This is a genomic window from Brevundimonas sp., assembly GCF_016742135.1.
Classification (GTDB): Bacteria; Pseudomonadota; Alphaproteobacteria; order Caulobacterales; family Caulobacteraceae; genus Brevundimonas.
This window is the reverse complement of the sequence record NZ_JACVCG010000004.1, coordinates 220280-277387: the sequence shown is the minus strand read 5'-3', so window position 1 is coordinate 277387 and position 57108 is coordinate 220280. Positions and strand designations below refer to the sequence as shown.

The window sequence follows — 57108 nt, the reverse complement described above, 5'->3', positions numbered from 1 at the left end:
TCGTAGAAGGGCCCGCCGGGCTGGCCGAGGTTGCGGAAGGACATCAGGTCCATGCCGTGACAGGCGGCGCAGACCTCACGGTAAACCTTGTAGCCGCGCTGCAGCTGGGCCTGATCGAAGGTGCCGAACGGCCCCTCGAAGCTGAATCCGCCCGAACGCGGATGCTTGGCTCCACCGCCGGCGGCCCCGGCCGGGGCGGCCACGGCGACCAGGCTGAGGGCGGCGACGGCCGAGGCGACGATCTTGAACACGGCGGAAGGGGTCCCGTTTTGAATGGTCATGACGATCAGTCCTTCTTCTCGGGGATACCGCCGTCGAGCACCGGCTCGGAGACCGAGGCCGGGACCGGCAGAGGCGTCTCCTTCAGCCCGACCCAGGGCATGATGATCAGGAAGAAGGCGAAGTAGTAGGCAGTCAGCAGGCGCGTCAGCCACAGATAGCTGTTCAGCTGGCCGTCCAGCAGCATGAAGCTGGGCATGCCGGGCACCACCTGGGCGTCGGGCAGCTGGGCCCCGCACCAGCCGAGGCCGAGGCCGACCACCAGGAAGATCAGGAAGAAGACCTTCATGGTCGGGCGATAGCGCATCGAGCGCACCCGCGAGGTGTCGAGCCAGGGGATGACGAACAACACGCCGATCGCGCCGAACATGGCCAGCACGCCGCCGAACTTGTCGGGGATGGCGCGCAGGATGGCGTAGAAGGGCAGCATGTACCACTCGGGCACGATGTGCGCCGGCGTCACCAGCGGGTTGGCCGGGATGTAGTTGTCGGCATGGCCCAGGGCGTTCGGCATGTAGAAGACGAACAGGGCGAACAGGATCAGGAACAGGATGATGGCAAAGCCGTCCTTGACCGTGAAATAGGGGTGGAACGGCAGGGTGTCCTTGGCCGTGCGCTCCTTGGGGATCAGGACCCCGGCCGGATTGTTCTGGCCCGCCGTGTGCAGCGCCCACAGGTGCAGCACCACCACGCCGAAGATCACGAACGGCAGCAGATAGTGCAGCGAGAAGAAGCGGTTCAGCGTGGCGTTGTCGATGGCCGGACCGCCGCGCAGCCAGATCAGCAGGGGCTCACCCACCACCGGCACGGCGCCGATCAGATTGGTGATCACCTCGGCGCCCCAGAAGGACATCTGACCCCAGGGCAGGACGTAGCCGAGGAAGGCGGTGGCGATCATCAGGAAGAAGATGATGCAGCCCAGGATCCAGATGATCTCGCGCGGGGCCTTGTAGGAGCCATAGTACAGGCCCCGGAGCATGTGCAGATAGACGGCGATGAAGAACATCGAGGCGCCGTTGGCGTGCACATAGCGGATCAGCCAGCCGCCATTCACGTCACGCATGATGCGCTCGACCGAGGCGAAGGCCATTTCGGTGTTCGGCACATAGTGCATGGCCAGAACGATGCCGGTGACGATCTGGATCACCAGACACAGCATCAGAATGCCGCCGAAGGTGTACCAGTAGTTCAGGTTCCGCGGCGTCGGCAGCGACATATAGTCGGCACCGAAGCGGATGATCGGCAGGCGGCCGTCGAGCCACTTTTCGATGCCGGTCTTGGGGACGTAGGTGGATTCGTGATCGCTCATGGTCTGTCCGTCCGTCCTCAGCCGATCCGCACGCGGGTGTCGGAGATATATTCATAGGTCGGCACGACCAGATTGGTCGGCGCGGGGCCTTTGCGGATGCGTCCCGAGGTGTCGTAGTGCGAACCGTGGCAGGGGCAGAACCAGCCGCCGTAGTCCCCGGCGTTGAAGGTCGGCACGCAGCCCAGGTGAGTGCAGGAGCCGATCACCACCAGATACTGCTCATGACCGGCCTTGATGCGGTCGGCGTCCGCCTGGGGATCCTTGAGCGCGCTGAGCGGCGTGTTGGCAGCCTCCTGGATCTCGGCCGGGGTGCGGTAGCGCACGAACACGGGCTTGCCCTGCCACTTGATGACCACCTGCATGCCCTCGGCGACCTTGGTCAGGTCGAACTCGATGGTCGACAGGGCCAGGGTGTCGGCAGCGGGGTTCATCTGATTGACCAGCGGCCAAGCCATCATGACCCCGGCACCCACTGCGGCGGCGCCGGCGGCGATGTGGATGAAATCCCGGCGGGTGGCGTCGTCGCCCCCTCCGTGTCCGTCGTGGTTCAGCTCGACCGATTCGGTCACATCACACCTCATCATGGGCCCCGATGGACCCAGGCCGGCCCATCGACGGTATCGTCATAGTTGACGCGAGACGTCATACACCAGCCGTGCGGACCGGATTTGCGGCTCATCGCCGCAAGACGGCGCGTGGCTGAGAAACACTCGCAAAACCAGCCGCGACAAGCCCCCGGCTCACGCGTAGAAGGGCCTTAGAATGCGTCTCGCCCTTTTTCAACCAGCCATTCCGCAGAACGTGGGCGCCTGCATCCGCCTGTCGGCCTGTTTCGGCGTGGAATTGCATGTGATCGAGCCCACCGGCTTCCGCTTCGATGACCGCGCCATGAAGCGCGCGGCGCTGGATTACGGGCCTCTGGGGCATATGACACGGCACGCCGACTGGGACGCCTTCCAGCGGGATCGCGGGGCCGGACGGCTGGTGCTGTTCACCACAAAGGGGGCCGAGCCCCTGACGGAATTCCGATTCGAGACGGATGACACCCTGCTGTTCGGCTCCGAACCGTCCGGGGCACCCGATCCCGTGCATGCGGCCGCCGACGCCCGGGTGCTGATCCCGCTGAAGCCCGGGGCGCGGTCGCTGAACCTGGCGGTCAGCGCCGGCATCGCCTGCTGGGAATGGACGCGGCAGGTCGGGTGACTGCGGCAGACCTCCCCCTGCCCTGCGCGTGAAAATGCGATTAGAAGCACGGCCATGAGCGCCCCTGCCCCCGATCTCGACACCCTGAAGACCGAAGCCCGCGCCTGGTTCGAGAGCCTGCGCGACCGGATCCATGCGGCGCTGGAGGCGCTGGAGGATGCGGCAGATCCCGCCCTCTATCCCGGCGAGCCCGGCCGGTTCGTGCGCACGGAGTGGCAGCGGCCCGAGGGCGGCGGCGGCGTCATGGGCATGCTGCACGGGCGGCTGTTTGAAAAGGCCGGGGTGCACTGTTCGACCGTGCACGGCACCTTCCCCGAGGACTATGCCAGACATGTGCCGGGGGCGGCCGAGGACCCGCGCTTCTTCGCCACGGGGATCAGCCTGATCATCCATCCGCGCAATCCGCGGGTGCCGGCCGTGCACATGAACACGCGCTTTATCGCCACGACGAAGGGCTGGTTCGGAGGCGGAGGCGACCTGACGCCGGTTCTGGACGTGGACCGGCGCGAGGATGCGCCCGACACGATCGCCTTTCACGCCGCCTACAAGGCCGCCTGTGACCGGCATGATCCGACCTATTACCCGCGCTTCAAGGCCTGGTGCGACGAGTATTTCTTCCTGAAGCACAGGAACGAGCCGCGCGGCACGGGCGGCATCTTCTATGACCATCTGGACAGCGGCGACCGGGCGGCGGACTTTGCCTTCACGCGCGACGTGGGCGAGGCCTTTCTTGCCGCCTATCCGGACATTGTGCGGCGTCGCATGAGGGAGGCCTGGACCCCGGCCGAGCGCGAGGAACAGCTGGTCCGGCGCGGCCGCTACGTCGAGTTCAACCTGTTGTACGACCGGGGCACGACCTTTGGCCTGAAGACCAGCGGTAACGTCGAGGCGATCCTCAGTTCCATGCCGCCCGAGGTGAAGTGGCCGTAGGGGTCAGTTGAAGAAGACCGAATAGCAGGCGCGCTGCTGGCAGTAGTAGACGGTGCCGTTGGCCGCGACATAGTTGCCAGCGCCGACGGACTGGGCCTTGCTGGGTGCAGCGTTGAAGGCCAGGCCGATCAGCACGCCGATCGCAAGCAGCAGGGCGGCGAGCAGAAGGTCACGGGCTTTCAGGGTCAGGGTCATGGCAGGTCTCCGGGTTGAGACCCGACGCTATCCGATTCAGCGAGCCGTGCACCTGACGATTACTCACCCTTTCAGAAATGTCCGCAGCCATTCGCCTACGACGTCGCGGTCATTGGCGGCCTTGAGGCTTTCCAGCGCGGGGTCGACCCGGTCGGCGCCGATGCGGTCGCGGCGGCCCTCGGCGAGGGCGGCGGCGAAGGCGGGCGTGAACTCCGGGTGGCCCTGCAGGGAGACGGCGGCGTCGTCCCAGGCGAGCCCGGCGAAGGGGGTGAAGTCGCTGGACAGGATCACGCGGGCCCCGGCGGGTCTCTCGACCACCTGATCCTGATGCGAGACCGGGATGGCGATGGTGGTCAGGGGCGGCTGCATCCAGGGTTCGGACTGTTCGACCCGGTACCGATGCAGACCGACGCCCCAGCCGCGATCCGACTTCTCGACCCGGCCGCCCAGCGCCTGGGCCATGGCCTGATGACCGAAGCAAATGCCGACCATGCGGGTCCGACCCTTGGCCGAGGCGATCCAGTCCAGCAGGCGGCCGATCCAGGGTTCGCCGTCATAGACCCCGGCGGGCGAGCCGGTGATGATGACACCGTCGAAGGCCTCGGGATCGGGCGGCGCGCTGTGGCGCACGTCGATGCTGCGGATGTCGAAGCCCTCGCCCAAGAGCCGCGTGAACATCTGCGGATAGCGGCCGTGTTCGGGCGACAGGTCGGAGGGCGGGGCCCCGGTCTCAAGGATGGCGATGCGGGGCATTCGGGTCTCGGTCATCCTGTCGATATGGCCGCCGGGGCACGACTTGGTAAGGGGGATGGGCTATGGGACGGCCATGTCCGACGCCGATTCCGACACTGTCGTCCTGATCAACGTCTACAAGTGCGACCCTGCGAAACAGGATGCGCTGATGGAGGCGCTGACCGTCATGGTCGGGCGTCAGCGCGGGCTGGACGGCTTCGTTTCCGCGACCCTGCATCGGGGCGTGAACGGCAAGGTCTGTGCGGTGCATGGCGTCTGGGCCAGCCGCGAGGACTGGAAGGCCATGACCCGCGATCCAGCCATCGTCGAGGCCATGAGCCCGATCATGAATCTCGCGACCTTTGAGCCCAATCTGTACGAACCGGGCGAGATGTTCGACTGAGGCCGTGTACTCGTAAGTAAAGCGCGATGCCCCAAAAAGGCGGACTCGCGGAATGTCCGCTGAGGGTGGAAAGCGGACAGTGCGTAGCGACTTCAGCATGAGGGCTAGTGCGAGCATCTCCCTTCAAGCAATATGGGGGCGTTAAACGCGGGGGGGGGGGGGGGGTGAGCATGTCGGTCAACGTCTGGGCCATAGAGGACAGCGGGTCGAGTGAACGCCTGGGTTTGTCGGCCCTGCGCCATGGCGTTGATCCAGCAGTCACCATGGCGTTTCAGATCGGGTTCGTGATTGCTTGCATCACCTTGGTGATCGTCGTGATCGACCTTGTGATGAGAGGCCGCCTGCGAAAGACGAGCTTGGCTTCCACCTATTTTCTCACCTGCATCTCTCCCGTCATTGCGGTCTTTGCCGCATCGACAGGCACGCTTAACCAATGGGGCATGATCGGTCATCAGCCCATCCCGCTCTCGCACTTGGTCGTCATCAATGGCGGCTTCGCATTCATGGAGGGCAGCTTGTTAACGGGCCTTGGCGTTGTGCTGATTTTAATTCTCAAGCTCGATGACGCTTGGCGAGGTCGAAAGGCGACCAGACCCGATACGGATGCCATGCCCGGCTGAAGAGACGTCCGCAATGGGTCGAGAGCGGACTGTCACCTCGAGATGGAAGGCGGACTCTCGTAGGCTGCAGGTGGCGACCTCGAGGAGGCCTGAGACGCCTCAGGAAGCGTCGGAGGACAGCGTAAAAAGCAGCCCGAATGCTGCCCATGCCCTCACTCTCTAGTTCGATTTTTTTTTGCGCCAAAGAGCTTGGAAAGGGCTACGACTACGGCGACAATGTTCACAACGGGAACCAGCCAGAGTAGCCCGAACCATCGACTTTTTCCGATGCGGTGAAATACCTCCGCCAAGAGAAATGCGGGCAGGATCACCCCGCCAAATAGTATCATCAGCTGCATTGGGCCGTAGCTCATCTGCCCCTTCTCCAAAATACGCGCATCATGGCAACGCCAGCGTCCGCTAAGGCTATACCACGCGTCTTGACGCTGATGTTGTAGACACGACCCGCTGAAACCCCTCCGGCAACAGCTAACATCCGCAATGGGTCTAGAGCCGACCTTCGCCCAAGTTCGGAAAGCGGACGTTGCAAACCATTGACCACCTCCAAAACGCAAGGGAAGGTAGCTCATGGAAGACCCTGCCAAACGCAACGCCTTCTTGGACCGACTGTTCGGAGGACCGCCAACTGGCGATGATCTCGCAAGGCACTTGGCCACTCGCCCTCCGCCATGGGCGCGCAACGCTATATCGGCCCTTTACGTACTGATCCTCGTATTGATTTCAGCGGGTTACTTAGGTTTGATCGACGACCTGCCGCTTGTTGGTCCGTGGCTGGCGCGAGAACGAGTGTTCGTCATTGCGGGCTGCCTTGCGGTGATCATTGCGCTGGATTGGTATTTCAAGCGGCGAGCTGAAACGGGACGGACGCCTTAGCCGTAGTGTCCCCTAAGGGTCGAGAGCGGTCATTGACTTGCTGCTTGCAAGCGGACCCGCAGCAACGGCGATTTTATGGGGAGGCCCACCAGACCTCGGCGCGGGCGCCGGTGTCACCAAGGGTCTCCGCGACCCAGCCGCACACTTGCTGCGCCACGGCCTCTGCCCCCTCGGGCGGGTTGAGCATGACGAGGGTGCAGCCGTTCATCTTCATCGGATTGGTGAGGGGCCGCAGGCGCGCCTCGGCCACCAGCACACGGCTGGCGCCCGCTCCGGCCAGACGCCGCAGGAAGCCGTCGAAGGTCTCCATGTCCTTGAGCGGGGTCCAGATGGCGACCGTCGCGGTCGGGTCGCGCCGGACCACCGCCGCCGCCGCGTCGGCCGCGCGTTGATAGTCATCAGCCTGTTCGAACGGCGGATCGATCAGCACCAGCGGGCCGCGCAGGTTCGCGGTCGCCCCGGCCAGCGCCTCATAACCGTCCCCGGCCCGGCCCTCGGCCGCCGGGTAATCTGCCAGCGCCTGTTCCAGAAGTTCGACCACCGGTGGGTTCATCTCAAAGCCAAGGTAGGCGTCACCCTCGCCCAGCCTGCGGGCGACCAGCTGAGGCGAGCCCGGATAGAAGCGCACACCGCCGTCGGGGTTGAGGGCCGTGACCTCCTCGGCCAGAGCCTTGATCGCGAGGGGCAGGGTGTCACTGGCCATCAGCCGGGCCACCCCCGCCTCAGCCTCTCGCGAGCGTACCGCGTCGCCGGTCAGGTCGTACAGACCGGCCCCCGCATGGGTGTCGATGACGGTCAGCGGCCCCCGGGCCCGCATCCGGTCGACCAGCCACAGCAGCAGGGCATGCTTGACCAGATCGGCGAAGTTTCCGGCGTGAAAGCTGTGGCGGTAGTTCATGCCCGCTCGTCCCCCCGTACGACGCCCGGGTCAAGAGGAACCGGGCATCCGGACGGTCGCGCCATCAGGATCCATCGTCGGCGTCGTGAACGACGCCGTAGAAGATGAAGGCCGCGTCAGCCAGGCTTGGGAAGTGCGTTTCAGAAGGCAGGACGTTTTCGCATGACAGGGCCCGCACCCGATCAAGATCGGAGCCGTCCGCCAGTGTTGCCCAGTCCTGATCGCCGTCAAATCGTTCGATGGCGGTCTGGGTGAAGTTAAAAAAGCTGAACTGGATCGGCCTGAACAGGCGAGTTGCGCAATCGAACTCGACTCTGGTCGTCATGCCCTGCACCCAGTCGTAGCCTCGTCCGGAGGTCTTTTCGAACGCCATCGGCGTCCGGAAAATGACGTGGTAGGTCATCTGCGACCTGCCGTCGCGCCAGCGCAAACTGTCCCTTTCAGCCAACACGAGGCCCGAGTCACCGGCTGAGACCATATAAAGCGACTGGGCGTGGGCAGGGCTTGCTGCCGCCAGGACTACAGCCAGGGTTCCAAGCAAAATTCTGAACATCCCGGTCCCCCCGTGTCGCCCGGCCGAGACGGCCCATGCACAGCTTACCGCTGATCGGACCCAGGCCGTCAAGTCGGCGTGCGAGCCGCAGCGTCAAGAGGAACCGTGCGGCGCGTGACCGCGTTGCCGATCCGCCATGACCCCGTATGCGCCGCGATGACGGCCTCCCCCCTGTCCGAGACGGACACCGACCTGCCCCCCGGCCTGTGCTGGTGCAGCGACGAACAGAGAGGCTTCTCGCGCCGCCGCGCGGGCAAGGGGTTCGCCTATCTTGATCGCGACGGTCAGGTGATCCGCGATGCGAAGGTGCGGGCACGCATCAACGCCCTGGCCATTCCGCCGGCCTGGACGGAGGTGTGGATCTGTCCACGCGCCAACGGCCACATCCAGGCGATCGGTCGCGATGCCAAGGGGCGCAAGCAGTACCGCTATCATCCCGACTGGAGCCGCCACGCGTCGGAGTCCAAATTCGACCGGCTGTCGGCCTTTGCCCGCGCCCTGCCCCGGCTGCGCGACCGGGTCGAGGCCGATCTGAACAAGCGGGGGCCATGCCGCGACAAGGTGCTGGCCACCGTCGTGCGGCTGCTGGAACTGACACTGATCCGGGTCGGCAATGTCCGCTATGCCCGTCAGAACAGGTCCTATGGGCTGACCACGCTGAACAAGCGGCACCTGGAGGTGGACGGGGCCTCGCTGACCTTCGCCTTTCGCGGCAAGAGCGGCCAGAGCCATGAGGTGTCGGTGCGCGACCGGCGACTGGCGCGGGTCATCCGCAGCCTGCGCGAGTTGCCCGGCCAGCCGGTGTTCCAGTACCGCGACCCGGAGGGCGGCCTGGCCACCGTGACGTCTGATGCGGTCAATGCCTATATCCGCGAGGCGATGGGCGAGGACTTTTCGGCCAAGGACTTTCGCACCTGGGCCGGGACGCTGTCAGCCGCGCGCGTGCTGCGGGAGGTCGAGCCGGCCACCTCGCCGACCGATGCCCGGCGCAAGATCGTCGCCTGTTGCCGGACGGTCGCGGGCCTGCTGGGTAATACGCCGACGGTGTGCCGGTCGTCCTACATCCACCCGACCGTACTGGAGGCGTTCGAGGACGGCCGCCTGGCCGAGGCCCTGCCCGGGCCGGACGCCAAATCCTTTGAACCGCGGCTGATCCGGATGCTGGCCCAATAGGGCCACAATGCTGACCCCCTATTCACTTGAGCATCGCGCGGAACAGCGGTTTACGGGCGCCTCCTGTCGGAGGGAACCTGAAAATGAAACTGTCCAATCTGTTCCTGCGTCTGGCCGTGCTGTTCGTCCTGACGGGCGTGGGGCTTGGCTACTGGATGGGCATGACCCACCAGTTCCTGCTGTCGCCCGTCCACGCCCACATCAACCTGCTCGGCTGGGTGTCGATGTTCCTGTACGGCCTGTTCTATCGGGTCGCGCCCGAGGCGGCCTCGGGATGGCTGCCCAAGGCCCACGCCGCCCTGGCCGTCCTGGGCCTGCCGGTCATGATGATCGGCCTGACGATCCAGCTTTTGGCCGTACCGTCGCTGATGGCGCTGGTGCCGCCGATGATGATCGCCGGGCCGACGATGGTGGTGCTGGGCATGGTCGCCTTTGCCGCCGTGGTGTTCCGGGCGACCGGCGGGCGGCCCGTGGCCGCCTGATCAGGCGGCCCTTGACCAGTCGAGCACGACCTTGCCGGACTTGCCCGACTTCATGACCTCAAAGCCGTCGCGGTACTGATCGTAGGCCAGCTGGTGGGTGATGAGCGGCTGAAGGTCGAGCCCCGCCTTCAGCAGGCCCAGCATCTTGCGCCAGGTGGTGAACATCTCGCGGCCATACACGCCCTTGATGGTCAGGGCCTTGAGGATGATGGCGCCCCAGTCGGTTTCCATGGGCTTCGACGGAATACCCAGCAGGGCCAGGCCACCGCCCATGATCAGGGTGTCGACGCACTGTTTGAAGGCCACCGGGCTGCCCGACATTTCGAGGGCGACGTCGAAGCCGACCTTCATACCCAGCTCGGGGATGACGTCGCGCAGGTCCTCGTTGAGGGTGTTTACAGTGCGGACGCCCGGCGCGACCTTTTGCGCCAGCTCGAGGCGGAAGTCGTTGATGTCGGTCAGCACGACGGTGCGCGCCCCGGCGTGGCGGGCGACGGCGGCGGCCATGATGCCGATGGGTCCGGCGCCGGTGACCAGCACATCCTCGCCCAGCAGGTCGAACTGCTGCGCCGTGTGCACGGCATTGCCGAAGGGATCGAGGATCGAGCCGATCTCGTAGGGGACGTCATCCGGCAACTCGATCACGTTGAAGGCCGGGGCCACGACATATTCCGCGAACGCGCCCTGACGGTTCACGCCAATGCCGCGGGTGGCGGGATCGAGGTGGAAATGGCCGGCGCGGGCCGCTTCCGAGTTGAGATCGATGACGTGACCCTCGGCCGAGACGCGCTGGCCGATCTTGAGCGGACGGTCGACATCCTTGCCGATGAAGACGATCTCGCCCGAGAACTCGTGGCCGGTGATCATCGGGACGGGCACATTCTTTTGCGACCACTCGTCCCAGTTCCAGATGTGGATGTCGGTGCCGCAGACGGCGGTCTTGTGGACCTTGATCAGCACATCCTCGGGACCGGCCTCGGGGATGGGGGCGTCGATCAGCTCCAGCCCTTCGGCGGGCTTCATCTTGGCCAGGGCCTTCATGGTGTCGGTCATTTGATCACTCCCAATTCCTTGCCGGCTGTTCTGAACGCTTCAACGGTCTGGTCGATCTGATCGAAGGTGTGGGCGGCGGACATCTGGGTCCGGATACGGGCCTGGCCACGCGGCACCACTGGGAAGCTGAAGCCGATGACGTAGACGCCCAGCTCCAGCATGCGGGCGGCCATGTCCTGGGCGAGGCGGGCGTCGCCCAGCATCACCGGAATGATCGGATGCTCGCCGGGCAGCAGGTCGAATCCGGCCTCGGTCATGGCCGCGCGATAGCGGGCCGCATTGGCAAACAGCTGTTTCCTGAGGGCGTCGCCCTCCTCCCCCGCGGCGATACGGATGGCCTCGAGCGAGGAACCACAGACAGCGGGGCTGAGCGCATTGGAGAACAGATAGGGCCGGGCCCGCTGCTTCAGCAGGGCCACCACCGGCGCGGTCGCGCAGATGAAGCCGCCCATGGCCCCGCCCAGCGCCTTGCCGAAGGTGCCGGTGACGAAGTCGACCTTGACCCCGCAGTGGGCATAGGAGCCGCGCCCTTTCGGGCCCATGAAGCCGGTCGCGTGGCAGTCATCCACCATGATGAGGGCGTCGTAGCGGTCGGCCAGCGCCCGGATTTCGGCCAGCTTGGCGACATAGCCGTCCATGGAGAAGGCACCATCGGTGGCGATGATGATGTCACGCGCGCCGTCGGCCCGGGCCTGCTTCAGCTGGGCCTCCAGATCGTCCATGTCCGAGTTGGCAAAGCGGTAGCGCCTGGCCTTGCACAGGCGGACGCCATCAATGATTGATGCGTGGTTCAGGCTGTCCGAGACGATGGCGTCCTCCGCCCCGAACAGCGGCTCGAAGATGCCGCCGTTGGCGTCAAAGGCGGCGGCGAACAGGATGGTGTCCTCAAAGCCGAGATAGTCGGCGATGGCGCGCTCCAGCTCCTTGTGGATTTCCAGCGTGCCGCAGATGAAGCGGACCGAGGCAGTGCCCGCGCCCCAGCGTTCCTGGGCCCGGATGCCGGCCTGGACGACGCGCTCGTCCCCCGCCAGACCCAGATAGTTGTTGGCGCAGAAGTTCAGCACCTTCTTGCCCGCCACCTCGATCACGGGCCCCTGTCGCGAGGCGATGACCCGTTCGGGCTTGGTCAGGCCCTGGGCGTCGATGTCCGCCAGTTCGGCGGCGATGCGGTCGTGGAAGCTCGTCATGGGCGCTCCGCTAGACGGTTTTGACGGCGGCATAAAGCCCTGCCCGATGTCACGGCTTCGGCATCAGCTCCCGGTGGACATTTCAGCGGTGGCGCGCACCGGCCCGACCTTGATGCGGCCGCCGCAGATGGTCATCCGCGTTTCCTGCGTCAGGGGGGCGGTGTCGCCGGGTGCCGTAACCCTGAGGCCGCGGGTCTCGGGACACCGCGTCTCACCTTCGCTCTCGTGGGGCACGACCGTCCAGCCGATGTCGAAATACGCCCTGGCCCCCGCGGCCAGCTCGACCGGTCGCAGCGGGCGCTCCGGATCCCCCCGCATCCAGGGGTCGGCACGCACACTGACCACGGGACGCCCTTCCTCATTCATCAAGGTCACGCCCGGGTAGCCCGTGATGCTGCACGTCTCGGTCCCGGCATTGCGGAGCGAGACCACCATTCCCCGGTTGCCCGCCCCGGCATCCGAACTTTCGATCTCGAGCGCCAGTTGCGGACCCGCGCAGGCGGGTGCCCGGGCCAGGCTAGGCGGGGTGGTGGCGGGCGTCAGGGGCTGTCCCTTGCGCACACAGCGCTCCAGCTCGACGCCCTGGGGCCGGCCTTCCGCGTCCAGACGGCTGAGGCGGCCTTCCTCGCGCCCGTCCCGGGTGGCAGACCACCATTCCAGGTCCTCGCCGGCATAGCGGGCCCCGCTGCCGGAGGTCACCGGACGCAGGCGGTAGGACCTGCCCTCATAGGTCAGGGCGGCCGTGCGGTCCTTTCCGTAAACGACCGAGAGGCTTTCTCCGCTGGCGCAGTCGTAGGCGATCGCCACGCCGCTGACTGGCGCCTCGCTGGAATCGGGGGCTTCGACGGGATCCGGCGGGTCGCGTTGTTCCGGGGAACAGGCGGCCACAAGCGACAGGCCGCAGACGACGTTCCAGAGGCCGGCATTCCGGCACATCTTCATGATCATGACGTCCACCCTCCTGATACAGCGTCACTATAGCGCACCGGAAGCCTTTACGGTTTCCACAATCGGACCCGCGATCTTGTTGCGAAACATTCTCAATCACGTTAGGACGGCAGCACATTTCAGGAGAGTTCGATGCCGAAGCCCCTTGCCTCTGTCCGCGCCCTGGTCGGCGCCTTCGCCCTTGGCCTGCTGGTCGCCGCCTGTGGTCAGCCCGAGTCCGGGACCGAAACCGGGGGGACGCCGCCTGCCGACGCGGGCGTGGTCAATCTTTATACCGCGCGCCACTATGACAGCGACCTGCGGCTTTATGAGCGTTTCACCGAACTGACCGGCATTCGCGTCAACCGGATCGAAGGCAATGCCGACACCCTGATCGCCCGCATGCGCACCGAGGGTGACGCCAGCCCCGCCGATGTGTTCGTCTCGGCCGACGCCGGGGCCCTTTGGCGGGCACAGGAGGCCGGCCTGTTCCAGCCCGCCAATTCGACCGTCCTGCAGGACGCGATTCCCGCCAATCTGCGCGAGCCGGACGGCCACTGGTACGGCTTCAGCCGCAGGGCCCGCATTGTAGCCTACGATGCGGCCAAGGTGCGTCCGGAAGAGGTTGACACCTATGAGGAACTGGCCTCGCCCCGCTTCCGCGGCAAGCTGTGCGTCCGACCGGCCGACCATGTCTATAACCTGTCGCTGGTGGCGGCCCTGCTTGAGGCATGGGGTCCTGAAAAGACCGAACAATGGGTGCGCGGCATCGTCGCCAACCTGGCCCGCCAGCCGGAAGGCGGCGACCGGGACCAGATTCGGGCCGTGGGCGCGGGCATCTGCGAGATCGCCATCACCAACAGCTATTATTACATCCGACTGGCGTCGGGCGAGGACGCGGGCGACCGCGAGATCACCTCGCGCGTCAAGCTGGCCTTCCCGTCGCTGGACGGACGCGGGGCCCATGTGAACATCTCGGGCGGGGGCGTCGCGGCTCATGCGCCGAACTATGACAATGCGGTCAAGCTGCTGGAATTCCTGGCCTCGCCCGAAGCCCAGACCATGGTGTCGGAACACAACAATGAGTACCCGGCCAGCCCGTCGGTGACGGTGCCCGCACCGGTCAGCGCATATGCGCCGTTCGAGGCCCACCCGATGTCGGTCGCCCGCTATGGGGCCCGGCAGGCCGAGGCCCAGGCCCTGATGAGCCGGGCGGGCTGGCGATAGGCCCGACCCCTGCCCCGACCAGACTGAAGGCCCGCTCCGGTTTCCGGGGCGGGCTTTCGCCTTTGGTGTGGATGGGCCTTGGCGCGGCGCTGGTCGCCATTCTGCCCCTTATCGGCGTTGTGGCGACGGCGCTTGGGGACGGCCAGGCGGACATCGCCCTGTCGGACCTGACCCGCTATGCCCTGACCTCGGTCGCCCTGTCGGCGCAGGTCGCGGTGCTGACGGCGGTTCTTGGCGTGACGGCGGCGTGGCTGGTGGTGGGCCATGACTTTCCGGGGCGACGCTGGCTGAGCTGGGCACTGGCCCTGCCGCTGGCCGCCCCGGCCTTTGCCCTGGCCTATGGCTATGCCGATCTGTTCGACGCGGCCGGCGACCTGCGCATCTGGATGCGGGGCACGCTGTGCTTCGACATGCCGTTCGAGATGCGCAGTCTTGGCGGGGCGGGCCTGATCCTGTCGCTGGCCTTTTACCCCTATGTCTATCTGGCCATGCGGGCGGCGCTGCTGAACCAGTCGTCGCAAGCGGTCGAGGCCGCGCGTATGCTGGGGGCCTCGCCGCTGCGGGCCTTTCTGACCGTGGCCCTGCCGATGGCGCGGCCGGCCCTGGCCGCCGGTGTGGCGCTGGCGGTGATGGAGACCCTGGCCGACTACGGCGCGGTGCAGTTTCTGGGGGTGCAGACCCTGACCACCGGCGTGGTGCGGGCCTGGTTCGTGTTCGGCTCGGTCGAGGCCGCCGCCCGGATCGCCCTGCCCCTGCTGGCCTTTGCCGCCGTACTGATGTGGATCGAGCGCATGGGCCGCTCGGGCGCGGATCACGACAGCGGACGGGGGCGCTGGCGCCCCCTCAGCCTTCACCGACTGTCTCCCTTCAAGGCCGCGCTGGCGACCGGGTTCTGCCTGATGCTGGTCGGTCTGGGCCTCGTTCTGCCGCTGGGCTGGATGGCGCACAAGATGATCGGGATCACGCCCGAGTGGCCGCGTCTGCTCGATGCCGCGCGATACAGCGTCAGTCTGGCGGTGATCGCCGCGCTAGTGACGGTCGCCCTTGCGGCCTTGCTCGCCCTTGGATCGACGCGACATCCGCTGGCGGCGCGCATCGCCAGCCTCGGCTATGCAACACCCGGTGCCGTCATGGCCATCGGCCTGTTGATCCCCGCCGCCGTCCTGTGGCGGCTGGTGCCCGGATCGGTTGGGGGCTTCGGGCTGGGTATCGCCCTGTTGATCTATGCCTATGCGGCCCGGCTGATGGCGGCGGCCTTCGAGCCGATCGAAGCGGGGCTGACCCGGGTCACGCCGTCGGTGGTGCAGGCCTCACGCATGCTGGGCCGCTCCGAGACGGGCACCGCCTGGGCCGTCCAGTTGCCGTTGGCGCGCGGAACCCTGTTTACCGCTGCCCTGGTCGTGTTCGTCGATGTGATGAAGGAACTGCCCGCCACCTTGATGCTGCGTCCGTTCAACGTCGACACGCTGGCGGTGATGGCCGACAACTATGCGCGGGACGAGCGGCTGGCCAATGCCGGCTGGCCGACCCTGCTGCTCGTTCTGCTGGCCCTGCCCGCCGTGCTGTGGTTGACCCGCAAGATCAGCGCCTCGCGCCCCGGAGAGCCATGACCGACCGCCCCACACTGACCGCCACTGGACTCGCTCGCCGCTACGGGCGGGATGCCGGGGTGCACGGCGTCGACCTGAGGCTGGTACCCGGACAGGTGACGGCCCTGCTGGGTCCGTCGGGCAGCGGCAAGAGCACACTGTTGCGCCTGATCGCCGGGCTGGAGCGACCGGATGCCGGTGAAATTCGCCTGGGCGAGACGCTGCTGTCCCGGCCCGGACACATGGTTGCGCCCGAACATCGCGGCATCGGCCTGATGTTTCAGGAACATGCCCTGTTTCCGCACAAGACGGTGCTGGGCAATGTCACCTTTGGCCTGAAACACATGCCCCGGGCCGAGGCGCGGGACCGGGCGCTGACCCTGCTGCGATCACTGAAGCTGGAGGACCGGGCGAAGGCCTGGCCCTCGACCCTGTCGGGCGGCGAACAGCAACGGGTGGCGCTGGCCCGGGCGCTGGCGCGCGAGCCCGCCGTACTGCTGATGGATGAGCCGTTTTCCGGGCTGGACGCCTCACTCCGGGCCCAGGTGCGCGATGCCCTGACCCCGGCGCTGCGGGCTGCGGGCGCGGCGGTGCTGATCGTCACCCATGATGCCGAGGATGCCCTGGCCATGGCGGACCATCTGGTGCTGCTGGATCAGGGCAAGGTGCTACAGGCCGGGACACCCGAGGATTGCTATCTGCGACCCGTGTCGCTGGCCGCCGCGCACATGCTGGGGCCGGTCGAAGCCTTGCCGGCCCGCGCCGACGGCCAGACGGTTACGACGCCGTTGGGACGGTTCGCAAAACCAGATGGCGAGGCCACTGACTGGCAGTTGTTGGTGCGGTCCGGCGATGTCCGGCTGGCGGATCAGGGCGTGACGGCGACCGTGGTGGCCCGGCGCTTTGCGGGGCATACCAACGCCGTCACGGTTGAGATTGCCGGGCCGGACGGAGATCAGCGCCTGACCGTCAGCCACGCCGGGCCCATACCCGCAGAGGGCCAGTCCGTGTCGCTGGTGCTGGACGCCGACCGCGCCGTGGTCGTCGCAGCCTGACGGCTGAGCGGGGTCATGAGTCCACGAGCACCCGGCCATGTCGCTCGGCGCTGGCCACCTCGCGTTCGGCCTGGGTGAAGCCGTATTCGGGGACGATGGCGCCCGTGTCGTCCGAAACCTGGTCCCAAACCTCCAGCAGGCGCTCGCCTGCGTCCGGCCCGCCGCCGATGAACTGGCCGGGCGTCAGGGTCACATAGGACCGGGCGAAATGGCCGGCACCGGCGCAGACGATGGCGCGGCTCGGGGCATCGTCGACGACCAGGGGCAGCAGGGCCGGGCTGACCAGCGCGGGATCCAGCTGCTTCAGGCTGGCCTCGGACAGCACGCCTTCGGTCATGCCGGTTGCGGCGGTCGGGGCCAGGCAATTGATGCGGATGCCGTATTTCTGGCCCTCAATGGCCAGCGTCTGCATCAGGCCGACCAGGGCCATCTTGGCGGCGCCATAGTTGGCCTGACCGAAATTCCCGAACAACCCGGACGAAGAGGTGGTCATCACGATGCGGCCGAAGGCCTGCTCGCGCATCACGCCCCAGACCGCCTTGGAGCAGATGGCCGCGCCCATCAGGTGCACATCGACGACCAGCCGGAAGTCGGCCATGTCCATCTTTGCGAAGCTCTTGTCACGCAGGATGCCGGCGTTGTTGATCAGGATGTCGATGCGCCCCCATTCGGCCAGCGTCCGCTCGACCATGGCCTGAACCGCAGCTTCATCGGTGACCGAGGCGCCCACGCCGAAGGCCTCGCCGCCCGCTGCAGTGATCTCGGCCGCCACAGCCTCGGCAGCCTCTGCATTCATGTCATTGACCACGACGCGGGCCCCCTGACGCGCGAGGAATAGGGCATGCTGGCGGCCCAGCCCTCCACCGGCCCCGGTGACAATCGCGATTCGTCCGTTGAGTCGCATGCGCTACTCCCCCGTCTTGAGATGATGAAACCGTGGTGAGGCGCCTAGTCGGCGCTGTTGGTCCTGGGCTTGCAGATCGACATGAAGCCCGAGGCCATGAAGGTCGCCATGCGGTCCTTGATGGCGTCAAAGTCGTCGGCATCGCACAGGCCGCCCGACAGGCGGTTGATGCGCCCGGTCCGCGCCAGGGTCAGCATCAGCGCCCCGGTGACGAAGTGGTAGCCCCAGAAGATATCTTCCTCGGCACAGTCCGGCAGGGCCTTTTTCAGCAGTTCGATCAGCCGCATGACCACCGGGTCAAAGTGCAGGTCGAACAGTTCCGCCCCGTAGGGGGTGTTGGACACCTGCGCGCCGAGCGCCCCGTAGTTCTTCCAGTTCTCGCCGCCCTGGCCGTAAAGGTCTAGGTCGGTATCGAGGAAGGCCCGGAGCGCGCCCTCGACCGTCGGCTTGCCGCCTGTCGCGGCGTCATAGTCGTTGAGGGCCTGCATCCGCAGGGTGCTGGTGACGCCGGCGCGCCGCGCGATGACGTCGTCGAACAGCTTCTTTTTGTCGGTGAAATAGTAGTTCAGCAGGGTGTGGTGAACGCCGACCCGTTTGGCCACATCCTTCAACGTCACCCCGTACAGGCCATGGATCGAGAACAGATACTCGGCCGCGTCGAGGATCTGCTCCATCATGTCGGCGCGCTGTTCGACCTTGGTGCGACGGCGGCGCTTGGCGGCGACAGGCGGCTCGGCAGGGGCTCGGGGCGCTTTGATCTCGGACCTCGGGTTAGCTGTCGCCATACTCAACTCTCAGACGCATTTTGTCGATTTTGCCGGTCGAGGCCAGAGCCATCTGCCCCACCCGTATAACGGCATCGGGGATCCACCACGGCGCAACCCGTCCGCGCAGGGCGGCCAGCAGGTCCTCGTCGGTCACGTCGGGTGTGTCGCGGGCCTGGATGACCAGCACCGGACGCTCGCCCCATTTGGGATCCGCACGCCCGATCACGGCGGCCAGCGACACCGCCGGATGCTCATTGATCACGGCCTCGATTTCAGCCGGATTGATCCATTCGCCACCTGACTTGATCAGGTCCTTGGCCCGACCGGTGATGATCAGGTTTCCGGCCTCGTCAATGCGGGCCAGATCGCCGGTCGAGAACCAGCCGTCGGCATTGGTGGCGGTGGTTGTTTCGCCGAAATAGCGGTCGATCACGGCTTCTCCGCGGACATGCAGATGCCCCTCGACGCCGCGCTGTTCCGGCAGGGGCTGACCGTCGGCATCGGTCAGCAGCAGGTCTACGCCCACGGCCGGACGCCCGGACAGCTGGGCGGCACGCGGGCCGTTCCGGGGCGCACAGGTGCCCAGCGGCGACATCTCGGTCATGCCCCAGCTGGTCTGGACGATGACACCCAGCCGCTGCTCGATCCGCTCCATCAGGGCCGGCGGCATGGGCGCGCCGCCGACGACGACCCGCTCCAGCGTCGGGGTCTCGCCGCCGTGGGCGTCGAGATACTCGACCAGGCCCAGCCAGACGGTGGCGATGCCGACCGCCAGGGTCACACCCTCGGAATTGATCAGACCGGCCAGACTGGCCCCGTCCAGCCAGCGCCCGGGCAGCACCAGCCGGGCCCCCGCCGCCGGTGCCGCGAACGGCAGGCCCCAGGCATTGGCATGGAACATGGGCACGGCGGCCAGCACGCTGTCGGATCCGGTGATTCCCATAACGTCGGCCTGCAGCAGGCGCAGGGTGTGCAGATAGCTGGACCGGTGGGTGTAGCTGACGCCCTTGGGCGCGCCGGTCGTGCCCGAGGTGAAACACAGGCCGCTGGGCGTGGTCTCGGGAAAGTCGCCCCAGAGGATGCCGTCGCCGGTCTCGGCCTCGAGGAAGGTTTCCAGCCGGTCCGCGCCATCGCCCCCGGCATCGATCACCAGCAGGCGCTCGAGCGACGGCGTGCGCGCCACGATGCGCCGCGCAACGGGCTCCAGGTCCGCGCTGGCGATCAGGATGCGGGCACGGGACTGGGACAGCATGGACACCAGCTGCGCCTCGGTCAGACGGGGGTTGAGTGTGTGGCAAACCGCGCCCATGCCCATCACCGCATACCAGGCTTCGACATGGGCCTGACTGTTCCAGGCGAGGGTCGCCACACGGTCGCCCGGCGCGATTCCCAGACGGACCAGGGCGGCGGTGACCCGGCGACTGCGGTCCCGCAGGGCGGCATAGCCGATCCGGTCGACCCGTCCGTCGCCACGCGCGGTGATCACCTGCCCGTCCGGCCGCCAGCGGGCCGCATGGTCCAGGAATTTGTCGAGCGTCAGCGCCCAGGCCTGCATATCCCCGTCAATCATTGGCAGACGGGGGTCACGGGCGGCAGCGGCGGAGACGCCACACCGAAGTTCCAGTTCCACGGGATGCCCCCCGCCACCCGTCGACGGCAGACCACCGCCTCGTGAAGCTCGAACATCCCGGGTATCAGACGGTGGCGAACGACGGGGCCGTCCTCGAACGCCATATAGGTCGCGGTCAGACCATAGGCGGGCCAGGCGGGCTGTCCCTCGGCCATCGGCACCCCGGTCCGGGCAAAGCTGAGCCAGTAGGCCATCATGGCGTCGGACAGGGCCTGCTCGGTCGGCGTGTCGGGCACGGCGGGCCAGCGCGGAGGCAGGCGATCGGGATTGCCGAACACATAGGGGATCTCGGCCGCATGGAAGGCGTGCAGCCCGGCCTCGTCCGCCGCCGGATAGCCGTGATCGAAGAAGTAGAGATAGGCGTTCTGGCCCAGGGCCGTCTGGGCCCGCATCAACCGCTCGGCGGTCCAGCCATAGAGGGCGTCGCGGGGCGTCGCCAGCATGCTCTCGGCCATGTCGTCGGCGGGGTAGAGGGCGAGGAAATCGTCGGCCAGATCGCCGTATCGCGCCCTGATTTCCGCTTCATAGGTCGCGGCGTCGGCGGGCACCGGCGGCACCAGAAATCGCAGCGAACGGATTTCACCCTGGTTGAAGCCCGCCAGCAGAGGCACCGGGGCCTGCTCCCCCCGCTCGAACACATGTGCCATCTGATGGGGCAGGAAGACGCCGTCGATCGTACCGAACGGGGCATAGCCGGCCTGTTGCGCGGAGACGGTAAGCGTCTGGGCATCCATGGCGCGCAGCCCGGCCAGATTGGCGGCACCCAGCTGGGCCTGCACCCACAGGCCGACATCCTCGGCCGGCGGGTCGCCATGCGTGCGCGAGCGCAGCTCGGGCATCGACAGCATATAGGCGCTCTGGGCGATGGCCTTGTGGAACAGTCCCTCCGCCTCGGGCGAGGTCATCAGATACATGACGCTGAGCGCGCCTGCGGACTCCCCCGCGATGGTGACATTGCCCGGATCGCCGCCGAAAGCCGCGATGTTGTCGCGCACCCACTCGAGCGCCGCGATCTGGTCCTGCAGGCCATAGTTGCCCGAGATGCGTTTGCGCGACTCGCCGCTCAGCTCGGGATGGGCCAGATAGCCCAGCACGCCGAGGCGGTAATTGATCGTGACGACGACCACGCCCTGGGCGGCCATGCGGGCACCGTCGTACATGGGTTCGTGGCCGGCCCCGGTGGCCAGGGAGCCGCCATGGATCCAGACGAACACGGGCGCACCTCGGGGGGCGCCCCGGGCACCTTCCGGCGTCCAGATGTTCAGGAACAGGCAGTCCTCGCTCATCTCCATCGGCTCGCCCGCATAGATGCTGGTGCCGCGCGCGATCGGCTGATGACAGGCCGCGCCGAACCGTGTCGCGTCGCGGGTCATGGTCCACCGCGGCATGTCCGCCGGAGGGCGCCAGCGTCGCCAGCCGGTGGGCGGCAGGGCATAGGGGATGCCCCTGAAGGCGTTGACACCGTCCAGTGCCTCGCCCCGGACCGCACCGGCGGGCGCTTCAACGACCGGAGCCGTCTGGGCGCGCGCGGAGTCGGTCGAGGCGCAGCCCGCCAGGGCCAGGGCCGCGACCAGTCCCGTAAGCAGATGCCTCATGCCAGGGCCTCCCGCGCGACCTGGCGACGGATCTTGCCGACCATGCCCAGGAACATGCCCACCGCGAGAAGGTAGAAGGCGATCAGGCTGTAGAAGGCCATTTGCAGGGAATTTTCATAGCCATTGGCCTGGAAGACATCGCTGGCGAAGCCCAGGTAGGTCGGCCCCAGCCCCAGCCCGATCAGGTTCATGACCAGCAGCAGCAGGGCTCCGGACATCACCCTTTGATCCGGGCGCACCGTTTCCTGGACCAGGGTGATCGAGGGCGACAGATAGAAGTAGTTGAGCGCCATCGGTACCGTCAGAAACAGCAGCGACAGCTCCCACGTCGGAGCCCAGACAAAGCCCGCGAAGAAGGGGATGGCGATCGCCAGACCGATGGCCGGCAACCAGGCGTAGGCGGTTTTCGACCGCTTGGAGAGGCGATCGATCAACCGGCCGGAGACCAACATGCCGATGCTGACGCAGACCCCGACCACCAGGGCGTACCAGACGGCGACCTGTTCCAGCGTCATGCCCTTTTCCCGCTGCAGGAACAGCACGGCGAACCCGAGGAGGGCGTAGGTGACGAACTGGGTCGCGCCGCAGGCCAGTGAAATGCCGCGCAGGACGGGGTTGGCGAAGAACATCCTGCCGGTCGACCAGAAGCCGGTCGGGGCCGGGGCCACGGGATCGGTCGTTGCGACGGGCGCGGGCGCGACCGGAGCATCCAGACCACCCTTTTTCGGCTCGCGCACCGCGAACCAGACGATCACGGCCGTGATCACGCCGATCACACCGACCCAGATGAAGGCCAGACGCCAGGAATAGGCGGCGGCGATCGAGGCCCCGAAGGCGACCCCCAGGGCCTGTCCGATCGGCGGGCCGAGGTTGAACAGGCTGAGCGCCGTCCCGCGCGTGCCCGAGGGGAAATAGTCCGAGATGATGGCATAGGACGGCGGAACCCCGCCCGCCTCGCCGACGCCGACCGCCATACGCGATACAGCCAGTTGCCCGAAATTGGTCGACAGGCCGCAGGCGGCGGTCGCGGCGCTCCAGAGGGCACAGGAAAAGGCCAGCACCTTGACCCGGTTGGTCCGGTCCGCCAGCCAGCCGACGGGAATGGCCAGAATGCAGTAGAAGGCTGCGAAATAAAGACCGCCGAGAAGACCCAGCTGGGTATCCGAGACCCCCAGCTCGTCCTGGATGGGCTTGGCCAGGATCGACAGCAGCTGCCGGTCCAGAAAGTTCAGCACATAGACGAAGCACAGGATGCCCAGCGCGAACCAGGCCCGGGCTCCCGGACGCGCGGGGCGCGCATCCGGGGCGACAGGAGACGAAGTCGTCATCGATCAGAACTCATAACCGAGGCGAACGCCGATGGTGCGGGGCCGCTGGCGGGCATAGCGGCCGTCAAGGAAGGCTTCGGGGTGGACATAGGTCACCGATCGGTCGTCAAAGATGTTTTCGACATAGGCGGCCAGTGTGACCTCGTCGAAGGCGACGGCAAAGTTGGCATTCGCGACGGTGTAGGAGTCCGTATAGTCGAACGTCGCCTGCGGCACCCCCGGCTGTCCCGGCGTGTTGGGGAAGGTGTTGGGGAAGTCGCCGACGTGGGAAACCGCCACTGAGGCATTGGCCATCATGCCGGGCCGCAGTTGCCACTCATAGGTCACGCGCACAGAGCCGGAAAACTCCGGACCGGCCAACCGCTGGTCCAGAACCGCGCCGGAAACCGCGGCCTCAGTCGCAGTCAGCTGGGTCACCTTGGCGTCGTTCACCGCCCCGGTCAGCGAAACCGTCCAGCCGTCAGCGGGCAGGAAGAACAGTTCCACCTCGATGCCCTTGCTGGTCACCTCGCCGATGTTGGTGGCGAACTGCACCGAGTCCGACACGCGGTTGGCCTGGACCTGCAGGTCGTTCCAGTCGATCCAGTAGGCCGCGATGTTGGCGTAGAGGCGACGGTTGAACCAGTTCCCCTTGATGCCGACCTCGTAGTTGATGAGATTGTCGGACTCTGCGCCGTAGGGAATGACGATGTCGGTCGGATCGATGGTGCTGACCGCGCCCGCGCGGGCGTTCACGATCGGCGGACGGAAGCCGGTCGCCACGGCGGCATAGGTCGTCATGTTCGGCGCAGGCCGCCAGGACAGGCTGACCCGGTAGGACGGCCCGGTTTCCTTGGCCTTGACCCCCTCGGCGGCCACGATCGGGGTGATGGTCACGGGCCCGGGAATGCCGAACAGGGCGCGGATGAGATAATCGGAATTATAGCCCCAGTCCTCGGTGAAGCCCTGGGCGTCCGTCGAGCCATAACGGAGCCCGCCGGTGATCCAGAGGTCGGGGTTGAAGCGGTAGGTCAGTTCCCCGAAGGCCGCCATCTCGTGGCTGACGATGTGCACGCCGAAGCGCTGGTAATACTCGTCCGGCAGGCCGGTGATGCCGCTGGCGGCCAGGAAGGCCTCATTGGACCGATAGGCATAGTCGACGTCGCGCCGACGGCGGAAGTAGAAGACACCGGCGGACCAGTCGAAGTCCCCGCCGGCTTCCGACACGATCCGGGTCTCGTGCACCAGATTGGTGTCATAGGCATCCGCGTCGAGCGCAAAGGCGATCGCCTGGCCAAAGGTGCCGGCCAGGTCAACATAGAAGCGCTGGTCGTACTTGCCGTAGGTCGTCGAGCTGGTCAGGTGCGCGCCGTCGAACTGGTATTCGAAGGTGGCATTGTAGTTGGTCATGTCGCTGGTGAAGCGATCAGGCCGGTCCGACAGGCGAACGTCCTGGCCCCTCGCCGGATTGGTCAGGGCCGAATCATGCGGATTGCTGATCTCGTGCGAATACATCAACCGGGCGGTGAAGCGCTCGGTCGGCTCCCACTGCAGGATGGCCCGTCCGCCGTACTGGATCAGGGTGTTCGAATTCTCAATGCCGGTGCCGATGTTGTCGACCCAGCCCTCTTCATTGCGCGAGAAACCCACGACGCGCAGGGCCAGTTCGTTCTCGACCAGGGGCACATTGACCATGGCATTGTAGCGCTGGCGCAGGCCGCCGCCCTTCATCACACCATAGTCGACCAGAACCGAGGCATCGAAAGCCGAGGGGTCGGGATCATGCGTGAGGATACGCAGGGCACCGGCCAGGGAACCCGAGCCGAACAGCGTGCCCTGGGGCCCGCGCAGGAATTCGATGCGCTCCACATCATACAGGCTGGGGTCAAGGATGGTCGAGTTGCCGTTGGCCGAGATCGGCAGCTCGTCAATATAGATGGCGACCGTGCTCTGCAGATTGGCGTTGTAGCCGTTGGTGTTCACGCCGCGGGCGGTGAAGTTGTTGAAGTTGGCCGTGGGACGGTTCAGCACCACGCCGGGTGTGGCCTCGGCCAGCCCCTCATAGCCGACGATGCCGCGCTCGTTCAGATCTTCCTGCGACAGCGTCGTGATGCTGAGCGGAACATCCTGGAGGCGGACCTCGCGCCGGGTCGCCGTGACGATGATTTCCTCGACCGTGGTGGCGCGGTCCTGTGGATCCCGCTCGCCCGATTGCTCCTGGGCCATGGCCAGGGTCGGCGCGAGCGCCGCAAGGGTGGCGACGGCACAGGCCGACGCGAGAAGTGTCGCTTTCATCAAATTCCCTCCCTTACGCCGGTCATGAGCGCCGACGTTTGGCCAGAGAGGGACACGAGATCGCCCGCCTGTCAACATTCCCTATCACGCGCGTGAATGTTTACGGCGCGCACCAGAGGCAAATTTCGGCCGGTCACGGCCGGAAGCCTCACATTTTGCACACGATTGCACCGTCCTCTGGAATGTATCGGCAATCCTTTGTTCACGCGCTTGTGAGGAATGTGAGAAACCCTGTCGGGGGATCACCAGAGTCCTCCGGCCGGCGGCCCGCTCCCGGCGGCTTCTTGTCCTGGAGCCGAATTGGAAAACGCCGTCCGGGGGAACCGGACGGCGTCTGATCTTGGGTGCGGGAGCAGGATTTGAACCTGCGACCTTCAGGTTATGAGCCTGACGAGCTACCGGGCTGCTCCATCCCGCGTCAAAGATGGAAAGGAGAAGGTGAAGGAAGAAAAGGTTCGAGACATGCCCCCGAGGCAAAAGCGGCTTCAGGCGACATCGTTTTAATCCCTATCTGACTGGTAGACCCGGCAGCGACCTACTCTCCCGCGCCTTAAGACGAAGTACCATCGGCTCTGGAGGGCTTAACGACCGAGTTCGGAATGGGATCGGGTGGGGAACCTCCGACATAGCCACCAGGTCAACCAGGCAGATAGGGGATTAATGAGAAGACATCGTCACGATTATTATCGGCAAGTAAAACCGAATGAGTTTTGCTGAGAAACGATCAAGCCGATCGGATTATTAGTACCAGTAAGCTTCATGCGTCGCCGCACTTCCACACCTGGCCTATCAACGTGGTAGTCTTCCACGATCCTCAGCGAAGCCTTGTTTTGAGGTTAGTTTCCCGCTTAGATGCTTTCAGCGGTTATCTATTCCATACATAGCTACCCTGCTGCGCGGCTGGCGCCACGACAGGTCCACCAGAGGTATGTCCATCCCGGTCCTCTCGTACTAGGGACAGATCCTCTCAAGCTTCGAACACCCACGGCAGATAGGGACCAAACTGTCTCACGACGTTCTGAACCCAGCTCACGTACCACTTTAAATGGCGAACAGCCATACCCTTGGGACCTGCTCCAGCCCCAGGATGTGATGAGCCGACATCGAGGTGCCAAACTTTGCCGTCGATATGGACTCTTGGGCAAAATCAGCCTGTTATCCCTAGAGTACCTTTTATCCGTTGAGCGATGGCCCTTCCACGCGGGACCACCGGATCACTATGGCCGACTTTCGTCTCTGCTCGACTTGTCAGTCTCGCAGTCAGGCGGGCTTATGCCATTGCACTCGACGACCGATTTCCGACCGGTCTGAGCCCACCATCGCGCGCCTCCGTTACACTTTAGGAGGCGACCGCCCCAGTCAAACTACCCACCACGCCATGTCCCGGACCCGGATAACGGATCTCGGTTAGACGTCAACGACAGTAAGGGTGGTATTTCAAGGATGGCTCCACCAGAGCTGGCGCCCCGGCTTCATAGCCTCCCACCTATCCTACACATACGGTCGCTAACGCCAAGGCGAAGCTATAGTAAAGGTTCATAGGGTCTTTCCGTCTGACCGCGGGAACCCCGCATCTTCACGGGGAATTCAATTTCACTGAGCCTGTGCTGGAGACAGTGGGGAAGTCGTTACGCCATTCGTGCAGGTCGGAACTTACCCGACAAGGAATTTCGCTACCTTAGGACCGTTATAGTTACGGCCGCCGTTTACCTGGGCTTCAGTTCGGAGCTTTCACTCCTCCCTTTAACCTTCAGGCACCGGGCAGGCGTCAGACCCTATACGTCGCATTGCTGCTTCGCAGAGCCCTGTGTTTTTGCTAAACAGTCGCTACCCCCTGGCTTGTGCCACTCATTTCTGGTTGCCCAGAGTGAGTCACGCTTATTCCGAAGTTACGCGTGCAATTTGCCGAGTTCCTTCAGCACAGTTCTCTCAAGCGCCTTGGTATGCTCTACCTGACCACCTGTGTCGGTTTCGGGTACGGTCTCTGCTGGAGTTATTTCCAGGGACAGCTTCGCTGCCAGGACAATCCAATAAGCCCTGACAACTTACGCCATCCGTCACTTCCAGCTGGTGCAGGAATATTTACCTGCTTCCCATCGACTACGCTTTTCAGCCTCGCCTTAGGGGCCGACTAACCCTGCGCAGATTAGCTTTACGCAGGAACCCTTGGTCTTTCGGCGACAGTGTTTCTCACACTGTTTATCGTTACTCATGTCAGCATTCTCACTTCCGATACCTCCAGCCAACCTCGCGGTTGACCTTCACCGGCTTACGGAACGCTCCGCTACCGCTTGCAGTAAACTGCAAACCCATACCTTCGGCGAACGGCTTTAGCCCCGTTACATTTTCCGCGCAGGATCGCTTGATCAGTGAGCTGTTACGCTTTCTTTAAAGGATGGCTGCTTCTAAGCCAACCTCCTGATTGTCAAAGCAATCCCACATCGTTTCCCACTTAGCCGTTACTTGGGGGCCTTAGATGATGGTTAGGGTTGTTTCCCTTTTCACGACGGACGTTAGCACCCGCCGTGTGTCTGCCCGATAGCTCTCTTGGGTATTCGGAGTTTGGTTAGAATTGGTACCGCTCGCGCAGCCCGCATCCATCCAGTGCTCTACCCCCCAAGGAGTTCGTCGGACGCTCTACCTAAATAGATTTCGCGGAGAACCAGCTATGTCCAGGTTTGATTGGCCTTTCACCCCTATCCACAAGTCATCCCAGAATTTTTCAACATTCACGGGTTCGGACCTCCAGTAAGTGTTACCTTACCTTCATCCTGCTCATGGATAGATCACCTGGTTTCGGGTCGTCATACGTCGAACTTATCGCCCTATTCAGACTCGCTTTCGCTACGCCTACACCTAACGGCTTAAGCTTGCTCGACACATGAAGTCGCTGACCCATTATACAAAAGGTACGCCGTCACCCCGCATGGGGGCTCCGACTGCTTGTAGGCTTCCGATTTCAGGATCTGTTTCACTCCCCTTGTCGGGGTGCTTTTCACCTTTCCCTCACGGTACTTGTTCACTATCGGTCGTAGAGGAGTACTTAGGCTTGGAGGGTGGTCCCCCCATGTTCAGACAGGATTTCACGTGTCCCGCCCTACTCGAGTCTCTTGCTGTTTGACGGCTACGGGGCTGTCACCCGCTATGGCCGATCTTTCCAGATCGTTCGCCTTTATTTCACAAGAGCACTGGCCTGGTCCCGGTTCGCTCGCCACTACTACGGGAGTCTCGGTTGATGTCCTTTCCTCCGGGTACTGAGATGTTTCAGTTCCCCGGGTTCGCTTAATAACCCTATGTATTCAGGTCATTATACCTTTTAACAATCCGCCAATCCGTACCCTCGCCACCCCGTAAAGGATAGGGGAGAGCAAAGTTGGAAGACTGTAAAGGTGGGTTTCCCCATTCGGAAATAGCCGGATCAAAGGGTGCTAGCGCCTCCCCGGCTCTTATCGCAGCTTGCCACGTCCTTCATCGCCTCTCTACGCCAAGGCATCCGTCAGAAGCCCTTCAACGCTTGATCGTTTCTCAGCAAAACCCATGCATGAATGGCCCGGTCCCTGGAAAGAGGTGGAGACCGGATCCATGCCTGGTTTTACTTGCCAGACGATGTCTTCTCGAACCTGACCTCAAAGCCTATGAACAGGCCGGTCAAATTCTTCCTTCACAATGTCAACGCAGTCACCCGAGCGGGTCACTGCAATCTGTTTCTGCGATCGAGCGAGCTGGTGGAGCCAGACGGGATCGAACCGACGACCTCATGCTTGCAAAGCACGCGCTCTACCAACTGAGCTATGGCCCCTTCGGCGACCTTATCGGGCTGCGTCTGACCAGCGGGGCTGGTAGGCCCGGGCAGACTCGAACTGCCGACCTTACGCTTATCAGGCGTACGCTCTAACCACCTGAGCTACGGGCCTATGGGCAGCGCGAAAGTCAGGCTGGACGCCCGAGCTCGCGATCGCGCCATCGACGGTGCCGGCCGTATGCCGACGCCATCGAGGCGAAAGAGGAAAGAGAAACGAAGACGGCGGCGTCCCGCTTGTTTTTGGATAACCAATAGACGTTCGTGAGAACATCTGGAGGTCAATCCTTAGAAAGGAGGTGATCCAGCCGCAGGTTCCCCTACGGCTACCTTGTTACGACTTCACCCCAGTCGCTGACCCTACCGTGGTCGACTGCCTCCTTGCGGTTAGCGCATCGCCTTCGGGTAGAACCAACTCCCATGGTGTGACGGGCGGTGTGTACAAGGCCCGGGAACGTATTCACCGCGGCATGCTGATCCGCGATTACTAGCGATTCCAACTTCATGCCCTCGAGTTGCAGAGGACAATCCGAACTGAGACGACTTTTTGGGATTATCCCTCTGTAGTCGCCATTGTAGCACGTGTGTAGCCCACCCTGTAAGGGCCATGAGGACTTGACGTCATCCCCACCTTCCTCCGGCTTAGCACCGGCAGTCCCATTAGAGTTCCCAACTAAATGATGGCAACTAATGGCGAGGGTTGCGCTCGTTGCGGGACTTAACCCAACATCTCACGACACGAGCTGACGACAGCCATGCAGCACCTGTGTCCTGGTCCCCGAAGGGAAAACCACGTCTCCGTGGCGATCCAGGCATGTCAAAAGGTGGTAAGGTTCTGCGCGTTGCTTCGAATTAAACCACATGCTCCACCGCTTGTGCGGGCCCCCGTCAATTCCTTTGAGTTTTAATCTTGCGACCGTACTCCCCAGGCGGATTGCTTAATGCGTTAGCTGCGTCACCGAACTGCATGCAGCCCGACAACTAGCAATCATCGTTTACGGCGTGGACTACCAGGGTATCTAATCCTGTTTGCTCCCCACGCTTTCGCGCCTCAGCGTCAGTAATGAGCCAGTATGTCGCCTTCGCCACTGGTGTTCTTCCGAATATCTACGAATTTCACCTCTACACTCGGAGTTCCACATACCTCTCTCACACTCAAGACACCCAGTATCAAAGGCAGTTCCAGAGTTGAGCTCTGGGATTTCACCCCTGACTTAAATGTCCGCCTACGCGCCCTTTACGCCCAGTAATTCCGAGCAACGCTAGCCCCCTTCGTATTACCGCGGCTGCTGGCACGAAGTTAGCCGGGGCTTCTTCTCCGGGTACCGTCATTATCGTCCCCGGTGAAAGAATTTTACAATCCTAAGACCTTCATCATTCACGCGGCATGGCTGCGTCAGGCTTTCGCCCATTGCGCAAGATTCCCCACTGCTGCCTCCCGTAGGAGTTTGGGCCGTGTCTCAGTCCCAATGTGGCTGGTCATCCTCTCAGACCAGCTACTGATCGTAGCCTTGGTAGTCCATTACACTACCAACTAGCTAATCAGACGCGGGCCGCTCTAAAGGCGATAAATCTTTCCCCCGAAGGGCACATCCGGTATTAGACCCAGTTTCCCGGGCTTATTCCGAACCTAAAGGCACGTTCCCACGTGTTACTCACCCGTCCGCCACTAACTCCGAAGAGTCCGTTCGACTTGCATGTGTTAGGCCTGCCGCCAGCGTTCGCTCTGAGCCAGGATCAAACTCTCAGGTTGAGTTGACTTCTGACCTAAGCATGACGATCCGAAGATCGTCTGGCATTAGTTCTACGTATTCTTGACGAGATCCCACGTTCACCGATCCGAAGACCGGTTACATGGTATGTCTTTTCAAAAAGACCGCAGATGTCAGTGTCGACAATCGATTCCGAAGAACCGATCCTAGAACACCGCCGCCTGCGTTTCTCTTTCCAGATCAACGATTTCAAAGACCGTGAGCCACCGGAGCGGCCCGACCGTTTAGCGCCCGGTTGCGGCGGAGGCGGCGATGTAGTCGCCTCGATGGTTGGTGTCAAGCGCTCCGAAGAGAACTTTTTCACCGGCCCGCCGTCAGAACCTCGGGAGGTCCGTGGGCGGCGGGAGCGGCGTCTCTAGTGAGGTGCCGACCCCGTGTCAATCGAACTTTCGGAGCTTTTTCCGGTCGTTTCAACCCGTTCGGGGTGATCCGGCCGCAAAGCGCCAGAGGGAGATGGAAACACCTCCCCGAGGCAGTCCGACGATTCGATCGAAGGCGCGGAACTTAACCGAAGACTGTGGAGGAAGCAAGAACCCGAAGGTCTTTATTTCCACCTGGATCACTGTGCGCCGTGGCGCCCCGCGTTCCGTCGTCGGCCCGTTTCCGAGCGAGGCGGCGATATACGAGCCGTCCTTTCGGTCCGCAACCCCGAAACCGCCTTTCGTGACGATTTTCTGAAAGACTCCGGATCGCCGAATTCCGGCATCGCCGAATTCCGGCATCCTTGGGACCCCGAAGGCGTCAGCCCGCTGCGATATAGGTCCTGAGGCTTTCCGCCTCGCGCGTGGCCTCCTCGATCTGGCATTTCACGACGTCGCCGATCGAGATGACGCCGACCAGACGCCTGTCTTTCAGGACGGGCAGATGGCGAATCCGGCGGTCGGTCATGCGGCTCATGAGCATAGCCACCGTGTCGGTCGGCTCGGCGAACACCACATCGCGCGTCATATAGGTGCCCACTGCTTCGGACAGGGCCTCGGGCCCCGATGCGGAAACGGCCCGGACCACATCCCTTTCGGACAACACGCCCACGACCCGGTCGGCCTCACAGACCATTACGGCCCCGATGCGGCGCGTCTGCATTTCCCGGCAGGCATCGACCAGGGTCCTGTCCGGCGCCACCGAGAAGACAGCGTCGCCCTTGTCCTTGAGAATCTCGGTGACGAGCATACGGCGTTCCTCCCTCATGAGATTGAACGACCGCGGACCGGGCCGCTCACATCCGCAGGATCGCTCAGTCCCGGCCCGGACGCAAATCCGCGCCGATTCGCCAAAGGCTCAGCCGAACCGGGGACCCCATCTGCGCGACCATCGGAACAGCGGGCCGATCGCCAGATAGCCCACGGCCATGCCGACCGCATGCGCTTCCCAGGCGATGCGCGCGCCCTCCGTTCCGGGGGCATATCCGATCAGACCGACCACGGCATTAATGGCGAACAGCACACCCACCATGGTCAGGGCCCGACGGTCGTCCAGAGGCTTGGGCCCCGCCCAGGACGGACGCCCCATCAGGCGGATCGCCGCGCCGAGCAGGCCGGACACCGCGCCCGAGGCTCCCACCATCGGATCGCTGCTGCCCTGATGCAGAAGGCCATATCCCAGCGAGGCCATGATCCCGCACCCCGTGTAGAAAAGAACAAAGACCCCTGCCCCCCTCCGACCCGGCAACATCCGCGCCACGGGGGGCGCAAAGCACAGCGCGGTCACGGCGTTGAGGATCGCGTGGGTCCAGCTGCCGTGCAGCAGCATGGCGGTCAGGATACCGGGCCAGCCCAGCGTCGACGTCAGATCCGCCGGATAGAAGGCCCACTTCAAACCCATGTCCGGCAGACGGAGCTGCAGCCAGAACAGCACCGGCATCGATATCGCCAGCACCAGGGCGGCGGGCGGCACCTTTACAATCGGCTCACGGGTGGGCGGCAAGGGGTCGGCTGGACGGGTGCCCCACGGCTGGCTGTTCATACGCCAGAGATGCGCGTGCCCGCCGCCGATCTCAAGCGCTTCTTAATAACCCTGCTCCATTTTGGCACGGGGCTTGCTGTGTCTGCCCCTGAATAAAGACAGCGCGGGAGCGCCCTCATGCGACTGAAACTGGCGGCTGCGGCTGCAGCGACACTTCTGGCCCTGCCGGCCGCGGTCCACGCCCAATCGGCCGGCAGCTCTGGCACGGGTACCTATCAGGCCGGCTATGGCGCGGCGCGCTATACGACGGCCCGGCCACAGACCGGTTCGACCCGCGACCAGAACGGCAACCGGCTGATCGTCAACGGCCTGATCCAGACCGGTGCTTCGGCCTATTCCCGCACCAGCGGAGGCGTCTCCAGCTGGGGGAACCTGACCAATGGCAACGGAAACGGCGGCACCACCATCGGCGGCGCGACGGCCATCGGCAACAATCTCAACGTCGTGGTCCAGGGCAACTGGAACACCGTCATCGTCAATTCGACCCAGACCAATACCGGCAACGTCAACGCCGGAACGGCGCTGAACGGGACCATCGACCTGCCATGAGCGACGCCCCGATTCTTCGCTGGCTGAAACCGGCCGGAGCGGCCTGTGCCGCGGCGGCCCTGCTGGGGGGCTGCATCGCCCCGGTGGCCAGCAATGCCGGGCTCTATGCCACGCCGATCGGCAATGCGCCGGTGACCGCCAATCCCACTCCCTATTCCACCGCCCTGTTCTGCCTGGCGGACTATGCGCGCACCTACGGCCTTCCGTCCCCGCGCATCGCCGTGGGCCAGATCGCCGACTATACCGGCACCATCTCTCCGGACGGCGGTCGCCAGATCACCGGCGGCGCGTCCCTGATGGCCACCTCGGCCCTGGCCAAGTCGGGCGCGGTCATGGTCGAGCGCTTCGACACATCGGTGTCCGAACTGGAGCTGCGGTACGCCAACAACAAGCTGATCGGTGACGAGGGCATGGGCGGCCCGGGTGACCCCGGCTATCGCCGCATCATCGCCGGCCAGGTTCCGGGGTCGGACTTCTACATCGTCGGCGGCATCACCGAGGTGAACTACAATATCCGCTCGGGCGGCTGGGACTTTGGCGGAGGCCAGGCCGATACCAACACGCCGTTCTCGGGCGTCTTCCAGGGCCGCGTCTATGTGATGAACGTCGCCCTCGACCTGCGCCTCGTGCAGACGACCTCGCTCGAGATCGTCGATGTGGTCTCGTACCAGAAGCAGATCATCGGCCGGGAAATCTCGGCCAATGTGTTCGACTTCCTGAACGGCAATGTCTTTGACATCTCGGCGGGCGAAGGCGGCTTCGAGCCCGTTCAGCTGGCCGTCCGTTCGCTGGTCGAGCGCGCCATCATCGAGTTCATGGCCAACCTCTATGGTGCCCCGGGACCGGAAATCTGTCTCGACACCCGAAACGAGTTGCTGCGCGACACCTATGGCCAGACCGGCAACTACTACCCCGCCTATCCCAACACGGAGACGAACAATGGCCAGACACGCGCCGATCCGTCTCGCTGGCATGATCGCCGCGACGGTGACGTGCGCCGCAGTCGCTACTGAGGCTGCCGCGCAGGATCAGGACCCGTCGATCGTCCTGAACGAACAGATCCAGTTCGGCGATGTCTTCACCGAACAGACGCTGGAGGTGTTCGATTCGTCGGAGCAGGTGACCGTCAGCAATTCCGCCACCGGCAACAGTCTGGCGGGCGGGATACAGGGCGGCGACATGACCGTCACCTCGATCCAGTCGATGCAAGGGGACGTCCGCGCCGAGACCACCTTTGTGCTGGGCGGCGATACCGAGGGCGTGGTCAGCGGCGTCACCCAGGCCAACGGCAACTATCTGGGCCTCAGCGCCTATGACGCCAATCTGGCGGTTGATTCGGCCCAGACCGTCGGCGATGTCGAGATCGTCGCCACCTCGACCATGGCCGAGGGCAATGAGCGTCTGCTGGGCGGGGCGTATGTCGATACCTCGGCCATGGGCAACATCGTGGCCCTGGGCGGCGAGCGCAGCTATTTCGAGGGCAATGTGGTCCAGACGTCGGATGCCAACATCCGCGCCTCCAACTATGCCGCGACCCAGTACATCCCGGCAGAGGCCGAGTTCACCGCCCAGGCCGTCGCCAATGTGGTGTCCGTCACCGGTACCTCGGTCACGGGGCAGCGCATGACCATCGACCAGACCTCGACCGGCGGCATCATCGATTCGGGCGTCAGCGCCAATGCCGGCAATGCCTGGGATCTCGCCGGGCGCGCCAATGCCGGGGGAAATCGCGTCGTCCTGTCCAATCAGGGCGGCTCGGTGGTCGCGACCACCCGTCAGGACAACATCAGCCGGATCCAGTCGGAGGCGATCGTCACCGCCTATGATTATGGCGCGGCCAATTCCTATGCGCGCGGCGTCGCCAATGAGGTCTCGGTCGGCAACAACGACATCTATGTCGAGATCGACAACACCCAGATCAACACGGGCGGCGTTGCGGTCAACGCCCGGTTCGCGGGCACCCAGGGCTATGATGCCTATGTCGGGGCCGATGCTGCCGGCAATGTCGTGACCGGCTTCGCCTGCGCGGACTGTGCGGGCTACATCAACGCCACCAACACCCAGGCTAACAGCGGCAACGTCAGTGCCACGGCCCGGACGACGATCAACGGCTCGAACCGCGCCGTGATCACGGGCACCAATGCGGTCGGCAATGCCGCGACCTTCTATGTGACCCGCGGCGGAAATTAACTCTCGTTAATATTCCCGCCGCAGTCGTTCAATCTCTGCCTGACCTTCGCTAGGGTGTCTCCGACGGCCCGCCAACGGGCCTGTGAATTCGTCATGTGCCCGCTTTCCCTGTGGAATTTGTGCGGCCGCGACCAAAGGAGCCACCCCATGCGTTCTCCCCGCCGCCTTCTGCTTGTCGCCGCCTCCAGCCTTGCGGTCATCGCCGGAGCGGGCCTGCCGACGCTGGTCCAGGCCCAGGACGCCGTTGCCGTCTCGGCCGAGACGACCCGCCCGTCCGATCCCTGGCCCCATGAGATCAGCGACATTCCCGCCGATGCCGCTGTCCGGTTCGGTCAGCTCCCCAATGGCCTGCGCTACGCGATCGTGCGCAACACCACGCCTCCGGGACAGGCTTCGCTTCGCGTCCGGATCGACGCCGGCTCGCTGATGGAGAATGAGGACCAGCTGGGTCTGGCCCACTTCATCGAGCACATGGCCTTCAACGGCTCGACCAATATTCCCGAAGGCGAGCTGACCCGGATACTCGAGCGCCTGGGCCTGGCCTTCGGTGCCGATACCAACGCCTCCACCGGCTTTGACGAGACCGTCTACAAGCTGGATCTGCCGCGGACCGACGACGAGACCGTCGATACCTCGCTGATGATCCTGCGTGACATGCTGGGCAACGCGACCCTGGACGCCGGTGCGATTGATCGCGAGCGCGGCATCGTCCTGTCGGAAGAACGCACCCGCGCCGGACCCGGCCTGCGGTCGGTCGTGGCCCAGCTTGAGTTCTTCCTGAAGGACCAGCTGGTCCCCAATCGCCTGCCGATCGGCTCGACCTCTGTGCTGGCCAATGCACCGCGCGACCGCTTCGTCGAATTCTACAGCGCCTATTACCGCCCCGAGCGCGCCACCGTCATCGCGGTGGGTGACTTCGATGTCGATGTGATGCAAGCCAAGATCATCGCCACCTTCGGCGACTGGCAGAACCCCGCACCCGACGGTGCCGAGCCGGTGCTGGGCACAGTGCAGCCGCGCGGCCTCGAGGCCGGTTCCTATATCGAAGCCGGGGTTCAGCCCTCGATCCAGATCACCTGGGTCAATCCGCCCGACACCCGTCCCGACACCCTGGCCACCCAGCGCGAGGGCCTGGTCGAAGGTTTGGGCACGCGCGTGCTGAACCGGCGCCTGCAACGTCTGGCCCGGGGCGAGAACCCGCCCTTCATCGGCGCTTCGGGCAGCCGTTCGAACCTGTTCCGCTCGGCCGAGGTGGCCACGGTTTCTGCCGTCTATCAGGACGGCAACTGGGACGGCGCACTTCAGGCCATCGAGCAGGAGCAGCGCCGCATCGTGGAGTTCGGCATCACCCAGGAAGAGCTGGACCGAGAGATCACCGAGATCCGCACCGCGCTGACCGAGAACGTCGCCGGAGCCGCCACGCGCCGCACGCCCAACCTGGCCAACAGTCTCGCGGCCTCGGTCAACAACGACGAGGTCTTCACCGCCCCGGCCACCGACCTGGCGATATTCGAGGCCATCGTCGCCGATCTGACGCTGGACGAGGTCAACACAGCCCTGCGCAGCACCTTTACCGGTCAGGGTCCGCTGATCTTCGTCACCGGTCCGGATGCCATCGAGGGCGGCGACGCGGCAATTCTCGCCGCCTATGAAGCCTCACAGCGGACGCCGGTCACGGCGCTTGAGGCCCAGGCCCGGGCGGAATGGCCCTATACCCAGTTCGGTACCCCCGGCACGGTCGCCTCGACCCAGGTGATCGAGGATATCGGGACCACATTCGTCACCTTTGACAATGGCGTGCGTCTGACGGTCAAGCCGACCGACTTCACCGACGATCAGGTGCTGGTCTCGATCCGCACGGGCACCGGCTTCCTGTCCCTGCCGACCGACACACCGACCGCGACCCTGGCTCTGGGCGCCGCCTTCGGTGAAGGCGGACTGGGCCAGCTGACCGCCGAGCAGCTGGAAACCGTGCTGTCGGGCCGCGTCTATGGCGTCTCCCTGTCGGCGGATGAAGACTCCTATCGCCTGTCCGGCACCACCCGGACCGAGGATCTGGACCTGCAGATGCAGGTGCTGACCGCCTATCTGACCGACGCCGGCTGGCGACCCGAGCCGTTCGAGCGCGCCCGGGGCCAGTTCCGTCTGGTCCTGCCGCAGCTGGACGCCACCACCGGCGGCGTCTTCGCCCGCGACGGGTCGGGCCTGCTGCGTTCGGGCGACGCCCGCTGGACCGTGCCGACACTCGAGCAGGTTGCGTCCTGGTCGCTTGAGGACCTGCGCACCTTGGTCAGCAACGACCTGTCGCAGGGCCCGATCGAGGTCATCATCGTCGGTGACGTCATGGTCGATGCGGCCATAGAGGCCGTGGCCGCCACCGTGGGCAGCCTGCCGGCGCGCGGCCCCGCCCCCAGCCCGTCGGCGACTGCCCGCACCTCGACCTTCCCGGATGGCACGGCCCAGCCTGTCGAGCTGAAGCACGGCGGTCGTCCGGACCAGGCCCTGGGCTTTGTCGCCTGGCCGACCGGTGACAACTTCAGCGACCCGCGCGAAGCCCGCATGGTGCGCCTGCTGGCCGATGTGCTGCGTCTGCGCCTGATCGACGAACTGCGCGAAGGCCAGGCGGTGACCTATTCACCCCAGGTCAGCGCCACGGCGTCCGGCACCTTCGAGGGCTATGGCTATATGTCGGCTGCCATCGAGGCCCCGCCCGAGAAACTGGAAGGCTTCTTTGCCGATGTCGACCGGATCGCCGCCGAACTGGTCGCCAGCCCGGTCACCGAAGATGAACTGGAGCGCGCGCGTCGCCCGCGCGTCGAGGCCCTGCGCCGCAGCCAGAACACCAACGGCTTCTGGATGTCCGAACTTCAGGACGCCCAGACCGATCCGAACCGCCTGCCGGCCCTGCGCTCGGCGCTCAGCGATATCGAATCGGCCACCCCGGCGGACCTGCAGGCCGTGGCGCGCAAATATCTGGTGCCCACCGAGGCCTATCGTATCCAGGTGACCCCGCGCGCGCAGGCCCAGGCTGAGTAAGAAAAAAGGCCCCGGAAGCGATTCCGGGGCCAGTTTCTCTCAGGAGGACCGACAGAGAGCCGATCGCCCGTAATTTGTGCGCGCGCACCTGAAGGAGGGCTGAACCCTCGCTTCAGGCAAGCGATCAGTAGCCGCGCGACCCGACGCCGCCATCCAGCATCAGGAACGCGCCCGACACGGCCAGCCCCTCGCGCTCGATGATCTCCTCGCGGTATTCGGTGTAGGTCTCCTCGCGATAGAGGGTCAGGATCTTCACCCCGGCACCGTAGCGGCGCAGCAGAGAGCGTTCGTTGCATTCCCGCTCCGGGCGTTGCGGGCGGCATTCCATCCGGCTTTCGCGACCGCCGTACCACAGGGCCTCGCCCTTGCGGCAGGTCAGGGTCTCGCCGTGGTCGACGCGGCTTTCGCCCTGGTATTCCGAAATGGTGATCTGCAGCCAGCTGCCAGCCAGGCAGCGGTACAGTTCGTCTTCATAATCCTCAAAGATCTCTCGGTCGCCGCGCACCTGTGAGGCCGGGTGCGGCACATTGCGATCGTCGATACAGACGGCCTGGATCACCACCCGCTTCCGGAACCGGCGAACCTCCGTATAGGGCACGCGGATCGTCTCGCGGATCAGTCCGCCCTCGACGTTCAGGCCCTGGATGGTCGTGGGATAGCGCGGCGTCGAGCTGAAATAGGCCCCGCCTCCGCCGCCCACGACCACGGTCGAGCCACCCCGGGCGTTGATACGCGCCGAGGCCGAGGCATTGGCGTTGGCATTGACGTTGATGTTCACATTGACGTTGCCGCCTCCGCCACAGCAGGGCGGGGCGGGCGGCTGCTCGCAGCACGGATTGGGCGGAGGCGGCGGGGGCGGCGGAGGGGGCGGCGGCTCGCAGCACGGAGGCGGCGGTGGCGGACAGACCGGTCCGCATTGCGCCTGGGCCGTATCGGCGGCGGCCATGACGGCGAAAAAGCCCGCCATCGCCACCAATCCCTGGATGATCCGCACCCGCATGCGCAGGTCTCCTTCAGTGGTCAGTCGCCGCGATTCCAGCAAGAACCGGGCCGTTCACCCCCCAACATGCGGGCAAAACCCTTTCGTTTCCGTTGCGCCTTGCCGTGGCCTCCTCCTTGCGGCGACACGCCCGAGGAGCCTTCGGGATGTTTCATACTGAGACGACACGGCTGATCGAGACCTGGAGCGCCCTTCCGGGTGCCTCGCGCATTCCCGACCGGCAGGATCTCGACGCCCTGTCGCTGGGGCCGCTGGTGACCCGACTGTTCCTGCTGGAGTACCGCCCGCAGGCCACCCGCATCCGCCTGGCCGGAGACTGGATCGAGGCCCTGCACGGACGCCCGCTCAGCGGCTCTGCCTGGCGCGACCTGTGGGACCATGCCTCCCTGCCCCTGGTCGAACTGGCTCTGGCCCAGTGCCTGCGCGAGATTCGTCCCGTGATCCTCACCGGGGATTGCCCCCGCCTGCCCGGCGGTTTCGAAATGCCGCTGGTGCCGATGCGGGGGCCCGGCGGTCGAGCGAACCGGATCGTCGGTCTTTATCGTCCGCGCGGCTTCAGTCAGCCCCTAAGCCGGCCGCCGACCCGCCTGTCGGCCCACGCCAGCCTGGCGGTCGGCGAACCGCCCCGCGCCCGGCCCCAGCTGATCGCGCTTCAGGGCCGCCGCGTCGCTTAAGCTTTCGACAGCCCTGTCGCGTAGCGCTTCCAGTTGGCGACATAGTGGGCCGCAGAGGCTTTCAGCGCCTCGACCTGGCCGGGCTCCAGCGTCCGCACCACCTTGCCCGGCTGGCCCATCACCAGCGAATAGTCCGGGATCACCTTGCCCTCGGTGATAAGGGTATTGGCCCCGATCAGGCAGTTCCTGCCGATCTTTGCCCGGCCCAGCACCACCGCCCCGATGCCGATCAGGCTGTTGTCGCCGATCTCGCAGCTGTGCAGCATCACCATATGGCCGACCGTCACGCCGTCGCCGATGGTCAGGGGCTCGCCGGGATCGGAATGCAGGACGCTGCCGTCCTGGATGTTGGTGTCGCGGCCGATGGTGATCGGATCGTTGTCGCCCCGCACCACCGCCCCGAACCAGACACTGGCCCCCGGCTTCAGAATCACGTCACCAATGACGGTGGCGTTCGGCGCGACCCAGTATTCCCCCTCGGGTGGAAGCTGGGGTTTCTTGTCGCCCAAGGTGTAAACACTCATCCGAACACGCCTCTATATTAATCAGATTGGGGGTTTAACACTCCTTAAACCACGTTAGCCTCAGTATGTTGAGGCGATTCGAGACCCGAGGGTCCCGGCCTCGCCGCCGGATTTCATCCGGCGCAGTCGCTTTCGGAGGTGGCGCATGATGTGCCGGGCTCGACGGGGTTACCCGTTGAACGACATCCCCCCCAAGGTGCGGGCCGCTCCCGGCGGTCTTCGTCCCGACCCCGGTCGTCGCGCAGCCATCCGTCGCGATTTCCTCCCCCAAGCCCAGTCAGGCGATGCCGTTCCGGTGTCGCCTTTTTTCATGCCCTGGAGGCGTCCATGACCAAGCGCTCAGCCCTCAAGCGTCAGACCCGCGAAGCCGCCCGTGAGTTCGGCGTGCTCGATACCCCTCAGTTCATCGAGGAGGCCAAGGTCCGGCGACTTCCCCCGCACGTGGGCAACGGCCGCGGGAATCAGCGCCAGGGCTGGTCGCCCTATCCATCGAACGACGACCGCGACCAGGCCTATCTGAAGACGCTCAAGCCCAAGTCGGACGGTCAGGCCGAGCTGATGGAGGCCATCGACAACCACAATATGGTGCTGGCGCTGGGCCCGGCCGGCACCGGCAAGACCTATCTGGCGGTGGCCAAGGCGGTCGAGGCGCTTGAAGCGGGCAGGGTCGGTCGTATCGTCCTCAGCCGCCCCGCGGTCGAAGCGGGCGAATCGATCGGCTTTCTCCCCGGCGACATGGAGGACAAGCTGGCCCCCTATCTGCGGCCGCTCTACGATGCCCTGTCGGACCGGCTCAGCATGAAACGGGTCAAGGCCCTGATGGCCGAGGGACTGATCGAGATCGCGCCCATCGGCTATATGCGCGGGCGCACCCTGAACAACGCCTTCGTGGTCGTCGACGAGGCCCAGAACTGCACCTATGTCCAGCTCAAGATGCTGCTGACCCGGCTGGGCTGGCACTCGACCATGGTGGTCACCGGCGATCCCCACCAGTCCGACCTGCTGCCCGGAGTCTCGGGCCTGTCGGACATTTCCGAGAAGCTGAAAAAGGTGCCCGACATCGCGGTGGTTCACCTGGCCGAGCGCGACATCGTCCGTCACCCGCTCGTGGCGTCGATGATCGGAGTGCTGTGACGGCTCAACCCGCCTTCGGCTTGGGGTCGGGGGCTGTGGGCTCGGGGATGTTCTTGACGTGGTCGATCTCGGTCAGTTCGGGCACGCTGATACCCTCGGGATCCGCGGCCTCGGCCCTTGCGATCCGCGCGGGGTCCGGCTTGGCTCCCATCCGGTCGATCCAGGCGAAGACGAACGGATTCAGCGTGATCGACAGCAGGGCCGCCGACAGGATCAGGTCGTGCGTCTCGCGGCTCATCGCCCCCAGGTACATCGACAGCGCCGCCAGGATGAAGCTGAACTCGCCGATCTGAGCCAGGCTGGCCGCGACGGTCAGGCCGGTCTTCCGGTCCAGCTTGAACAGGCCGGTGATGACCAGCGCCGCCAGCGACTTGCCGATGATGACGATGAACACCACGCCGAGCACGCCTATGGGTTCGCGCAGGATGATCGATGGGTCGAACAGCATCCCCACCGAGACGAAGAACAGCACGGCGAAAGCGTCACGCAGCGGTAGCGACCGCTCGGCCGCATTATGGCCCAGGGGTGTGCCGTTCAGCACCAGACCGGCGACGAAGGCCCCCAGGGCGAAGGACGCGCCGAACACCGCATAGGCCAGCCAGGCGATGCCCAGGGCGATGGACAGAACGCCCAGGGTGAACAGCTCACGCGATTTGGTGTGCGCGATCCGCACTAGAAGCCAGGGCAGCACCCGCCCGCCGACGATCAGCATCAGGCCGACGAAGGCCGTCACCTTCAGCAGAGTCAGGCCGATGCTGGAAGCTAGGGCCCCCGTGTCCAGAACCGTCCCCGCCGGCACCACGATCAGCGGCAGCAGGACCAGGGCGATAACGATCACCAGATCCTCGACGATCAGCCAGCCGACCGCGATGCGACCGATCTCGCCCTTGGACTGCTTGCGCTCTTCCAGGGCGCGGATCAGCACGACGGTCGAGGCCACGGACAGCGAGAACCCCAGCAGCAGGGCCTCGACGTCGTTGAGCCCGAGCAGGAACCGGCCCAGCAACCAGCCCATGGCGGTGGCGGCCCCGATCTGCACGATCGCGCCCGGCAGGGCGACCTTCCTGACCTTCATCAGATCCTGGGGCGAGAAATGCAGGCCCACGCCGAACATCAGCAGGATCACGCCGATCTCGGCCAGCTGGGGAGCCAGTTCCATGTCGGCGACATAACCCGGCGTGAAGGGGCCGACGACCACACCCGCCACCAGATAGCCGACCAGGGGCGACAGCTTCAGCCGGTTGGCGATCATGCCGAACACGAAGGCCAGGACAAAGCCTCCGACCAGGGTGAGAATCAGGCTGTCGGCGTGCGGCATCCGGCCTCCGTCGCGGCATGGGGATCAATAGGGGCGGCTCCACCCAAATGGGCGAAAACACTGCGCCGCGCAAGGCAGGACATGCCCTTACCTGTCCTTCTCGCGTTCGGTACCGGACCGAGCGTCCAGGGCCGCCTGCGCCGCCGCCAGCCGGGCGATGGGCACGCGATAGGGTGAGCAGGACACATAATCCAGGCCCGCCGTTTCGCAGAAGGCGATGGACGACGGATCGCCGCCATGTTCGCCGCATATGCCCAGTTTGACGTCCGGACGCACGGCTCGCCCCCGTGCCGCGGCAATCTCGATCAGGCCGCCCACGCCGTCCCGGTCCAGCCGCACGAAGGGATCGGTCTCGAAGATGCCCTTATCCAGATAGGCTTGCAGGAAACGCCCCGAGTCGTCACGGCTGATGCCGAAGGTGGTCTGGGTCAGATCATTGGTGCCGAAGCTGAAGAATTCAGCATGTTCGGCCAGATCGCCCGCGCGGATGGCGGCGCGTGGCAGTTCGATCATGGTGCCCACCAAGTATTCGACACGGTCGCCCGCCGCCTCGAATACGGCCTGGGCCGCGCGGTCGGTCAGCTCGCGCAGATATTTCATCTCCAGACCCATGGCGACCAGCGGGTGCATGATCTCCGGGACAGGAGCTTGGCCCGACGCCGCCTTCACCTCCAGCGCCGCCTCCAGTATGGCGCGCACCTGCATTTCGTAGATTTCGGGATAGGCGACGCCCAGGCGGCAGCCGCGATGGCCCAGCATGGGGTTGGTCTCATGCAGTTCGCGGGAGCGACGTTTCAGCTTGGCCGCGTCGATGCCGCTCGCCGCCGCAAGCGCATCGATATCGGCGTCCGAATGCGGGATGAATTCGTGCAGCGGCGGGTCCAGCAGGCGAATGGTCACCGGCAGGCCCGCCATGATGGTGAACAGCTCGACGAAATCGGCCTTCTGGAAGGGGGCGATCTTGGCCAGGGCCGCGCGGCGACCCGTCTCTTCGTCGGCCAGGATCATCTCGCGTACGGCGGCGATGCGCGTGTCGTCGAAGAACATGTGCTCGGTGCGCGACAGGCCGATGCCCTCGGCGCCGAAGCCGCGCGCGGTGCGGGCGTCCAGCGGCGTTTCGGCGTTGGCGCGGACCTTCAGGCGGCGGATGCCGTCGGCCCAGCCCATCAGGGTCTGGAAGTCGCCCGTCAGCTCCGGCTCGATCATCGGCACGGCGCCGTCCAGAACCTCGCCCTTGCCGCCGTCGATGGTGATGACCTCGCCCGCCTTGAAGGTGCGGCCGCGCGCGGAGAAGGTCCCGGCCTTCTCATTGATGGCGATCTCGCCCGCACCCGAGACGCAGGGACGCCCCATGCCGCGCGCCACGACCGCCGCGTGGCTGGTCATGCCGCCGCGCGCCGTGACGATGCCGCGCGCCGCGTGCATGCCGTGGATGTCTTCCGGCGAGGTCTCGTCGCGGACCAGGATGACGGCGTCGCCCTGCTGGCCCAGACGTTCAGCCTCGTCAGCGTCGAAGACGATCTTGCCGGTCGCTGCGCCCGGCGAGGCGGGCAGGCCCGCCGCGACCACGGTGCGCGCCGCCTTGGGGTCCAGCGTCGGGTGCAGCAGCTGGTCCAGCGCCGAGGGATCAACGCGGCTGACCGCCTCCTCCTCCGAGATCACCCCTTCCGAGGCCAGATCGACCGCGATCTTCAGCGCCGACTTGGCCGTGCGCTTGCCGTTGCGGGTCTGCAGCATCCACAGCCGGCCCTGCTCGACCGTGAACTCGATGTCCTGCATGTCGCGATAGTGGCTCTCCAGCCGGCCGACCACGTCGACGAACTGGTGGAAGACCTCGGGCATGGCCTCTTCCATCGAGGGGGCGGTCTCGCCCATCTCCTCGCGGCCGGCCCGGGTCAGCGACTGCGGCGTGCGGATGCCCGCCACCACGTCCTCGCCCTGGGCGTTGATCAGAAACTCGCCGTACAGCCGCGCCTCGCCCGTCGAGGGGTTGCGGGTGAAGGCCACCCCGGTCGCCGAGGTCTGGCCCATATTGCCGAACACCATCGACTGGATGTTGACCGCCGTGCCCCAGCTTTCGGGGATGTCGTGCATGCGGCGATAGAATTTCGCCCGGTCATTCATCCAGCTGTCGAACACGGCACCGATCGCACCCCACAGCTGATCGTGCGGATCCTGCGGGAAGGGCTGGCCCAGCCGGTCCTCGACCACGGCCAGATAGTCGGCGATCACGGCCTGCCAGTTGTCGGCATCAAGGTCGGTGTCGATGGTGACGCCCAGACGGTCCTTGTGGTCGTCCAGCACCTCCTCAAAATCGTCGTGGCTCAGGCCGAGCACGACGTTGGAATACATGGTGATGAAGCGGCGATAGCTGTCGAGGGCGAAGCGCCGGTCCCCCGACAGGGCCGCCAGACCCTCGACCGTCTGGTCATTCAGGCCCAGGTTCAGCACCGTGTCCATCATGCCGGGCATGGACGCCCGCGCGCCCGACCGCACCGAGACCAGCAGCGGATTCTTCACATCGCCGAAGGTCTTGCCGGTGATCTGCTCGACCCTGGCCAGACCGGCCTTCACCTGATCGGCCAGGGCATCGGGATAGCTCTGCCCGTTCGAGAAATAGTGGACACAGGCCTCGGTGGTAATGGTGAAGCCCGGCGGCACGGGCAGGCCCAGCGACGACATCTCGGCCAGATTGGCCCCCTTGCCGCCCAGCAGGTTCTTCATCGACGACTCGCCGTCCGCCGATCCCCCGCCAAAGCCATACACCCACTGAGTCATCGTGCCCGTCCTCGCCTCACTGCTCCGGTTCTGACTAGCGCGCCGCACCCGCGAAGGCGAGGCCGCCGCCGTAACAATCCGTGAGCGGGTGTGACGATCCCAGCTGTCTCCTCCCTGTTGCGAAGCAATGGGGAGGTGGCCGGATGCGAAGCAGCCGGACGGAGGGGCTCTTCAGTCTGGTAACCGCCGTTTCGCCCATTCCAGAATCTGCCCGGCCACACCATCAAGATTGATGCGCACATCCTCGGCGGCGATCCGCAGCACCGCCAGTCCCTGCCGCCGCAGCCAGTCGTCGCGTGTCCCGTCTCGGAGAGACTGTTCCGGCTCGAAATGCCCCATGCCATCGACCTCGACGGCCAGCCTCGCTTCCGCACAATAGAAGTCGAGTACATAGGGCCCGATGGGGTGTTGTCGGCGAAATTTCAGGCCGGCCAGCTGGCGGCCCTTGAGAACCTGCCACAGCCGGGCTTCTGGCGGCGTCATGACCCGGCGTTGAACCCGGGCCCTTGATACGCTTCCGGGTGCGGCCAAGAGCCCCTCCACCGCTACGCGGTCCCCCTCCCCATCTGCGATGGGGAGGTGACAGTCTTGTCTCCTCCCCGTTGCGAAGCAAGGGGGAGGTGGTCGGATGCGAAGCAGCCGGACGGAGGGGTTCTTTACCCCCCCACCTTCCCGAAATCGGCGACGCGACCCATCACGGCCCGCACCTGGCCCAGCAGTTTCAGGCGGTTGTCGCGTTCGGCGGGGACGTCGGAGTTGACCATGACGGCGGTGAAGAAGGCATCGACCGGCGCGCGCAGGGCGGCCAGCGCGGTCATGGCGGCGGCGAAATCCTCGGTGGCCAAGGCGGCTTCAACCTCGGTCCCGGCCTTCGCCACGGCGGCGATCAGGGCGGTTTCCTCGGGCGAGGCGCCGTCCAGCGCGACGGGTTCGCCCTCGGGCAGCTCGCCCTTCTTGGCCTCGGCCCGCAGGATGTTCGACGCCCGCTTGTAACCGGCCAGCAGGTTCTCGCCGTCCTCGGTCTCGAGGAAGGCTCCCAGCGCCTCGACCCGCCGCACAATGCGGACCAGATCGTCGTCGCCCAGTGCAAACACCGCATCCACCAGATCGTGTCGCTGGCCTTGGTCGCGGAGCAGAACCTTCAGGCGGTCGGCGAAGAAGGCGAGGAGGTCGAGCGTCGTCGCTTCGACCCGGCGAGAGCTGCGCCGCTGCGGCGAGCCATCGACCATAAAAAGCTCGACTTCATTCTTGAAGCCGTCTTCGCGGTCCTTGAAGCCGAGCCCATCGTAATAGAAAAAGCATTGCTGGCGCAGCCGGGACTTGAGGTCCACTCGAGCGCCCATCTCCAACACCAGCCGGATCACCCCCAGTGCCGCCCGCCGCAGCGCGAACGGGTCCTTCGAGCCGGTGGGCTTCTCGTCGATGGCGAAGAAGCCGACCAGGGTGTCCAGCTTGTCGGCGAGCGCCACGGCGACGGTCAGCGGCGCGGTCGGGACCGCATCGTTGGGGCCCTGCGGCTTGTAGTGGTCACGAATGGCGTCGGCGATGGCGTCGCCCCACCCGCCCGCTTCGCGGCCACCCTCCCCATCAAGGGGAGGGAGAGCGGCGCCGTCTCCCTCCCCCGTGTGGGGAGGGTCCGCCCGAAGGGCGGGGGTGGGGGCCAGCCGCGCATAATAGCCACCCATGATCCCCTGCAGTTCGGGGAATTCCCCCACCATGCCGCTGGCCAGATCGGCCTTGGCGAGGCGGGCGGCCTGTTCCGCCTGATCGGGGTCGGCGCCGACCAGCGGGGCAATCTCGCGGGCGAGCGCCGCGATGCGGTCGACCCGCTCGGCCATGGTCCCGAGTTTGGCGTGGAAGGTGACGCCCTTCAGCTTGTCCAGCCAGACGTCGAAGCCGACCTTGCGGTCCTCGTCCCAGAAGAAGCGGGCGTCGTTCAGGCGGGCCGACAGGACGCGGGCATTGCCGGCGGCCAGCGCCGTGCCGCCATCGCTGGCCTCGACATTGGCGACCACGACGAAGTTCGGGGCGAGTCGCTGCACGCGTCCGCCCCCCTCCCCGCCTTCGGCGGTACTCCCCCCGCTTTGCGAGGGGAGAGAAACCGCGAAATACTTCTGGTGCACCTTCATCGACAGGCGCACCACCTCGGGCGGCAGGTCGAGGAAGGCCGGGTCCATCTGGCCCAAGATCGGCGTCGGCCATTCGGCGAGACCCGCGACCTCGTCCAGCAGGCCGTCGTCATCGACCAGCTCCAGCCCCTCGGCGTGACAGACGGCCCGGGCCGCCTCCAGAATCCTCAGCCGTCGGTCGCTGGCGTCCAGCAGCACATGCTCGCGCTCCAGCTTCGCGCGATAGTCGGCGAAATCCTTGACCGCAAACGGCCGGCCCGAGCCCATGAAGCGGTGGCCCTCGGTCACATCGCCGCTTTTTAGTCCGCCTACCGCTTCGCTGCTTGAGGCGGGAGCGATGCCGTCGATGGCGAACGGCACCACCGCCCCGTCGAACAGGCAGACGATCCGCTTCAGCGGCCGCACCCAGCGCAGCGTTCCGGTGCCCCAGCGCATCGACTTGGGCCAGGGGAAGTCTCGCACGATCCGCTCGACCATCTCGGGGATCAGGGTCGCGGTCGCCCGCCCCTTTTCCGAGACCACCGCAAACAGCACGCCGTCCCGCTCGACCAGCTGGTCGCGAGTCAGGCCGGTCTTGCGCAGGAAGCCCTCCAGCGCCTGTTCGGGTGCGCTGGTCTTCGGCCCCTTGATCTCTTCCTCGCGGTCGGGCGTCGCCGCCGGCAATCCCTCGACCACCAGCGTCAGCCGCCGCGGCCCGGCAAAGGTCGTCAACGCCTCCCACGTCAGGCCCGCAGCCTTCAGCCGGTCGGTCGCCATCCGCTCCAGATCACGCGCCGCCCCGGCCTGCATCCGGGCCGGGATCTCTTCGGAAAACAGTTCAACAAGAAGCTGGGGCATCAGGCGCGTCCCCTTTCCTGCTCGACCCATTCGGTGGCGCAGGCCTTACAGAGATCCCGGATGCGGCCGATGTAGCTCTGGCGTTCGGCGACGGCGATGGCGCCGCGCGCATCCATCAGGTTGAACAGGTGCGAGGCCTTCAGCACCTGGTCATAGGCCGGCAGCACCAGCGCCTGACCCTGCGGGCCCTTCATGGCCAGCAGGCGCTCGACCTCGGCCACCATGTCCTCGAATCGGCGCTTCAGCCCGTCGACGTCATAGCCATGGAAATTCGCCTCGGACTGCTGGCGCTCGTTCTCGAGGAAGACCTCGCCATAGGTCAGGCCATCCTTGTTGAAGCGAAGATCGTAAACATTATCAACGCCCTGAACATACATGGCCAGGCGCTCCAGCCCATAGGTCAGCTCGCCCGAGACGACATCGACCTCGATGCCGCCGACGCCCTGGAAATAGGTGAACTGCGTCACTTCCATGCCGTCGCACCAGACCTCCCAGCCCAGACCCCAGGCCCCGACCGTCGGGTTCTCCCAGTCGTCCTCGACGAAACGGATGTCGTGCAGTTTCGGATCGATCCCGATGGCCTTCAGCGACCCGAGGTAGAGGGCCTGCAGGTCCTCCGGGTTCGGCTTCAGGATCACTTGATACTGGTAATAGTGCTGCAATCTATTGGGATTTTCGCCATAGCGGCCATCGCCGGGCCGACGCGACGGCTGCACATAGGCCGCTTTCCACGGGCGGGGGCCGAGCGCGCGCAGCACGGTCGCGGGGTGCAGGGTGCCGGCCCCCACCTCGATGTCATAGGGCTGCAGGATCGCGCACCCCTGATCGCCCCAGTATTTGTGGAGGGTCAGGATCAGGTCCTGAAACGAGAGAGGTTCAGTGGTCACGTCAGGCATTTCGTCCGGGGAAGAAGGCGGCGGACCCTAGACGCGCCGGGCCGTGGCGACAAGGCGACTGCACCGTTCCTTAAGCGTCGGCGGGCAGGATGGCGCCATGAGACAGCTGGACCAATTCCGCAGGCGCGCCGCCCGCTATCTGGAGATCGAGCCGGTGACCGTGGCGCCCGTGCGCGGCCTGTTCAGCCTCAGCTTCGACGACTTTCCCGAGAGCGCCTGGAGCGTCGCCGGGCCGATCCTCGCCGACCACGGGGTTCTGGCGACCTACTATGTCTGCGGCGGGCTGGAGCGCGGCACCAACCTCGACCTGCCCCAGTTCACCACCGATCAGCTGCAGGCCCTGCATGCGGCGGGCCACGAGGTCGGCTGCCACACCTTTGGCCACGACAGCGTCTTGCGGCTGGACGGCCCGGCGCTGGCCGACAGTCTGGATCGCAACGCCCGCTGGGTGGCCGAACGGCTGGACGGCTATCGCATGCAGACCTTCGCCTGGCCCTTCGGCGATGCCTCTCTCGGTGCCAAGCGGATCCTGCGCAGCCGGTTCGATCTGTCGCGCGGGGTGCGCGAAGGGCTGAACCTCGGCCGCGAGGATCGGATGCTGATCAAGAGCTTCGGCATGGAGAGCCGCCGCCTGCCAGGCTACGACCTCGAGGCCATGATGGCCGAGGCGGCGGACAAGGGCGGCTGGCTGACTGCCTATGCCCACGACGTCTCCGACCACCCCACCCCCTACGGCTGCACCCCCGCCGATCTCGACCGGGTGCTGACGCTGGCGAAACAGGCCGGCCTGACGATTCTGCCCGTGGATCAGGCGTGGGGAGAGTGTGTGGGGCAGGGCCGCGCGTCGAAGGCGGCGTAAGAGATCGTCATTTCTGTTCCCTTCTCCCGGTGGGACCCGAAGGGCAGCGCGGAGCCTGAGAAGGTGGCGCGCGAGCGCCGGATGAGGGTCGGTGGCCGGGGTCGGCGACCGCCGTTGCAGGACCCGTGCGACGGCTCACGCCGAAGGACAGGGAGAGCCCCTCACCCCCTGCCCCCTCTCCCACGGGAGAGGGGAAAGCTAATTACGCCGCCTCAGCGACGCCCGCCGCCTTCCGCGCATCGGCCCAGCGGATCAGGGCGGGGCGGGGCCAGGCGACGATCCATGAGCGGGCCGTATATTTGCCCTCCTCGATCAGGGCCTTGCGGGTCGGCGAGCTGGTGGCGGCACGCTGGGTGTGGATCTCGCCCGGGCCCTGATGGACCATGAAGGCCCCGTGCTTCAGCGGATTGAGCCGCAGATAGGCCAGCCGCGGGCTGATCTGCTCCAGCGGCGGATCATAGAACCAGCTGGAGCCCAGCATGCCCGCCATCTCCGGGCGGGTCTTCAGGATTTCGGCGGCGGTGGCCCAGGCCCGGTCCCAGCCGGCCTCGTTGAAATCGGACAGTTCGCGGCTCTCGGTGTGCACCTCCAGCCACGGCTTCCACGCCTGGGCGGCGGCATAGGCGGGGATCACCGACCAGCCCCAGCCCTCGCGCGCGTGGCGCAGCACCTGGCCGGGTCCCAGGGGCGAACTGAGGTCGATCATCTGGGTGCGGGCGCCCGGCACGCTCAGCGCCAGCGACAGCCGCACGTCCTTGGCCCAGAAATCGCGGTCATAGGGGTCGGTGGCCTCGGTCAGGAAATCCGCCATCCGCCCGATCCACTCGGGGTAGAGCTCCAGACTGGCCTCGGGCAGGCGTTCTGCGGCGATCCGACCGGGCAGTTCCAGCGCAAAATGGGCGATCATGGCCCGGCGGTGATCGTCCGTCAGTTTGGTCCCGAACGCCGCGCACAAGGCCTCTTCCACCCGGTGGCCGGGCTGGTCGAAATCCCAGTGCGGGGCGGAGGCGACGGCCGCCTCGGCGGCGGCGGGCGCAAGGGCGGCCAACATCTCGCGGTCCCCGGCGGACACACGGTCCCGGACGGCGGTGAAGCGGGCGATCAGGTCGGGGCTGAGCGTTTTCATGGCGCAACCTTACGGGATCACCGGTTTGCGGGCCGTTAAGCGGCGCATACGCAAATGGCCCCGGCGCATGTCCGGGGCCATTCATCAAATCGACCGGGAGGGGTTTATTCCGGGGTCGTGGGCAGGGGGTCGTTCGGCTCCATCGCCTCATCGACCGGATCATCCGGCAGGGTCGGCGGCGTCGCCTCAACCGGCTCCGGCTGGACCGGCTGAGCCACGTCCTCGTCGCCCATCGCGGCCTGCGACGCGGCCGGATTCAGCACGGTATCGATGGCAAAGACCGTGCCGTTGGCGGTCTGGATATCGCCCTCGACCACCGTGGCGGCGTCAACGCGGATGGCGTCACCGGTGCCGTCGAACTGCACCTGGGCACCGGCTGCGGTCGGCACCCCACCGCGCGTGCCGAGGATCTGGTCGGACGCCACATCGGCCGCGATCACGTGATACAGCAGCAGTTCGCGCAGCTCGCCGACATTGGCAGGATCCATCAGACGGGCGCGGTCCGCTTCTGGCAGAGCGGCAAAGGCGTCATCCGTCGGGGCAAAGATTGAAACGGCGGCCTGGCTCTCCAGGACGCTCGTCAGCTCGGCCTGCTCCAGCGCGGCCAGCAGGGTGGTAAAGCGCCCGTCATTGCGGAGCACCTCGGTGACCGAGGGGGCCTCTGCCGCTTCCTGCGGCGTCATGGGCATCGTCTCGGCCGGAGGCGTGGTGGGCGGGGTGGCTTCCTGGGCCAGGGCGGGACCGGCGGCGACCAGGGCGACGGTGGCAACCGCCGACATCATGGCTGTCTTCAGCATGGTAAACTCCATTGTTCGGTTACGCCGGATCGGGGGGAGGGCCAGCGTGAGACTCCACAAGAGTGACCTCTCGAACATGACAATCCATTCATGTTCGATGGAGTTTCAGCTTGACCGCAAATGCCCAGAAATGACCCCGGACGGGGCCGGGATGTGGCGAAAATCAGCCCAGACGCGCTGGCCTGACCCACCAGTGGGGGTGTGCGGAGGTCAAAGCCTCGGCTGCGTGGGCCGCCGCAGCCGCATCGGTATACAGGCCGAACACCGTGGCGCCCGATCCCGACATCCGGACCAGCTGCGCATGCCCCTCGGCCCGCATGGCCTCCAGTGCCGTACCGATGGCGGGTGTGTTCAGCAGGGCTGGCGCTTCCAGATCATTCCTCTGTTCGGCCAGCCATCGGATGACGGCCTCGGCCTCCCAGTTGGCCGGGTCCGCCGGACAGTCCGCCTGACCCTTCCCCAGGGTGTCATAGGCCCCATAGACCGCCCCCGTCGGCGAGGGCACACCCGGATTGACCAGCACGGCATGCAGCGGGGGCAGGCGCGGCTCGGGCGTCAGAACCTCGCCCCGCCCCTCGGCCCGTGCCGGGGTCGCCGCCAGACACATGGGGCCGTCCGCGCCCAGACCCTCTGCCACCCCCACCAGCACCTCATCGTTCAGGTCCGGTGCCAGATACCGCCGCGCCAGCCTCAGGGCCGCGCCGGCATCGGCCGAGCCCCCGCCCAGCCCGGCGGCGACCGGCAGCCGCTTGTCCAGCGTCAGCGACAGGCCCGAGGTCTCCAGACCGGTCGCTGCGGTCAGCCCGGCAAGCGCGCGCAGCACCAGATTGTCGGCGGCCGTCCGGGGCTGTCCTGCCAGCGCGTGCGCGAAGGGTCCCGTCACCGTCAGCCCCGGCGGTCCGTCCGGATCGAGGGTCAGCATGTCTACGACATCGGCGAAGGCCACCAGACTGCACAGCGGGTGATAGCCGTCAGCCCCTACCGGCCCGACATGCAGGAACAGATTGATCTTGGCCGGAGCGGCCTCGTGCCACTGCATGACGACCGTCAGAAGGACCCGTCCGTCGACCCGGCGTCTTCGGACGGAAGCCCGCCCTCCAGCTTGCGCTCGACGGCGGCGCGCAGTTCGGCGTCGGGTTCAAGAGTCAGCACCCGGTTCCACTGGAACACCGCCTCGCGACGGCGTCCGACCTGCCAATAGGCGTCGCCCAGATGGTCATTGATCACGGCATTGGCGGGTTCGCCGTCCACCGCTCCTTCCAGAATGCCCACCGCCTGTTCATAGCGGCCCTGGCGATAGCGGGCCCAGCCCAGCGAGTCCTGGATATTGGCGTTGCCCGGATCGATTTCGGCGGCGCGCGCGATCAGTTCCGCGCCCTGATCGACCCGCCGACCGCTATCGACCCAGATATAGCCCAGATAGTTGAGAATCTCGGGATCGTCCGGCCGGGCCTGAAGGGCGGCCCACAGCTCGGCTTCGGCCTCGTCCAGCCGCCCCAGGGCGTCATAGATGCCCGCCCGAAGGTAGCGTACCGAGTGGTCCTGTGTCGCCGCATTCAGCAGAGGGCCTTCCACCAGCGCCAACGCCTCCTCATGGCGGCCCATGCCGGCCAACTGGCTGGCCAGAAGGAAGGCGATCCCGGCATCCGACGGACGGGCGGAGAAGGCCCTGTTCAACTCCGCGAGTGCCGCGTCCGGCATGCCTTCGCGGCCATAGCTGAGCGCCGCCTGAACCCGCGCCTCGACATAGACGCGGCCGGCTTCCGGTCCGATGCGCGCAAACGTATTGCGGGCCGCGACCTCCAGACTGGCCTCGGCCAGGCTGACGCCGACATTCAGCAGGGTCTCGGGATCGGGGGCCAGGGCATAGGCCAGCCGCAGATAGACGGCTGAAAACTCGTGTGCGCCTTCAATGCTGGCCTGCAGAGCCGCATTCTCGAGCGCCCTGGCCGCGCCTTCCCTCAGGGTCGGCAGGGCCGGCGGACGGCCCCGACCCGCCGCCCGGGCCCGCGCGGCCTGAAGCGAGGGATCCGTGCCAACCTCGGCCTGGGTCGCGTCATAGAGAGCCACCGCGTCGGCCCGACGTCCGCGCCGCTCCAGGAACTCGCCATAGGCCAGGGTGAACAGCTGGCGCCCCCCCCGGCTGGCGATCAGCTGCTGATACTCCGCCTCGGCCTGACCATGATCGCCCCGGATTTCCAGCAGCTGGGCCCGGTGCGACCGCTGGAAAAGGCTGTTGATGTCGCCGGGCCTGCCCTGCACGGGCGCAAGGGCTCGTTCCCAGTCTCCGGCGGCGGCGGCGAGGAAGGGGGCGACATAAGTGCCGGGGCGCGCATGGGGGCGTCCGATCGGCCGGTCCGCGACCACCCCCCAGGCGGCCGCCGCATCCCCGCGCACCAGATGCTGCACCGCCTCGACCAGGCGCCCGGCCTCGGCCAGCACCGGCGGCACCGCCTCGCCGTCCGGCGACAGCCGACCCGCATAGTCGAGGTCACCGCCGATCAGGGACGAGGTGAAGGCCTGAAGCTGCAGCGTCTCGACGTCCGGCGCCAGCACCTGTGCCCGACGCAGATACTCGGCCCCGATGCCGGCCTCGCCCTCGCTGGCCGCCAGCCGTCCGACCAGGAACAGGCCATAGACCGACCGTCCCTCGCTATCGACCGGCACCGGCTCCCAGATCTCGGGCATGCGCGCCGGCGGCGGCAGGGCTTCAGGACGCCCTGTCGGCAACGGCGGCATCTCCTGCGCCTGGGCAGGCGCGGACATCAGGGCGAGCCCGAGAGCAAGGACAGAACAGGTCGCGAGGGGAGAGAGACGCTTCATGGCTTCAAGCCTTCACGGTTTACCGACGGTCCGCAAGAGCCCCCTCGCCCCGCGCGACTCCTACATGTTCGGATAGTTCGGCCCCCCGCCCCCCTGCGGCGTCGTCCAGACGATGTTCTGCGACGGGTCCTTGATGTCGCAGGTTTTGCAGTGGACGCAGTTCTGGGCATTGATCTGGAAGCGCGGATTGGACTTGCCGTCCTCGTCGTACAGCACCTCATAAACCCCGGCCGGACAATACAGCCGCGCCGGCTCGCCATATTTGGGCAGATTGACCTGGATCGGCACTGCGGGGTCCAGCAGCTTCAGGTGCGACGGCTGGTCCTCGTCGTGGTTGGTATTCGAGATGAAGACCGAGCTCAGCTTGTCAAAGCTCAGCTTGCCGTCCGGCTTCGGATAGGCAATCGGCTTGTGCTTCGACGCCGGCTCGGTCGAGGCTGCATCCGTCTTGCCGTGCCCCAGGGTGCCGAAGGGCGACCAGCCCCGGAACAGGCTGGTGATCTGCATGTCGATCCCGCCCAGCAGGGTGCCGAAGAAGGCGCCATACTTCGACAGGAGCGGCTTGACGTTCCGCACCAGTTTCAACTCGCGGGCAATGTCCGAGACCTCATAGGCGGCCTGGTATTCGACCAGCTCATCGCCCGACCGCCCGGCCCTGAGCGCATTGAACGCCGCGTCAGCCGCCAGAATGCCCGACCGCACCGCATTGTGGCTGCCCTTGATGCGCGGCACGTTCACAAAGCCCGCCGAGCAGCCGATCAGCACCCCGCCGGGGAAGGCCAGCTTCGGCACCGACTGATAGCCGCCCTCGGTGATGGCCCGCGCGCCATAGGAGATTCGCTCGCCGCCCTCCAGATGCTCGGCGATCGCCGGGTGATGCTTGAAGCGCTGGAATTCGTCGAACGGCGACAGGAACGGGTTCCTGTAATTCAGGTGCACCACGAAGCCGACCGACACATACCGATCGCCAAAGTGGTACAGGAAGGACCCGCCGCCGGTCTTGTCGTCCAGCGGCCAGCCCAGGGTGTGCTGCACCAGCCCCGGCTGGTGCTTCTCGGCCGGCACTTGCCACAGCTCCTTGATGCCGATGCCGAACTTCTGGGGCTCGGCTGTGTCGCACAGGTTGTGACGGGCCATGATGGTCTTGGCCAGCGAACCGCGCACGCCTTCACCGATAAAGACATATTTGCCGCGCACCTCGATGCCGGGCTCGAAGTCGTCGGTCGGCTTGCCTGAGCGATCCAGGCCGAACACCCCGGCGATCACGCCTGCGACCCGGCCTGACGGCTCGTCCCAGACCACATGGCTGGCGGCCATGCCGGGATAGACCTCGACGCCCAGCGCCTCGGCCTGCTCGCCCATCCAGCGGGTCAGATTGGCCAGCGAGCCGACGTAGCAGCCGTGGTTCTTCATATAGGCCGGTTGCGGCAGCAGGGTGATGTCCAGCTGCCCCTGCGGCCCCAGCACCAGGAAGCGGTCCCTGGTCACGGGCGTGTCCAGCGGCGCGCCCCTTTCCTTCCAGTCAGGGAACAGTTCGCCGAGGCCCGCCGGATCGATCACGGCACCGGACAGGATGTGCGCGCCCACCTCCGAGCCCTTTTCCAGCACGGCGACCGAGACCTCATGACCTTCGGCGGCGGCCTTCTGCTTCAGACGGATAGCGGCGGCGAGACCGGCAGGACCGGCCCCGACGATGACGACATCATATTCCATGGCCTC

Annotated in this window: 47 protein-coding genes, 3 tRNA genes and 3 rRNA genes (2 of these 53 only partly in view); 17 read left to right on the top strand and 36 right to left on the bottom strand. The window is 65.7% G+C overall.

The annotated features are described in order from the left end of the window. The 3 genes in view from IBJ06_RS10430 to petA are tightly spaced (at most 17 nt apart) and all read right to left on the bottom strand, a layout consistent with a single transcriptional unit that may run on beyond the window. On the bottom strand, positions 1–281 hold the 5' end (the start) of the coding sequence (locus IBJ06_RS10430) for a cytochrome c1 (RefSeq protein ID WP_292159984.1). 604 nt of this gene lie to the left of the window's left edge; only the first 281 of its 885 coding nucleotides appear in the window; its start codon is at positions 279–281; its stop codon lies beyond the left edge, outside the window. 5 nt (positions 282–286) lie between these two features. After that, the gene (locus tag IBJ06_RS10425) at positions 287–1588 is read right to left on the bottom strand and encodes a cytochrome b/b6 (protein WP_292159982.1); all 1302 of its coding nucleotides are present in this window, start codon (positions 1586–1588) and stop codon (positions 287–289) included. A gap of 17 nt (positions 1589–1605) precedes the next feature. Next, the gene (petA, locus tag IBJ06_RS10420) at positions 1606–2172 is read right to left on the bottom strand and encodes a ubiquinol-cytochrome c reductase iron-sulfur subunit (protein WP_292159980.1); all 567 of its coding nucleotides are present in this window, start codon (positions 2170–2172) and stop codon (positions 1606–1608) included. Positions 2173–2350: 178 nt separating this feature from the next. Here petA and IBJ06_RS10415 point away from each other — a divergent pair, with 178 nt between their 5' ends. Both IBJ06_RS10415 and hemF read left to right on the top strand, forming a co-directional pair. Beyond that, on the top strand, positions 2351–2791 hold the full coding sequence (locus IBJ06_RS10415; protein ID WP_292159978.1) for a tRNA (cytidine(34)-2'-O)-methyltransferase: 441 nt from the start codon (positions 2351–2353) through the stop codon (positions 2789–2791). A 54-nt stretch (positions 2792–2845) separates the two neighbouring features. Further along, positions 2846–3721, top strand: coding sequence for an oxygen-dependent coproporphyrinogen oxidase (hemF, locus tag IBJ06_RS10410; protein WP_292159976.1), 876 nt, complete (start codon positions 2846–2848; stop codon positions 3719–3721). A gap of 3 nt (positions 3722–3724) precedes the next feature. Here the strand turns inward: hemF and IBJ06_RS10405 are convergent, their stop codons facing one another. Together IBJ06_RS10405 and IBJ06_RS10400 are read right to left on the bottom strand one after the other, a co-directional pair. Continuing rightward, positions 3725–3916 carry a hypothetical protein gene (locus IBJ06_RS10405; RefSeq protein WP_292159974.1) on the bottom strand — a complete coding sequence of 64 codons (192 nt, stop codon included), beginning with the start codon at positions 3914–3916 and terminating at the stop codon, positions 3725–3727. A gap of 63 nt (positions 3917–3979) precedes the next feature. Then, the gene (locus IBJ06_RS10400; RefSeq protein WP_292159973.1) at positions 3980–4684 is read right to left on the bottom strand and encodes a homoserine O-succinyltransferase; all 705 of its coding nucleotides are present in this window, start codon (positions 4682–4684) and stop codon (positions 3980–3982) included. 58 nt (positions 4685–4742) lie between these two features. Between IBJ06_RS10400 and IBJ06_RS10395 the strand changes: the two genes are divergently transcribed. From IBJ06_RS10395 to IBJ06_RS10385, 3 genes are all read left to right on the top strand, one after another. Beyond that, the gene (locus IBJ06_RS10395) at positions 4743–5051 is read left to right on the top strand and encodes an antibiotic biosynthesis monooxygenase (RefSeq protein ID WP_292159972.1); all 309 of its coding nucleotides are present in this window, start codon (positions 4743–4745) and stop codon (positions 5049–5051) included. A 170-nt stretch (positions 5052–5221) separates the two neighbouring features. Then, positions 5222–5671, top strand: a complete 450-nt coding sequence (locus tag IBJ06_RS10390) for a hypothetical protein (protein ID WP_292159970.1) — start codon at positions 5222–5224, stop codon at positions 5669–5671. A 567-nt stretch (positions 5672–6238) separates the two neighbouring features. After that, positions 6239–6544, top strand: a complete 306-nt coding sequence (locus tag IBJ06_RS10385) for a hypothetical protein (RefSeq protein ID WP_292159969.1) — start codon at positions 6239–6241, stop codon at positions 6542–6544. Between the two features lie 73 nt (positions 6545–6617). Here IBJ06_RS10385 and rlmJ read toward each other — a convergent pair whose 3' ends face one another. Together rlmJ and IBJ06_RS10375 are read right to left on the bottom strand one after the other, a co-directional pair. Further along, positions 6618–7442 (bottom strand): 23S rRNA (adenine(2030)-N(6))-methyltransferase RlmJ, encoded by an 825-nt coding sequence (rlmJ, locus tag IBJ06_RS10380; protein ID WP_292159966.1) that lies wholly within the window; start codon positions 7440–7442, stop codon positions 6618–6620. Positions 7443–7506: 64 nt separating this feature from the next. Further along, complete coding sequence (locus IBJ06_RS10375) at positions 7507–7995, bottom strand: surface-adhesin E family protein (protein ID WP_292159964.1); 489 nt, start codon at positions 7993–7995, stop codon at positions 7507–7509. A gap of 105 nt (positions 7996–8100) precedes the next feature. On the opposite strand from IBJ06_RS10375, the gene IBJ06_RS10370 reads away from it, so the two are divergent. Together IBJ06_RS10370 and IBJ06_RS10365 are read left to right on the top strand one after the other, a co-directional pair. Beyond that, positions 8101–9168 (top strand): DNA topoisomerase IB, encoded by a 1068-nt coding sequence (locus tag IBJ06_RS10370; protein WP_365812506.1) that lies wholly within the window; start codon positions 8101–8103, stop codon positions 9166–9168. 83 nt (positions 9169–9251) lie between these two features. Then, positions 9252–9650, top strand: coding sequence for a hypothetical protein (locus IBJ06_RS10365; RefSeq protein ID WP_292159961.1), 399 nt, complete (start codon positions 9252–9254; stop codon positions 9648–9650). Here the strand turns inward: IBJ06_RS10365 and tdh are convergent, their stop codons facing one another. The 3 genes from tdh to IBJ06_RS10350 all read right to left on the bottom strand — a co-directional run bounded on the left by tdh (position 9651) and on the right by IBJ06_RS10350 (position 12838). Continuing rightward, the gene (gene tdh / locus IBJ06_RS10360; protein WP_365812562.1) at positions 9651–10691 is read right to left on the bottom strand and encodes an L-threonine 3-dehydrogenase; all 1041 of its coding nucleotides are present in this window, start codon (positions 10689–10691) and stop codon (positions 9651–9653) included. Between the two features lie 8 nt (positions 10692–10699). Next, on the bottom strand, positions 10700–11890 hold the full coding sequence (locus IBJ06_RS10355; RefSeq protein WP_292159957.1) for a glycine C-acetyltransferase: 1191 nt from the start codon (positions 11888–11890) through the stop codon (positions 10700–10702). Positions 11891–11953: 63 nt separating this feature from the next. Then, entirely contained in the window at positions 11954–12838 is an 885-nt protein-coding gene (locus IBJ06_RS10350; protein WP_292159956.1) for a DUF4232 domain-containing protein, read from the bottom strand. Between the two features lie 132 nt (positions 12839–12970). Here IBJ06_RS10350 and IBJ06_RS10345 point away from each other — a divergent pair, with 132 nt between their 5' ends. The 3 genes from IBJ06_RS10345 (at position 12971) to IBJ06_RS10335 (ending at position 16688) form a co-directional block, all read left to right on the top strand. Continuing rightward, positions 12971–14044 carry an extracellular solute-binding protein gene (locus IBJ06_RS10345; RefSeq protein ID WP_292159954.1) on the top strand — a complete coding sequence of 358 codons (1074 nt, stop codon included), beginning with the start codon at positions 12971–12973 and terminating at the stop codon, positions 14042–14044. Positions 14045–14115: 71 nt separating this feature from the next. Then, positions 14116–15654, top strand: coding sequence for an iron ABC transporter permease (locus tag IBJ06_RS10340; protein WP_292160178.1), 1539 nt, complete (start codon positions 14116–14118; stop codon positions 15652–15654). Next, a complete protein-coding gene (locus IBJ06_RS10335) occupies positions 15651–16688 on the top strand; it encodes an ABC transporter ATP-binding protein (RefSeq protein WP_292159952.1) in 1038 nt (345 codons plus the stop codon). The genes IBJ06_RS10340 and IBJ06_RS10335 overlap by 4 nt, the downstream gene beginning before the upstream one ends. A gap of 13 nt (positions 16689–16701) precedes the next feature. On the opposite strand, the gene IBJ06_RS10330 is transcribed toward IBJ06_RS10335, so the two are convergent. The 14 genes from IBJ06_RS10330 to IBJ06_RS10265 all read right to left on the bottom strand — a co-directional run bounded on the left by IBJ06_RS10330 (position 16702) and on the right by IBJ06_RS10265 (position 32650). Next, complete coding sequence (locus tag IBJ06_RS10330) at positions 16702–17592, bottom strand: SDR family NAD(P)-dependent oxidoreductase (RefSeq protein ID WP_292159949.1); 891 nt, start codon at positions 17590–17592, stop codon at positions 16702–16704. Positions 17593–17636: 44 nt separating this feature from the next. Next, positions 17637–18269, bottom strand: a complete 633-nt coding sequence (locus IBJ06_RS10325; protein ID WP_292160176.1) for a TetR/AcrR family transcriptional regulator — start codon at positions 18267–18269, stop codon at positions 17637–17639. Positions 18270–18363: 94 nt separating this feature from the next. Beyond that, the gene (locus IBJ06_RS10320; RefSeq protein WP_292159947.1) at positions 18364–19929 is read right to left on the bottom strand and encodes an AMP-binding protein; all 1566 of its coding nucleotides are present in this window, start codon (positions 19927–19929) and stop codon (positions 18364–18366) included. Beyond that, on the bottom strand, positions 19926–21584 hold the full coding sequence (locus IBJ06_RS10315) for a carboxylesterase family protein (RefSeq protein WP_292159944.1): 1659 nt from the start codon (positions 21582–21584) through the stop codon (positions 19926–19928). The genes IBJ06_RS10320 and IBJ06_RS10315 overlap by 4 nt, the downstream gene beginning before the upstream one ends. Then, positions 21581–22912 carry an MFS transporter gene (locus tag IBJ06_RS10310; protein WP_292159941.1) on the bottom strand — a complete coding sequence of 444 codons (1332 nt, stop codon included), beginning with the start codon at positions 22910–22912 and terminating at the stop codon, positions 21581–21583. The genes IBJ06_RS10315 and IBJ06_RS10310 overlap by 4 nt, the downstream gene beginning before the upstream one ends. A 3-nt stretch (positions 22913–22915) precedes the next feature. After that, positions 22916–25186, bottom strand: a complete 2271-nt coding sequence (locus IBJ06_RS10305) for a TonB-dependent receptor (protein ID WP_292159938.1) — start codon at positions 25184–25186, stop codon at positions 22916–22918. A gap of 341 nt (positions 25187–25527) precedes the next feature. Beyond that, a tRNA-Met gene (locus IBJ06_RS10300) sits at positions 25528–25604 on the bottom strand. A 104-nt stretch (positions 25605–25708) separates the two neighbouring features. Beyond that, positions 25709–25823 (bottom strand): 5S ribosomal RNA (gene rrf, locus IBJ06_RS10295). Between the two features lie 83 nt (positions 25824–25906). Beyond that, positions 25907–28706, bottom strand: a 23S ribosomal RNA gene (locus tag IBJ06_RS10290). Positions 28707–28909: 203 nt separating this feature from the next. Further along, positions 28910–28985 (bottom strand) — tRNA-Ala (locus IBJ06_RS10285). Between the two features lie 38 nt (positions 28986–29023). Next, positions 29024–29100, bottom strand: a tRNA-Ile gene (locus IBJ06_RS10280). A 177-nt stretch (positions 29101–29277) separates the two neighbouring features. Further along, positions 29278–30738, bottom strand: a 16S ribosomal RNA gene (locus IBJ06_RS10275). The 16S, 23S and 5S rRNA genes sit together here with 3 tRNA genes alongside, the layout of an rRNA operon. Before the next feature lie 760 nt (positions 30739–31498). After that, positions 31499–31927 (bottom strand): CBS domain-containing protein, encoded by a 429-nt coding sequence (locus IBJ06_RS10270; protein WP_292159935.1) that lies wholly within the window; start codon positions 31925–31927, stop codon positions 31499–31501. A gap of 108 nt (positions 31928–32035) precedes the next feature. Further along, positions 32036–32650: a rhomboid family intramembrane serine protease gene (locus tag IBJ06_RS10265; RefSeq protein ID WP_292159932.1), complete on the bottom strand. Its 615-nt coding sequence runs from the start codon at positions 32648–32650 to the stop codon at positions 32036–32038. A 186-nt stretch (positions 32651–32836) separates the two neighbouring features. On the opposite strand from IBJ06_RS10265, the gene hfaA reads away from it, so the two are divergent. The 4 genes from hfaA to IBJ06_RS10245 all read left to right on the top strand — a co-directional run bounded on the left by hfaA (position 32837) and on the right by IBJ06_RS10245 (position 38494). Continuing rightward, positions 32837–33268: a holdfast anchoring protein HfaA gene (hfaA, locus tag IBJ06_RS10260; RefSeq protein WP_292159929.1), complete on the top strand. Its 432-nt coding sequence runs from the start codon at positions 32837–32839 to the stop codon at positions 33266–33268. Then, positions 33265–34281: a holdfast anchoring protein HfaB gene (gene hfaB, locus IBJ06_RS10255; RefSeq protein WP_292159927.1), complete on the top strand. Its 1017-nt coding sequence runs from the start codon at positions 33265–33267 to the stop codon at positions 34279–34281. The genes hfaA and hfaB overlap by 4 nt, the downstream gene beginning before the upstream one ends. Then, positions 34208–35458, top strand: coding sequence for a holdfast anchor protein HfaD (gene hfaD / locus IBJ06_RS10250; RefSeq protein ID WP_292159925.1), 1251 nt, complete (start codon positions 34208–34210; stop codon positions 35456–35458). Before hfaB ends, hfaD begins: the two co-directional genes overlap by 74 nt. Positions 35459–35605: 147 nt before the next feature. Then, positions 35606–38494 (top strand): M16 family metallopeptidase, encoded by a 2889-nt coding sequence (locus tag IBJ06_RS10245; RefSeq protein WP_292159922.1) that lies wholly within the window; start codon positions 35606–35608, stop codon positions 38492–38494. 124 nt (positions 38495–38618) lie between these two features. Here the strand turns inward: IBJ06_RS10245 and IBJ06_RS10240 are convergent, their stop codons facing one another. Beyond that, the gene (locus IBJ06_RS10240) at positions 38619–39494 is read right to left on the bottom strand and encodes a hypothetical protein (protein WP_292159919.1); all 876 of its coding nucleotides are present in this window, start codon (positions 39492–39494) and stop codon (positions 38619–38621) included. Positions 39495–39640: 146 nt separating this feature from the next. On the opposite strand from IBJ06_RS10240, the gene IBJ06_RS10235 reads away from it, so the two are divergent. Continuing rightward, the gene (locus IBJ06_RS10235; RefSeq protein WP_292159915.1) at positions 39641–40168 is read left to right on the top strand and encodes a PAS domain-containing protein; all 528 of its coding nucleotides are present in this window, start codon (positions 39641–39643) and stop codon (positions 40166–40168) included. Here the strand turns inward: IBJ06_RS10235 and IBJ06_RS10230 are convergent. Further along, a complete protein-coding gene (locus IBJ06_RS10230) occupies positions 40165–40692 on the bottom strand; it encodes a gamma carbonic anhydrase family protein (protein WP_292159912.1) in 528 nt (175 codons plus the stop codon). The genes IBJ06_RS10235 and IBJ06_RS10230 overlap by 4 nt on opposite strands. Positions 40693–41007: 315 nt before the next feature. Between IBJ06_RS10230 and IBJ06_RS10225 the strand changes: the two genes are divergently transcribed. Then, complete coding sequence (locus IBJ06_RS10225; protein ID WP_292160173.1) at positions 41008–41826, top strand: PhoH family protein; 819 nt, start codon at positions 41008–41010, stop codon at positions 41824–41826. A gap of 4 nt (positions 41827–41830) precedes the next feature. Here IBJ06_RS10225 and IBJ06_RS10220 read toward each other — a convergent pair whose 3' ends face one another. The 5 genes from IBJ06_RS10220 to IBJ06_RS10200 all read right to left on the bottom strand — a co-directional run bounded on the left by IBJ06_RS10220 (position 41831) and on the right by IBJ06_RS10200 (position 49775). Further along, the gene (locus IBJ06_RS10220) at positions 41831–43144 is read right to left on the bottom strand and encodes a cation:proton antiporter (RefSeq protein ID WP_292159909.1); all 1314 of its coding nucleotides are present in this window, start codon (positions 43142–43144) and stop codon (positions 41831–41833) included. Between the two features lie 87 nt (positions 43145–43231). Next, the gene (gene ppdK, locus IBJ06_RS10215) at positions 43232–45922 is read right to left on the bottom strand and encodes a pyruvate, phosphate dikinase (protein ID WP_292159906.1); all 2691 of its coding nucleotides are present in this window, start codon (positions 45920–45922) and stop codon (positions 43232–43234) included. 171 nt (positions 45923–46093) lie between these two features. Continuing rightward, entirely contained in the window at positions 46094–46465 is a 372-nt protein-coding gene (locus tag IBJ06_RS10210) for an endonuclease domain-containing protein (protein WP_292159902.1), read from the bottom strand. 113 nt (positions 46466–46578) lie between these two features. After that, a complete protein-coding gene (gene glyS / locus IBJ06_RS10205; RefSeq protein WP_292159899.1) occupies positions 46579–48888 on the bottom strand; it encodes a glycine--tRNA ligase subunit beta in 2310 nt (769 codons plus the stop codon). Further along, complete coding sequence (locus IBJ06_RS10200) at positions 48888–49775, bottom strand: glycine--tRNA ligase subunit alpha (protein ID WP_292159896.1); 888 nt, start codon at positions 49773–49775, stop codon at positions 48888–48890. The genes glyS and IBJ06_RS10200 overlap by 1 nt, the downstream gene beginning before the upstream one ends. Before the next feature lie 106 nt (positions 49776–49881). Here IBJ06_RS10200 and IBJ06_RS10195 point away from each other — a divergent pair, with 106 nt between their 5' ends. Next, positions 49882–50643: a polysaccharide deacetylase family protein gene (locus IBJ06_RS10195; protein ID WP_292159892.1), complete on the top strand. Its 762-nt coding sequence runs from the start codon at positions 49882–49884 to the stop codon at positions 50641–50643. A gap of 202 nt (positions 50644–50845) precedes the next feature. Here the strand turns inward: IBJ06_RS10195 and IBJ06_RS10190 are convergent, their stop codons facing one another. The 5 genes from IBJ06_RS10190 to IBJ06_RS10170 form a co-directional block, all read right to left on the bottom strand. Further along, entirely contained in the window at positions 50846–51769 is a 924-nt protein-coding gene (locus IBJ06_RS10190) for a hypothetical protein (protein WP_292159889.1), read from the bottom strand. A gap of 104 nt (positions 51770–51873) precedes the next feature. Beyond that, positions 51874–52566, bottom strand: a complete 693-nt coding sequence (locus tag IBJ06_RS10185) for a fasciclin domain-containing protein (protein ID WP_292159886.1) — start codon at positions 52564–52566, stop codon at positions 51874–51876. Positions 52567–52729: 163 nt separating this feature from the next. Continuing rightward, a complete protein-coding gene (locus IBJ06_RS10180; protein WP_292159883.1) occupies positions 52730–53605 on the bottom strand; it encodes a 4-(cytidine 5'-diphospho)-2-C-methyl-D-erythritol kinase in 876 nt (291 codons plus the stop codon). Between the two features lie 8 nt (positions 53606–53613). Continuing rightward, the gene (locus IBJ06_RS10175) at positions 53614–55332 is read right to left on the bottom strand and encodes a tetratricopeptide repeat protein (protein ID WP_292159880.1); all 1719 of its coding nucleotides are present in this window, start codon (positions 55330–55332) and stop codon (positions 53614–53616) included. Between the two features lie 117 nt (positions 55333–55449). Next, on the bottom strand, positions 55450–57108 hold the 3' portion of the coding sequence (locus IBJ06_RS10170) for an electron transfer flavoprotein-ubiquinone oxidoreductase (RefSeq protein ID WP_292159877.1). It continues 99 nt past the right edge of the window; only the last 1659 of its 1758 coding nucleotides appear in the window; the start codon falls outside the window, past its right edge — the gene reads right to left on this strand; its stop codon occupies positions 55450–55452.

Coding starts and splice junctions, on each gene's coding strand:
- IBJ06_RS10385 (WP_292159969.1), top strand. CDS start 6,239: ATGGAAGACCCTGCCAAACGCAACGCCTTCTTGGACCGACTGTTCGGA.
- IBJ06_RS10395 (WP_292159972.1), top strand. CDS start 4,743: ATGTCCGACGCCGATTCCGACACTGTCGTCCTGATCAACGTCTACAAG.
- IBJ06_RS10350 (WP_292159956.1), bottom strand. CDS start 12,838: ATGATCATGAAGATGTGCCGGAATGCCGGCCTCTGGAACGTCGTCTGC.
- IBJ06_RS10190 (WP_292159889.1), bottom strand. CDS start 51,769: ATGAAAACGCTCAGCCCCGACCTGATCGCCCGCTTCACCGCCGTCCGG.
- IBJ06_RS10325 (WP_292160176.1), bottom strand. CDS start 18,269: ATGATGGAGCAGATCCTCGACGCGGCCGAGTATCTGTTCTCGATCCAT.
- petA (WP_292159980.1), bottom strand. CDS start 2,172: ATGATGAGGTGTGATGTGACCGAATCGGTCGAGCTGAACCACGACGGA.
- IBJ06_RS10365 (WP_292159961.1), top strand. CDS start 9,252: ATGAAACTGTCCAATCTGTTCCTGCGTCTGGCCGTGCTGTTCGTCCTG.
- IBJ06_RS10330 (WP_292159949.1), bottom strand. CDS start 17,592: ATGCGACTCAACGGACGAATCGCGATTGTCACCGGGGCCGGTGGAGGG.
- IBJ06_RS10400 (WP_292159973.1), bottom strand. CDS start 4,684: ATGACCGAGACCCGAATGCCCCGCATCGCCATCCTTGAGACCGGGGCC.
- IBJ06_RS10335 (WP_292159952.1), top strand. CDS start 15,651: ATGACCGACCGCCCCACACTGACCGCCACTGGACTCGCTCGCCGCTAC.
- IBJ06_RS10185 (WP_292159886.1), bottom strand. CDS start 52,566: ATGCTGAAGACAGCCATGATGTCGGCGGTTGCCACCGTCGCCCTGGTC.
- IBJ06_RS10270 (WP_292159935.1), bottom strand. CDS start 31,927: ATGCTCGTCACCGAGATTCTCAAGGACAAGGGCGACGCTGTCTTCTCG.
- IBJ06_RS10345 (WP_292159954.1), top strand. CDS start 12,971: ATGCCGAAGCCCCTTGCCTCTGTCCGCGCCCTGGTCGGCGCCTTCGCC.
- hemF (WP_292159976.1), top strand. CDS start 2,846: ATGAGCGCCCCTGCCCCCGATCTCGACACCCTGAAGACCGAAGCCCGC.
- IBJ06_RS10405 (WP_292159974.1), bottom strand. CDS start 3,916: ATGACCCTGACCCTGAAAGCCCGTGACCTTCTGCTCGCCGCCCTGCTG.
- IBJ06_RS10310 (WP_292159941.1), bottom strand. CDS start 22,912: ATGACGACTTCGTCTCCTGTCGCCCCGGATGCGCGCCCCGCGCGTCCG.
- IBJ06_RS10240 (WP_292159919.1), bottom strand. CDS start 39,494: ATGCGGGTGCGGATCATCCAGGGATTGGTGGCGATGGCGGGCTTTTTC.
- IBJ06_RS10245 (WP_292159922.1), top strand. CDS start 35,606: ATGCGTTCTCCCCGCCGCCTTCTGCTTGTCGCCGCCTCCAGCCTTGCG.
- IBJ06_RS10340 (WP_292160178.1), top strand. CDS start 14,116: ATGGGCCTTGGCGCGGCGCTGGTCGCCATTCTGCCCCTTATCGGCGTT.
- hfaA (WP_292159929.1), top strand. CDS start 32,837: ATGCGACTGAAACTGGCGGCTGCGGCTGCAGCGACACTTCTGGCCCTG.
- IBJ06_RS10235 (WP_292159915.1), top strand. CDS start 39,641: ATGTTTCATACTGAGACGACACGGCTGATCGAGACCTGGAGCGCCCTT.
- IBJ06_RS10425 (WP_292159982.1), bottom strand. CDS start 1,588: ATGAGCGATCACGAATCCACCTACGTCCCCAAGACCGGCATCGAAAAG.
- rlmJ (WP_292159966.1), bottom strand. CDS start 7,442: ATGAACTACCGCCACAGCTTTCACGCCGGAAACTTCGCCGATCTGGTC.
- IBJ06_RS10375 (WP_292159964.1), bottom strand. CDS start 7,995: ATGTTCAGAATTTTGCTTGGAACCCTGGCTGTAGTCCTGGCGGCAGCA.
- IBJ06_RS10305 (WP_292159938.1), bottom strand. CDS start 25,186: ATGAAAGCGACACTTCTCGCGTCGGCCTGTGCCGTCGCCACCCTTGCG.
- IBJ06_RS10180 (WP_292159883.1), bottom strand. CDS start 53,605: ATGCAGTGGCACGAGGCCGCTCCGGCCAAGATCAATCTGTTCCTGCAT.
- IBJ06_RS10220 (WP_292159909.1), bottom strand. CDS start 43,144: ATGCCGCACGCCGACAGCCTGATTCTCACCCTGGTCGGAGGCTTTGTC.
- glyS (WP_292159899.1), bottom strand. CDS start 48,888: ATGCCCCAGCTTCTTGTTGAACTGTTTTCCGAAGAGATCCCGGCCCGG.
- hfaB (WP_292159927.1), top strand. CDS start 33,265: ATGAGCGACGCCCCGATTCTTCGCTGGCTGAAACCGGCCGGAGCGGCC.
- tdh (WP_365812562.1), bottom strand. CDS start 10,691: ATGAAGGCCCTGGCCAAGATGAAGCCCGCCGAAGGGCTGGAGCTGATC.
- hfaD (WP_292159925.1), top strand. CDS start 34,208: ATGGCCAGACACGCGCCGATCCGTCTCGCTGGCATGATCGCCGCGACG.
- IBJ06_RS10175 (WP_292159880.1), bottom strand. CDS start 55,332: ATGTCCGCGCCTGCCCAGGCGCAGGAGATGCCGCCGTTGCCGACAGGG.
- IBJ06_RS10320 (WP_292159947.1), bottom strand. CDS start 19,929: ATGATTGACGGGGATATGCAGGCCTGGGCGCTGACGCTCGACAAATTC.
- IBJ06_RS10390 (WP_292159970.1), top strand. CDS start 5,222: ATGTCGGTCAACGTCTGGGCCATAGAGGACAGCGGGTCGAGTGAACGC.
- ppdK (WP_292159906.1), bottom strand. CDS start 45,922: ATGACTCAGTGGGTGTATGGCTTTGGCGGGGGATCGGCGGACGGCGAG.
- IBJ06_RS10415 (WP_292159978.1), top strand. CDS start 2,351: ATGCGTCTCGCCCTTTTTCAACCAGCCATTCCGCAGAACGTGGGCGCC.
- IBJ06_RS10315 (WP_292159944.1), bottom strand. CDS start 21,584: ATGAGGCATCTGCTTACGGGACTGGTCGCGGCCCTGGCCCTGGCGGGC.
- IBJ06_RS10195 (WP_292159892.1), top strand. CDS start 49,882: ATGAGACAGCTGGACCAATTCCGCAGGCGCGCCGCCCGCTATCTGGAG.
- IBJ06_RS10355 (WP_292159957.1), bottom strand. CDS start 11,890: ATGACGAGCTTCCACGACCGCATCGCCGCCGAACTGGCGGACATCGAC.
- IBJ06_RS10230 (WP_292159912.1), bottom strand. CDS start 40,692: ATGAGTGTTTACACCTTGGGCGACAAGAAACCCCAGCTTCCACCCGAG.